Origin of the sequence: Geodermatophilus sp. CPCC 206100 (assembly GCF_048569675.1) — a bacterium.
In the GTDB taxonomy this organism is placed as follows: domain Bacteria; phylum Actinomycetota; class Actinomycetes; order Mycobacteriales; family Geodermatophilaceae; genus Geodermatophilus.
In genome coordinates, this window is record NZ_JAQISV010000016.1 from 56,952 (window position 1) to 114,223 (window position 57,272).

53 protein-coding genes, 1 tRNA gene and 1 pseudogene (2 of these 55 cut by a window edge) are annotated in these 57,272 nt (G+C 75.0%); 26 read left to right on the forward strand and 29 right to left on the reverse strand.

Annotation, left to right across the window (positions count from 1 at the left end; translation table 11 throughout):
* Positions 1-142: the beginning of a response regulator gene (locus tag PGN05_RS09520; protein WP_419752288.1), read on the reverse strand. 299 nt of this gene lie to the left of the window's left edge; only the first 142 of its 441 coding nucleotides appear in the window; the start codon lies at positions 140-142; its stop codon lies beyond the left edge, outside the window.
* Between the two features lie 129 nt (positions 143-271).
* Between PGN05_RS09520 and PGN05_RS09525 the strand changes: the two genes are divergently transcribed.
* Positions 272-949, forward strand: a complete 678-nt coding sequence (locus PGN05_RS09525) for a response regulator (protein WP_419752289.1) — start codon at positions 272-274, stop codon at positions 947-949.
* Between the two features lie 124 nt (positions 950-1,073).
* Positions 1,074-2,714 carry a putative bifunctional diguanylate cyclase/phosphodiesterase gene (locus tag PGN05_RS09530; protein WP_419752290.1) on the forward strand — a complete coding sequence of 547 codons (1,641 nt, stop codon included), beginning with the start codon at positions 1,074-1,076 and terminating at the stop codon, positions 2,712-2,714.
* Positions 2,715-2,748: 34 nt separating this feature from the next.
* Here PGN05_RS09530 and PGN05_RS09535 read toward each other — a convergent pair whose 3' ends face one another.
* Positions 2,749-3,609, reverse strand: a complete 861-nt coding sequence (locus PGN05_RS09535; RefSeq protein WP_419752291.1) for a class F sortase — start codon at positions 3,607-3,609, stop codon at positions 2,749-2,751.
* A gap of 99 nt (positions 3,610-3,708) precedes the next feature.
* Here PGN05_RS09535 and PGN05_RS09540 point away from each other — a divergent pair, with 99 nt between their 5' ends.
* Positions 3,709-4,563 carry a hypothetical protein gene (locus PGN05_RS09540; RefSeq protein ID WP_419752292.1) on the forward strand — a complete coding sequence of 285 codons (855 nt, stop codon included), beginning with the start codon at positions 3,709-3,711 and terminating at the stop codon, positions 4,561-4,563.
* Between the two features lie 183 nt (positions 4,564-4,746).
* Here the strand turns inward: PGN05_RS09540 and PGN05_RS09545 are convergent, their stop codons facing one another.
* Both PGN05_RS09545 and sigJ read right to left on the reverse strand, forming a co-directional pair.
* Complete coding sequence (locus tag PGN05_RS09545) at positions 4,747-5,241, reverse strand: N-acetyltransferase family protein (protein ID WP_419752293.1); 495 nt, start codon at positions 5,239-5,241, stop codon at positions 4,747-4,749.
* A gap of 123 nt (positions 5,242-5,364) precedes the next feature.
* Positions 5,365-6,267 carry an RNA polymerase sigma factor SigJ gene (gene sigJ, locus PGN05_RS09550; protein WP_419752294.1) on the reverse strand — a complete coding sequence of 301 codons (903 nt, stop codon included), beginning with the start codon at positions 6,265-6,267 and terminating at the stop codon, positions 5,365-5,367.
* Positions 6,268-6,362: 95 nt separating this feature from the next.
* Here sigJ and PGN05_RS09555 point away from each other — a divergent pair, with 95 nt between their 5' ends.
* Positions 6,363-7,565: an FAD-dependent oxidoreductase gene (locus tag PGN05_RS09555; protein ID WP_419752295.1), complete on the forward strand. Its 1,203-nt coding sequence runs from the start codon at positions 6,363-6,365 to the stop codon at positions 7,563-7,565.
* Here the strand turns inward: PGN05_RS09555 and PGN05_RS09560 are convergent.
* Positions 7,532-8,110, reverse strand: a complete 579-nt coding sequence (locus PGN05_RS09560) for a GNAT family N-acetyltransferase (protein ID WP_419752296.1) — start codon at positions 8,108-8,110, stop codon at positions 7,532-7,534. The genes PGN05_RS09555 and PGN05_RS09560 overlap by 34 nt on opposite strands.
* Positions 8,111-8,326: 216 nt before the next feature.
* Here PGN05_RS09560 and PGN05_RS09565 point away from each other — a divergent pair, with 216 nt between their 5' ends.
* Entirely contained in the window at positions 8,327-8,767 is a 441-nt protein-coding gene (locus tag PGN05_RS09565) for an iron chaperone (RefSeq protein WP_419752297.1), read from the forward strand.
* Positions 8,768-8,850: 83 nt separating this feature from the next.
* Here PGN05_RS09565 and helR read toward each other — a convergent pair whose 3' ends face one another.
* The 8 genes and pseudogenes from helR to PGN05_RS09605 form a co-directional block, all read right to left on the reverse strand.
* Positions 8,851-11,007 carry an RNA polymerase recycling motor ATPase HelR gene (helR, locus tag PGN05_RS09570; protein ID WP_419752298.1) on the reverse strand — a complete coding sequence of 719 codons (2,157 nt, stop codon included), beginning with the start codon at positions 11,005-11,007 and terminating at the stop codon, positions 8,851-8,853.
* Between the two features lie 192 nt (positions 11,008-11,199).
* Entirely contained in the window at positions 11,200-11,844 is a 645-nt protein-coding gene (locus tag PGN05_RS09575; protein ID WP_419752299.1) for a class I SAM-dependent methyltransferase, read from the reverse strand.
* 2 nt (positions 11,845-11,846) lie between these two features.
* Complete coding sequence (locus tag PGN05_RS09580; protein ID WP_419752300.1) at positions 11,847-14,237, reverse strand: ATP-binding cassette domain-containing protein; 2,391 nt, start codon at positions 14,235-14,237, stop codon at positions 11,847-11,849.
* A 157-nt stretch (positions 14,238-14,394) separates the two neighbouring features.
* The gene (locus PGN05_RS09585; RefSeq protein ID WP_419752301.1) at positions 14,395-14,805 is read right to left on the reverse strand and encodes a VOC family protein; all 411 of its coding nucleotides are present in this window, start codon (positions 14,803-14,805) and stop codon (positions 14,395-14,397) included.
* Between the two features lie 5 nt (positions 14,806-14,810).
* Positions 14,811-15,278 (reverse strand): helix-turn-helix transcriptional regulator, encoded by a 468-nt coding sequence (locus PGN05_RS09590; RefSeq protein WP_419752302.1) that lies wholly within the window; start codon positions 15,276-15,278, stop codon positions 14,811-14,813.
* Positions 15,275-15,502 carry a toxin-antitoxin system YwqK family antitoxin gene (locus PGN05_RS09595; protein ID WP_419752303.1) on the reverse strand — a complete coding sequence of 76 codons (228 nt, stop codon included), beginning with the start codon at positions 15,500-15,502 and terminating at the stop codon, positions 15,275-15,277. Before PGN05_RS09595 ends, PGN05_RS09590 begins: the two co-directional genes overlap by 4 nt.
* A gap of 31 nt (positions 15,503-15,533) precedes the next feature.
* Positions 15,534-16,508 (reverse strand): annotated as a pseudogene (locus PGN05_RS09600) (sigma-70 family RNA polymerase sigma factor); the annotation flags it as partial.
* 68 nt (positions 16,509-16,576) lie between these two features.
* Positions 16,577-18,229 (reverse strand): hypothetical protein, encoded by a 1,653-nt coding sequence (locus PGN05_RS09605; protein ID WP_419752304.1) that lies wholly within the window; start codon positions 18,227-18,229, stop codon positions 16,577-16,579.
* A gap of 222 nt (positions 18,230-18,451) precedes the next feature.
* Here PGN05_RS09605 and PGN05_RS09610 point away from each other — a divergent pair, with 222 nt between their 5' ends.
* Positions 18,452-19,756 carry a sensor histidine kinase gene (locus tag PGN05_RS09610; protein ID WP_419752305.1) on the forward strand — a complete coding sequence of 435 codons (1,305 nt, stop codon included), beginning with the start codon at positions 18,452-18,454 and terminating at the stop codon, positions 19,754-19,756.
* Complete coding sequence (locus PGN05_RS09615) at positions 19,744-20,388, forward strand: response regulator (RefSeq protein WP_419752306.1); 645 nt, start codon at positions 19,744-19,746, stop codon at positions 20,386-20,388. The genes PGN05_RS09610 and PGN05_RS09615 overlap by 13 nt, the downstream gene beginning before the upstream one ends.
* Before the next feature lie 61 nt (positions 20,389-20,449).
* On the opposite strand, the gene PGN05_RS09620 is transcribed toward PGN05_RS09615, so the two are convergent.
* A complete protein-coding gene (locus tag PGN05_RS09620; RefSeq protein ID WP_419752307.1) occupies positions 20,450-20,815 on the reverse strand; it encodes an MmcQ/YjbR family DNA-binding protein in 366 nt (121 codons plus the stop codon).
* A gap of 78 nt (positions 20,816-20,893) precedes the next feature.
* Between PGN05_RS09620 and PGN05_RS09625 the strand changes: the two genes are divergently transcribed.
* Positions 20,894-22,135 carry a GNAT family N-acetyltransferase gene (locus PGN05_RS09625; RefSeq protein ID WP_419752308.1) on the forward strand — a complete coding sequence of 414 codons (1,242 nt, stop codon included), beginning with the start codon at positions 20,894-20,896 and terminating at the stop codon, positions 22,133-22,135.
* A 182-nt stretch (positions 22,136-22,317) separates the two neighbouring features.
* On the opposite strand, the gene PGN05_RS09630 is transcribed toward PGN05_RS09625, so the two are convergent.
* Positions 22,318-22,809 carry a ribose-5-phosphate isomerase gene (locus PGN05_RS09630; RefSeq protein WP_419752309.1) on the reverse strand — a complete coding sequence of 164 codons (492 nt, stop codon included), beginning with the start codon at positions 22,807-22,809 and terminating at the stop codon, positions 22,318-22,320.
* A gap of 26 nt (positions 22,810-22,835) precedes the next feature.
* On the opposite strand from PGN05_RS09630, the gene PGN05_RS09635 reads away from it, so the two are divergent.
* Both PGN05_RS09635 and PGN05_RS09640 read left to right on the forward strand, forming a co-directional pair.
* Complete coding sequence (locus PGN05_RS09635) at positions 22,836-23,513, forward strand: DUF429 domain-containing protein (RefSeq protein WP_419752310.1); 678 nt, start codon at positions 22,836-22,838, stop codon at positions 23,511-23,513.
* On the forward strand, positions 23,510-24,292 hold the full coding sequence (locus tag PGN05_RS09640; protein WP_419752311.1) for an MBL fold metallo-hydrolase: 783 nt from the start codon (positions 23,510-23,512) through the stop codon (positions 24,290-24,292). Before PGN05_RS09635 ends, PGN05_RS09640 begins: the two co-directional genes overlap by 4 nt.
* A gap of 28 nt (positions 24,293-24,320) precedes the next feature.
* On the opposite strand, the gene PGN05_RS09645 is transcribed toward PGN05_RS09640, so the two are convergent.
* Complete coding sequence (locus tag PGN05_RS09645) at positions 24,321-25,736, reverse strand: SDR family oxidoreductase (RefSeq protein ID WP_419752312.1); 1,416 nt, start codon at positions 25,734-25,736, stop codon at positions 24,321-24,323.
* Positions 25,737-25,929: 193 nt separating this feature from the next.
* On the opposite strand from PGN05_RS09645, the gene pepN reads away from it, so the two are divergent.
* On the forward strand, positions 25,930-28,482 hold the full coding sequence (pepN, locus tag PGN05_RS09650; protein WP_419752313.1) for an aminopeptidase N: 2,553 nt from the start codon (positions 25,930-25,932) through the stop codon (positions 28,480-28,482).
* A 167-nt stretch (positions 28,483-28,649) separates the two neighbouring features.
* Here the strand turns inward: pepN and PGN05_RS09655 are convergent, their stop codons facing one another.
* Genes PGN05_RS09655 through PGN05_RS09665 form a run of 3 tightly spaced genes read right to left on the reverse strand, consistent with a single transcriptional unit; the run spans position 28,650 to position 31,024 of the window.
* Positions 28,650-29,114, reverse strand: coding sequence for a DUF5130 family protein (locus PGN05_RS09655; RefSeq protein ID WP_419752314.1), 465 nt, complete (start codon positions 29,112-29,114; stop codon positions 28,650-28,652).
* 49 nt (positions 29,115-29,163) lie between these two features.
* On the reverse strand, positions 29,164-29,562 hold the full coding sequence (locus PGN05_RS09660) for a hypothetical protein (RefSeq protein WP_419752315.1): 399 nt from the start codon (positions 29,560-29,562) through the stop codon (positions 29,164-29,166).
* A 37-nt stretch (positions 29,563-29,599) separates the two neighbouring features.
* Complete coding sequence (locus PGN05_RS09665; protein ID WP_419752316.1) at positions 29,600-31,024, reverse strand: amidase; 1,425 nt, start codon at positions 31,022-31,024, stop codon at positions 29,600-29,602.
* A 42-nt stretch (positions 31,025-31,066) separates the two neighbouring features.
* On the opposite strand from PGN05_RS09665, the gene kynU reads away from it, so the two are divergent.
* Positions 31,067-32,323: a kynureninase gene (gene kynU / locus PGN05_RS09670; RefSeq protein ID WP_419752317.1), complete on the forward strand. Its 1,257-nt coding sequence runs from the start codon at positions 31,067-31,069 to the stop codon at positions 32,321-32,323.
* Positions 32,324-32,400: 77 nt separating this feature from the next.
* Here the strand turns inward: kynU and PGN05_RS09675 are convergent, their stop codons facing one another.
* Both PGN05_RS09675 and PGN05_RS09680 read right to left on the reverse strand, forming a co-directional pair.
* The gene (locus PGN05_RS09675) at positions 32,401-33,252 is read right to left on the reverse strand and encodes an SCO6745 family protein (protein ID WP_419752318.1); all 852 of its coding nucleotides are present in this window, start codon (positions 33,250-33,252) and stop codon (positions 32,401-32,403) included.
* A gap of 28 nt (positions 33,253-33,280) precedes the next feature.
* Positions 33,281-33,778 (reverse strand): HNH endonuclease, encoded by a 498-nt coding sequence (locus PGN05_RS09680; RefSeq protein ID WP_419752360.1) that lies wholly within the window; start codon positions 33,776-33,778, stop codon positions 33,281-33,283.
* Between the two features lie 232 nt (positions 33,779-34,010).
* On the opposite strand from PGN05_RS09680, the gene PGN05_RS09685 reads away from it, so the two are divergent.
* Complete coding sequence (locus PGN05_RS09685; RefSeq protein WP_419752319.1) at positions 34,011-36,080, forward strand: prolyl oligopeptidase family serine peptidase; 2,070 nt, start codon at positions 34,011-34,013, stop codon at positions 36,078-36,080.
* A 60-nt stretch (positions 36,081-36,140) separates the two neighbouring features.
* Here the strand turns inward: PGN05_RS09685 and PGN05_RS09690 are convergent, their stop codons facing one another.
* On the reverse strand, positions 36,141-37,115 hold the full coding sequence (locus tag PGN05_RS09690; RefSeq protein ID WP_419752320.1) for an ABC transporter substrate-binding protein: 975 nt from the start codon (positions 37,113-37,115) through the stop codon (positions 36,141-36,143).
* Between the two features lie 223 nt (positions 37,116-37,338).
* Here PGN05_RS09690 and PGN05_RS09695 point away from each other — a divergent pair, with 223 nt between their 5' ends.
* The 5 genes from PGN05_RS09695 to PGN05_RS09715 all read left to right on the forward strand — a co-directional run bounded on the left by PGN05_RS09695 (position 37,339) and on the right by PGN05_RS09715 (position 43,431).
* Positions 37,339-38,355, forward strand: coding sequence for a mechanosensitive ion channel family protein (locus tag PGN05_RS09695; protein WP_419752321.1), 1,017 nt, complete (start codon positions 37,339-37,341; stop codon positions 38,353-38,355).
* Positions 38,352-39,671: an MFS transporter gene (locus PGN05_RS09700; protein WP_419752361.1), complete on the forward strand. Its 1,320-nt coding sequence runs from the start codon at positions 38,352-38,354 to the stop codon at positions 39,669-39,671. The genes PGN05_RS09695 and PGN05_RS09700 overlap by 4 nt, the downstream gene beginning before the upstream one ends.
* A complete protein-coding gene (locus PGN05_RS09705) occupies positions 39,668-40,093 on the forward strand; it encodes a globin (RefSeq protein ID WP_419752322.1) in 426 nt (141 codons plus the stop codon). Before PGN05_RS09700 ends, PGN05_RS09705 begins: the two co-directional genes overlap by 4 nt.
* Positions 40,094-40,170: 77 nt before the next feature.
* Positions 40,171-41,763, forward strand: coding sequence for a glycoside hydrolase family 13 protein (locus tag PGN05_RS09710; protein ID WP_419752323.1), 1,593 nt, complete (start codon positions 40,171-40,173; stop codon positions 41,761-41,763).
* A gap of 135 nt (positions 41,764-41,898) precedes the next feature.
* On the forward strand, positions 41,899-43,431 hold the full coding sequence (locus tag PGN05_RS09715; RefSeq protein WP_419752324.1) for an ATP-binding cassette domain-containing protein: 1,533 nt from the start codon (positions 41,899-41,901) through the stop codon (positions 43,429-43,431).
* 123 nt (positions 43,432-43,554) lie between these two features.
* Here PGN05_RS09715 and PGN05_RS09720 read toward each other — a convergent pair whose 3' ends face one another.
* Positions 43,555-43,923, reverse strand: coding sequence for a hypothetical protein (locus PGN05_RS09720; protein WP_419752325.1), 369 nt, complete (start codon positions 43,921-43,923; stop codon positions 43,555-43,557).
* 553 nt (positions 43,924-44,476) lie between these two features.
* On the opposite strand from PGN05_RS09720, the gene PGN05_RS09725 reads away from it, so the two are divergent.
* The 5 genes from PGN05_RS09725 to PGN05_RS09745 are packed head-to-tail and all read left to right on the forward strand — an operon-like array spanning position 44,477 to position 47,426.
* A complete protein-coding gene (locus PGN05_RS09725; RefSeq protein WP_419752326.1) occupies positions 44,477-45,043 on the forward strand; it encodes a biotin transporter BioY in 567 nt (188 codons plus the stop codon).
* Positions 45,044-45,045: 2 nt separating this feature from the next.
* On the forward strand, positions 45,046-45,777 hold the full coding sequence (locus tag PGN05_RS09730) for an energy-coupling factor ABC transporter ATP-binding protein (RefSeq protein ID WP_419752327.1): 732 nt from the start codon (positions 45,046-45,048) through the stop codon (positions 45,775-45,777).
* On the forward strand, positions 45,777-46,409 hold the full coding sequence (locus tag PGN05_RS09735; RefSeq protein ID WP_419752328.1) for an energy-coupling factor transporter transmembrane component T family protein: 633 nt from the start codon (positions 45,777-45,779) through the stop codon (positions 46,407-46,409). The genes PGN05_RS09730 and PGN05_RS09735 overlap by 1 nt, the downstream gene beginning before the upstream one ends.
* Entirely contained in the window at positions 46,409-46,945 is a 537-nt protein-coding gene (locus PGN05_RS09740) for an MOSC domain-containing protein (protein ID WP_419752329.1), read from the forward strand. The genes PGN05_RS09735 and PGN05_RS09740 overlap by 1 nt, the downstream gene beginning before the upstream one ends.
* Before the next feature lie 40 nt (positions 46,946-46,985).
* A complete protein-coding gene (locus PGN05_RS09745) occupies positions 46,986-47,426 on the forward strand; it encodes a YccF domain-containing protein (protein ID WP_419752330.1) in 441 nt (146 codons plus the stop codon).
* Between the two features lie 21 nt (positions 47,427-47,447).
* Here PGN05_RS09745 and PGN05_RS09750 read toward each other — a convergent pair whose 3' ends face one another.
* The 4 genes from PGN05_RS09750 to PGN05_RS09765 form a co-directional block, all read right to left on the reverse strand.
* Positions 47,448-47,864 (reverse strand): acyl-CoA thioesterase, encoded by a 417-nt coding sequence (locus tag PGN05_RS09750; RefSeq protein ID WP_419752331.1) that lies wholly within the window; start codon positions 47,862-47,864, stop codon positions 47,448-47,450.
* Positions 47,865-48,035: 171 nt separating this feature from the next.
* The gene (gene ettA / locus PGN05_RS09755) at positions 48,036-49,706 is read right to left on the reverse strand and encodes an energy-dependent translational throttle protein EttA (protein ID WP_419752332.1); all 1,671 of its coding nucleotides are present in this window, start codon (positions 49,704-49,706) and stop codon (positions 48,036-48,038) included.
* 138 nt (positions 49,707-49,844) lie between these two features.
* Positions 49,845-50,348, reverse strand: a complete 504-nt coding sequence (locus PGN05_RS09760; RefSeq protein WP_419752333.1) for a single-stranded DNA-binding protein — start codon at positions 50,346-50,348, stop codon at positions 49,845-49,847.
* A 183-nt stretch (positions 50,349-50,531) separates the two neighbouring features.
* Positions 50,532-51,338: a class I SAM-dependent methyltransferase gene (locus PGN05_RS09765; protein ID WP_419752334.1), complete on the reverse strand. Its 807-nt coding sequence runs from the start codon at positions 51,336-51,338 to the stop codon at positions 50,532-50,534.
* A 120-nt stretch (positions 51,339-51,458) separates the two neighbouring features.
* On the opposite strand from PGN05_RS09765, the gene PGN05_RS09770 reads away from it, so the two are divergent.
* A tRNA-Arg gene (locus PGN05_RS09770) sits at positions 51,459-51,531 on the forward strand.
* 104 nt (positions 51,532-51,635) lie between these two features.
* Here the strand turns inward: PGN05_RS09770 and PGN05_RS09775 are convergent.
* Positions 51,636-52,673, reverse strand: a complete 1,038-nt coding sequence (locus PGN05_RS09775) for an LLM class flavin-dependent oxidoreductase (protein WP_419752335.1) — start codon at positions 52,671-52,673, stop codon at positions 51,636-51,638.
* A 356-nt stretch (positions 52,674-53,029) separates the two neighbouring features.
* Between PGN05_RS09775 and PGN05_RS09780 the strand changes: the two genes are divergently transcribed.
* Complete coding sequence (locus PGN05_RS09780) at positions 53,030-54,655, forward strand: glycoside hydrolase family 16 protein (protein ID WP_419752336.1); 1,626 nt, start codon at positions 53,030-53,032, stop codon at positions 54,653-54,655.
* Between the two features lie 195 nt (positions 54,656-54,850).
* Entirely contained in the window at positions 54,851-56,929 is a 2,079-nt protein-coding gene (locus PGN05_RS09785; RefSeq protein ID WP_419752337.1) for an EAL domain-containing protein, read from the forward strand.
* 1 nt (position 56,930) lies between these two features.
* Here PGN05_RS09785 and PGN05_RS09790 read toward each other — a convergent pair whose 3' ends face one another.
* On the reverse strand, positions 56,931-57,272 hold the final stretch of the coding sequence (locus PGN05_RS09790) for an SGNH/GDSL hydrolase family protein (protein ID WP_419752338.1). Its footprint extends 456 nt past the window's final position; 342 of the gene's 798 nt are visible here — the last part of the coding sequence; its start codon lies beyond the right edge, outside the window; its stop codon occupies positions 56,931-56,933.

Genomic DNA, 57,272 nt, shown 5'->3' on the forward strand with positions numbered 1-57,272 from the left:
CGACGGCGTCGTCACCGGTGCGGGCGTGCCCGACGACCCGGAAGTCCGTCTCCTGCTCCAGGAGTGCGGCCACGGCGGGCCCGACGCGGGGGTCGTCGTCAGCGACGAGGACGGTGATCTCCTCGGGGGCGGAGGTGGGCACGGGAGCACGGTCGCGCACGGCGGGCCGCCTGTCGTGGTGCGCGCGCACCTCGGGACTAGTACGGATGCACCACGGACGACCGATCCCGGACGGCCGTCCGAGCGGACGGCACGTGACAGACTCCGGGACGTGAGCCGGCCCGACCCGCCCGACCGGCCGGCTCCCGTCCCGGTCCGCGTCGTCCTGGTCGACGACCACCAGATGTTCGCCACCAGCCTGGCGCAGGCCCTGGAGGCCGAACCGGACCTGCTGGTCGTCGGCCTGGCGACGACGATCCGCGAGGCACGCGACCTCGTCGCGTCGGCCACTCCGGACGTCGTGCTCCTCGACCACCGCCTGCCCGACGGCGACGGGGTGGGCGCCATCGCCGACCTGCACCGCATCCGCCCCTCCGCGCAGATCGTGATGCTCACCGCGACCGCCTCGGACCGCGTCCTCGTCGCCGCCATGGAGGCCGGCGCGGCCGGCTTCATCGCCAAGACCCAGCGGCTGGACGACGTGATCGCCGGCGTGCGGGCGGCCGCCGACGGCGAGTCCCTGGTCAGCGCGAAGCTGCTCAGCCGGCTGCTGCCCCGCCTGCAGAAGCGGACCGGGACCCCGGGCGCCGAGCTGACCGAGCGGGAGCGCGAGATCCTCGACCTGCTGGCCACGGGGCTCTCCAACGCCGACATCGCCCGGCGGCTGACGATCAGCGTGCACACCGTCCGCAACCACATGGCCAACCTCTCGGCCAAGCTCGGCGCGCACTCCAAGCTCGAGGTGCTGTCGATCGCCGTCCGCGAGGGGCTGGTCGACGGCGGCGGGTAGTACATCGGCACCAGGTGGCTGGCACGAGCGCATCTGGTGACCGGCCCCCGCTCCCGCCGAACCTGGGGAGGCACCCGGTGCACAGTCGCGCGCCGCCGTCCCCCCGCAGCACAGGAGCGATCACGTGCCCACGTCCCCGTGCCCGTCCGACGACGACGGCGAGCGGGGTCCGCGGGGAACGGCGGTGCAGGAGCGGCGGCGGAGCGCGGACCCCACCGGCCCGGCACCGTGTCCCGACCGCGCGGCGCTGGTCGACCGGCTGGCCGCCGCACTGGCACGAGCGGAGCGCTCGACCGCCGTCCTGCTCGTCGACCTCGACCACTTCCGGGTGGTCAACGCCTCCCGCGGGCACGCCGCCGGCGACTCGCTGCTGAGCGCCGTCGCCGTCCGGCTGAGCGACGCCGTCTCCGGCTCCGACGCCGTCGGACGGTTCGGGGACGACGAGTTCGTCGTCGTCTGCGAGGACACCGGTGAGCACTCGGCGCACGCCTACGCCTGCTTCCTCCGCAACCTCCTCGCCGAGCCGTACTGCGTCGACGGAGACACCGTCCGCGTGACGGTGTCGATCGGCGTCGCCGCCGCCGGAGCGGAGGCGGGGGTCCCGGCGGCGGAGCTGCTCCGCCGCGCCGACACGGCCGCCAACGCCGCCAAGCGCGCCGGTGAAGGGCAGGTGCGCGTCTTCCACCAGGAGCCGGGCGGGACCGGCGCAGAACGGTACGAGCTGGCCGCCGACCTGCCGGCTGCCCTGGCGGCCGGGGACCTGCACCTGGAGTACCAACCCGTCGTCGAGCTGGCGTCGGGGACCGTCGTCGGCGTGGAGGCCCTGGCCCGGTGGGTGCACCCCGAGCACGGGCTCCTCCCGCCCAGTACCTTCGTCGGCGTCGCCGAGCTGACCGGCCTGGCGCCCCAGCTCGACCGCTGGAGCATCCGGCAGGCCCTGAGCGACATGGCCCGGCTCCGCGCCGCGGGAGCCCTGCCCGCCAAGGCCTCCCTGGCGGTCAACCTGTCGGCGAGCAACCTGGCCGACGCGTCACTGTTCGACGAGCTGCCCGGCTGGACCACGCGGGCCGGGCTGCCCGCCGGACTGCTGGTCCTCGAGATCACCGAGACCGCGATCATGCAGAACGCCGAGTTCGCGGCGCGGCTCCTGAACCGCCTGCGCCGGCTGGGGTTCCAGATCGCCATGGACGACTTCGGCACCGGGTACAGCTCCCTGGCGCACCTGCGGGACCTGCCGATCACCGCCCTGAAGATCGATCGCAGCTTCGTCAGCGACATCGCCGAGGACCGGGACGCGCTGGCCATCGTGGCGTGGATCGTCGACCTCGCCGAGGCCATGGGCGTCGCGGCCGTGGCGGAGGGCGTCGAGACGGCGGAGCAGGCGGCGCTGCTACGCGGGCTCGACTGCGCGACCGCTCAGGGCTGGCTGTGGGGTCCGGCCGTCCCGGTGGGGGCGCTGCTGGACGGGCCCGGGTGGACGAGCCCGCTGGCCGAGCGGACGGTGTCCACCGCCCGCGCCGGGACGCCGGGGCGCGTGCGGGCCGACGGCGGTGACGCGCACGGCCTGTCGAGACTCCTCGAGCTGCACCGGGAGGGGATGGCGATCGACACGATCGCGACCGCCCTCGACGCCGAGGGCTTCTGCACGCCCGCGGGACGGCGCTGGCACCCCTCTGCCGTCGCGCGGCTCATCTCCCAGGGGATCCGCCGTCGCGCCCGGCGCGGTGCCCGGCGCCCGACCGGCGGGCTGTCGCGTCTCCGCTGAGATCCCCGCTCAGCGCTCGGCAGGCCGTCGCGGTTCAGGCGGTGCTGACCAGGCGGGCGAAGACGATGACGTTGTCCTCGTAGTCGCCCGTCTTCCGGTCGAAGCGGCCGCCGCAGGTGATCAGCCGCAGGGCCGGCCAGCCGACGTCGCCGTACACCTCGCCGGTGGGGAAGGCGTCCTTGTCGTGCCGCTCGACCCCGTCGACCCGGAAGGTGGCGGTGGTGCCGTCGGCGCGGTCCACCACGACCCGGTCGCCCGGCCGCAGGGCGCGCAGTCCGTAGAACGCTCCGCGGTCGCCGGCCCAGTCGACGTGCCCGACGATCACGGACGGGCCGATCTCCCCCGGCGTGGGACTGCGGTCGTACCACCCCACCGGATACGCGCCCACGGGCATCTCCATGGAGCCGTCCGCCTCCAGGCCGAGGCCGATGACCGAGGACGTCACGCCGAGGACGGGGATCCGCACCCGGACCGGCCTGCTCGCGGGCAACGGCGCCCCGTCGGCTCCGTCACCGGCCGCCGGGCCGACCGGAGACGGCGACTCCCCCGGGCTGACGGGAGGCGGCGATCCGGGGTCGACGGCAGCCGGCGACTCCGCCGGGTCGACCGGCGGCGACGACTCCCCCGGAGCCGCTGGCAGCACCGCCGGGGGTGGCGGGGGCACGAGGGCGAGAGGGACGTCGAGCCGGACGGGCTCGGTGCTCGGTTGCTCCCGCGGAGCGAAGGCGATGACCGCGATGCCGACGAGCGCCAGCAGGACGGACACCGCTGCCCAGATCCGGGCGGCCCGGGGCCGGGCCGGACGACGCCTGCCGGGCGGCCCGTGCACGTGACGCTCGACCGGCGGTGCCCCCTCCCGGCCCGCGGTCACCGAGGGCTCGGTGCCTGCCTCCACGAGGGCCCTCAGGCGCTCGGACGGGAGTTGCGCCGCGAGGCGACGGCGGCGCCACCGGCTCCCACCAGGAAGAGGGCGCCGATCGTGTAGGGGATCGCGTTGCTCCCACCCTCGGCCGTGCTGCCGTCACCGGCGGCCACGCCGCCCGCGGGGCGGACCACCGCCTGGCTGGTCGCGGTCGCACTGGTCCGGGTGCCCGTGGCGGTCGAGGTGGCGGTGGGGGTCGTCGAGGCCGTCGCCGTCGTGGACCCCGTCGTGGTCCGCGAGGCCGTGGTGGTCGTCGCGGTGGTCCGGCTCGTGGTGGCCGTGGTCGCCGTCGTCGTCCCGCTGGTCCGGGTCGTGGTCGCCGTCGTCGTCCCGGTGGTCCGAGTCGTGGTGGCCGTCGTCGTCCCGCTGGTCCTCGTCGTCGTGGCCGTCGTCGTCCCGGTGGTCCGAGTCGTCGTGGCGGTCGTCGTCGTCCCGGTGGTCCGGGTCGTCGTCGCCGTGGTCGTCGGCGAGGTGGTGCCGCCCGGGAGAGTCGTGTTGTCCTCGGCGAGACCGCTGGCGAGCCTCTCGCACGCGACCCCGTCGTCGTCCGCGTCCAGGCCGTGCGGGTCGCTCGTGTCCCGGTCGAACTCGGCCTGGGCGGCCTGCTGGGTCGGGAAGTCGCGGCAGTCGAGGTCCGCGGTGCCGAGGTTCGCCGTGCTGGTCGTCGAGGTCGCCGTCGTCGTGGTGGTGGGCGCCGTCGTGGTCGTCGTCGCCGTCGTGGTGGTCGGCGCGCTCGTGGTGGTCGGCGCGCTCGTGGTGGTCGACGTGGCGGTCGTGCCGGTGGTGTCACCCGCGACGGTCTCCGACGTCGAGGTGGTCGATCCGGCCTCGCTCGTCGGGTACTCCTCGGCGCTGGCCGCGACCGGGAGGGCGAGAACAGCGGCGATGACGAGGACACCTGCTCCCGCGTGGATGCGTCGCATCTAGTGCCTCACGGAGCTTGAGAGACATGATCCGGACCCGGGCGGGACCGATTGGGCAGTCCTACTCACCTCCTCCGGGCATGGCAAGACACAAGCCCACGGAGCTCCCGACAACCAGACGCGCGACGACGACGGTCCGGAACGGCCCCACTCAGTCGGCGGACCGGCGGGGCCCGGCCCGGAACCGCTACGCCGCCACCACGACGTACCGGGTGCCGTCGCGCTCGAACTCGGCCACCTCCCGCATCCCCATCCCCACGTGCGCGTTGCGGGAGGACGCGTTGTCCGCACGGATGAACGCCATGACGGGGGCGTTCTGCATCCGCTCGCGTTGGGCGCGGAACATGGCGACCGCGATCCCCCGCCGACGGGAGTCCCGGGCCACGCAGATCGGTCCGTGCAGGTACGCGCCGGGGTCGGGGTAGGCGCGGAGCATGGCCTGGACGATCGGCACGTGCGCCTGCGCCTCGGGCGGCGTGAACGCCACGTAGCCCGCGACGCGGCCGTCCACCGTCGCGACGATGAGCCATCCGCTCTCGACCGCGGCCGCGAACCACTCGCGCGAGAAGCGCGCCGAGAGGGTCCCGCCGTTCTCCGGCTGGTTCTCCTCCTGGACGGCGAGGACCCCGTCGAGGTCGCCGGTCTCCGCCAGGCGGATGGCCGGTGCCGAGTCGCTGCCCACGTTCGTCCTCCTCCGTCGTTGCGCGGACGGTGCCCCGCAGGCCCCGGTTGTACCGCTCTCCGCTCGACCGGGAGGAACCGGCCCACCGGGCCCGGCGCGCAGCGGGACCGGCCGGTCGACGGACTACGGCGAGCCGGCTCCGCGGACGGCGGTGAGCTTGGCCGGGTTGAGCTGCGCCCGCACCGTGGTGACGCGCCCGGACGTGGTGTCGAGGTCGACGGTGCCCAGCAGCTGGTCGCCGACGTACACCAGCACTCCGGGCCGGCCGTTGAGCGGCGCCAGCGCCCAGCGGACGCCGGGCACGTCGGCGCTGATCGCGGCGAGGAAGCGGGCCGCCTTGTCCGCGCCGTTGATCGGCCGCAGCGCGGCCTTCTGGGTGCCACCGGCGTCGGTGAGGACCACGACGTCGGGGGCCAGCACCTCCAGCAGGGCGGAGACCTGCCCGTCGACGGCGGCCCGCATGAACGCCTCGGTGACCCGGGCGTGCTCGACCGGGTCGGTCACGGTGCGGGGGCGCTGCTCCCGGACGTGGCGGCGGGCGCGGGACGTCAGCTGACGGACCGCCTGCTCCGAGCGGCCGACGCTCGCCGCGACCTCGTCGTGGCCGAACCCGAACACGTCGTGCATGACGAACGCCACCCGCTCCAGCGGGGACAGCGACTCCAGGACGACGAGGAAGGCCAGCGAGACGCTCTCGGCGAGCAGCACCGGCTCGGCGGGATCGGCGGCCACGGGCCCGCCGTCCGCGGTGGGCAGCGGATCGGGCAGCCAGGGTCCGGTGTAGCTCTCCCGGCGCTGCCGCTGGGACCGCAGCGCGTTGAGGGCCAGCCGGGAGGCCGTGGTGGCGAGGAAGGCCCGCGGATCCCGCACGTCGCCGTGGTCGACCGTCGCCCAGCGCAGCCAGGTCTCCTGCACCACGTCCTCGGCGTCGGCGACGGTGCCCAGGATCCGGTAGGCGATGCCGGTCAGCAGGGAGCGGTGCTCCTCGAACGTGGTGACGGGATCGTGCCGCGACGGAGAGGTCACACCCGACATGACACCGCACGGGCTCCGGCTGTGACATCCGGGTGCGCTGCCCGGGGCGATGTCACAACGGGCGGGTGGGCCGTGTCTTCAGGGGCATGAGCAGAGACGAGCTGGTGGTGGTGGGCGGTGGCCTGGCAGGTCTGGTCGCCGCAGTGACCGCGGCCGAGGCCGGCGCCGACGTGCGCCTGCAGGAGGCCCACACGCGGCTGGGCGGTCGAGCGCGCTCGACGCCGAGCCCCTTCGTGGCCAACGACGGTCCACACGTCTTCTACGGCGACGGATCGGCCTGGTCGTGGCTGGCCGCCCGCGGCCTGACGCGGCCCTACCGGCGGGTGTCGCTGTCCGCCGTCGTGGGCATCCGCTTCCACCGGGACGGCCGGTTGCGCGCCACACCCCCGCCCGGACTGCTGGGCCTGCTCGCCCGCCGCCGGAGGACTGCCCCGGTCGAGCAGGACTTCTCGAGCTGGGTGACCGGCACCCATGGCCCGGACGTCGCCGCCGCGGCCTCGGCGTTCGCCGGCGTGGCCACCTTCGTCGACGACCCCGGCCGGCTGTCTGCGGCCTTCGTCTGGGAGCGGCTGCTGCGCGTGACCAACCCGGCCGGTGGCCCCCGCTACGTCGTCGGGGGATGGGGCGCGCTCGTCGACCGGCTCGCCGACCACGCCCGCGCGCTGGGGGTCCGCATCGAGACCGGGCGGCCGGTCGCGGCGCTCCCCGATGGGCCCGTCGTCGTCGCGACGTCGCTGCCCGCCGCCCGCACCCTGCTGGGCCGGCCCCTGACCACGCCGGCCATCAGCGGGAGCACGCTGCTGGTGGACGTCGCCGTCGAACGCCGCCGCGGGGACCCGTTCGTCGTCTCCGACATCGACCGGCCCGGCTGGCTGGAGGCGTTCTCCCGCGTCGACCCCACCCTCGCCCCGGCCGGGCACGCCCTCGTGCAGGCCCAGCGGCCGATCAGGGACGGCGAGGACCGGGCCGCCACCACCGCCTCGGTGGAGCAGCTGCTCGACTGCGGCGTCCCCGGGTGGCGGGAACGGACGGCGTGGCGGCGGGACTCGGTGGCCCGGGGCCGCACCGGCGCACTGGACCTGCCCGGCTCCACCTGGCGGGACCGCCCGTCCGTGGACCAGGGTGACGACGTGTTCCTCGCCGGCGACGAGGTCGCCGCTCCCGGGCTGCTCTCCGAGGTGTCGGTGAACAGCGCCGTCACCGCCGCCTCCGCGGCGGTCCGCCGCCTCGGCTCCGATCCCGGCCGGGTGGACGGCTACCTCCACTCCCTCGGGCGCGACAGCCGGTAGACGTAGTGGTCGGGCGGATCGACGGGGTTGTCCGGCTCCATCGGCCCCTCGGCGACGCGGGTGAAGCCGGCCGTCTCCAGGGCCCGCCAGGAGGCGCGATTGCCCGCGGCCACCGGCACCAGGACGTCGCGGGCGTCGGGGTGCCGGGCCCAGCCGTCGGCGACGACCGCGGCGATCGCCGTGGGCCCGAGGCCGCGGCCCTGCAGGTCCGCCTCGCCGACCAGGTAGTCGATGCTGAGGGCACCGGCGGGCACGGGCGTCACCGCCGACACCTCGGCGGAGTAGTCGGCCTCGTCGGCGAAGCGGTAGCGCTGCACCAGGGCGAAGGGGCGCGCGTCCTCGCCGGGAGCCGCGCCCGGGAGGCTGACGACGAAGACCTCGGTGGGGTCGGTGCCGTCGATGCTCGGCCCGTACCTGGCCTCGACGGCGGCGGCGCTCGGGTCCTCGGCCCACCACCGCGCCACCCGCGGATCGCGCAGCCAGCGGCTGACCAGGGGCAGGTCCTCCCGTCGCAACCGCCGCAGCTCGACGTCCGGCGTGGGCACAGGGGTCCCTCCTCCGGTGGCCGGTCGACGGGTTCCGTCCCCCCGCGACCCTGCCGCACGACAGCCCCGGAACGGCGGGCACGAGTCGTGCCGAGCAGGAACCGGACCGGTCAGGAATCGAGAAGCGCAGCTCCCCGCGCCGTCCCTAGCGTGATCGTCGGAGCCAGCACCGTCCGACCACCCCGCACACCGAGATCCACGACGGAGGAGATCGCCATGAGCAGCACGCGTGAGGGGTTCACGGCCGAGGAACGGGCCGCGATGAAGGAGTACGCCCAGGAGCTGAAGACGGCAGCGCGCCGCGGTTCGCGCGCGGACAAGGCGGCGCAGGAAGCGCAGGACGTCCTCGCGAAGATCGCCGAGCTGCCCGACTCGGACCGGGTCATGGCCGAGCGCGTCCACGCGGTCGTCACCGCCAGCGCGCCGTCCCTCGCGCCGAGGCTCTGGTACGGCATGCCCGCCTACGCGCTGGAGGGCAAGGTCCTCTGCTTCTTCCAGAGCGCCGAGAAGTTCAAGGCCCGCTACGCGACGCTCGGGTTCAACGACCCGGCCCGGCTGGACGACGGGCCGATGTGGGCGACCTCCTTCGCCCTGACCGAGGTGACCGACGACGTGGAAGCTCGGATCGGGGCGCTCGTCACGCAGGCGGTCGGCTGAGGAGGAGCCCCGTGTGCCACCCCGGGTGGAAGCACACCCTCACCGCGGAGCGGCAGCTGCGGGACGTGCCCTCCTCCCGCGCCTCAGCTGGTGAGGACGACGAGCTGCTGGGTCGCCCGCGTCATCGCGACGTAGCGGTCGACCGCGCCCTCGATGCCGGTGCCGAACCGCTCCGGGTCGACGAGTACGACCAGGTCGAACTCGAGCCCCTTGGCCAGCTCCGGCGTCAACGACCGCACGCGGGACGTCGCCCGGAACGCGGGCGCGCCGATGACGCAGCCGATCCCCTCCCCCTCCGCGTGCTCTTCCAGCCAGCTCTCGACGATCGAGCCCAGCTCCGACGCTGACCCGTGGACGACGGGGACCCCGCTGCTGCGGATGGAGGTCGGCACGTTGGCGTCCGGCAGCACGGCCCGGATGACCGGCTCGGCCTCGGCCATGACCTCGGCCGGCGTCCGGTAGTTGATGCTGAGGCCGGCCACCTCCACCCGGCCCAGGCCGATCCGCTCGAGCCGCTCCTGCCACGACTCGGGGAAGCCGTGCCGGGCCTGGGCGCGGTCCCCGACGATGGTGAGACTCCGGGAGGGGCAGCGGAGCAGCAGCATCTGCCACTCCGCGTCGGTCAGCTCCTGCGCCTCGTCGACGACGACGTGCGCGAAGGGGCCGGCCAGCACGTCCGGCTCGGCGGCGGGCAGGGCGGCCTCGTCGACCAGCGCGTCCCGGAGGTCCTGGTGGCGCAGGCTGGTCATCAGCAGCAGCTCGGAGTCGTCCGCCGAGATCAGCTCGTCGATGACGCCGGCCATGCGCTCGTGCTCGGCGGCGACGACGGCCTCCTGGCGGCGCCGGCGCCGGAACGCCTCCGGATCGCCGAGCCGCTGCCGTGCCGCGTCCAGGAACGGCAGGTCGGAGACCGTCCACGCCCGGGCGTCGCGGCGCTGCAGCGCCGCGACCTCGTGGGGGCCGAGCCAGGGCGCGCACCGGCGCAGGTAGGCCGGCACCGACCACAGGTCCCCGACCAGGTCGGGCGCCTCCAGCACCGGCCACGCGCGGTTGAACGCCGAGACCAGGTCCCGGTCCTGCAGCAGCGCCTTGCGGACCAGGTCGGGCGAGACGTCCTCGTCGTCGTGCGCATCACCGAGGATCGTGAGCAGCGCCTCCCAGACCTGCTCGCGCGCCTCGTTGTGCGGCGTGCCGGGATCCGGCGCCTCGAACGCCTCGGCCCAGTCGTCGGGGCCCAGCCAGACGTCGGACCAGGGAGTCGCCACCGTCATGCCCGTGGTGGGCGGCTCCTCGTAGAACCGCACCGCCGCCTCGACCGCCCCGACCAGGTCCGCGGAGGACTTCAGGCGGGCCACGTCCGGGTCGGTCTCGACCGCCGCCCGCGCTCCCTCCGGGACGAGGTCCCGCAAGGTGCAGGTCTGCACGCCCTCCTCGCCGAGGCTGGGCAGGACGTCGGCGACGTAGGCCAGGTACGGCTGGTGCGGCCCGACGAACAGCACGCCGCCCCGGTGGGAGCCCAGACGCGGGTCGGAGTAGAGCAGGTAGGCGGTGCGGTGCAGGGCGACGACGGTCTTCCCGGTCCCCGGGCCGCCGTCGACGACGAGCGGGCCGGCCGATCCCGCGCGGATGATCGCGTCCTGGTCGGCCTGGATGGTGCCGAGCACGTCGCGCATGCGCGGCGAGCGGGTGCCGCCCAGGCTGGCGATGAAGGCGGACTGGTCGTCGAGCGCGGCGGCGTGCCCGTCGAACCCGTCCGGGGTGAACACCTCGTCCCAGTAGTCGGTGATCCGGCCGCGGGTCCAGCGGTACCGGCGGCGGCTGGTCAGCCCCATCGGGTGGGCGTGGGTCGCGCCGAAGAACGGCTCGGCCGCGGGCGAGCGCCAGTCGACCAGCAGCCGGCGGCCGGCGCCGTCGGTGAGGCCCAGCCGGCCGACGTAGACCGGCTCGGGGTCGTCCGCGCCGACCATGTGCCCGAGGCACAGGTCGAGGGCGAAGCGACGCAGGGTGCGCAGGCGAGCGGTCAGCCGGTGGATCTCCAGGTCCCGGTCCAGCGCCTCCTGGCCGGTGCCGCCGGCGGAGCGGCGCTCGGCGTCGAGGCGGTCGGTCAGGTCGGCGATCGACTGCTGGAGGCTCTCGGCGACGGCCGCGAAGTGCTCCTCGTCGCGAGCGATCAGCGCCGGGTCGGCCTTGGGTGACAGGTGGTCGGGCAGGTCGAACGCGCTGGGGGTCCTCGGTGTCACGTCATCGGCTCCGCTCGACGTGCCCGCGGAGCCCGGTGTCGGCGAGATCAGAAAGCAACTCATCGTCCCCATCCCCGCAGGTCTCGGCTTCAGGCCGGGCGATTCTGCGGCCTCCCCGGGGTCTTGCCACAAGCCCCCGGGTGCGCTATACGTTCAAGTGGGACGGGAAGTGCTGATGGTCCCGTGGCGGGTTCAGACCCGCCTGATCGTCGCGAGCCAGGCCGGTGCGCCGGAGGCGTGGAACCTCGTCTCGACCCGCTCCGGCTCGACGGCGACGACGTCCCAGCCGCCGGCGCGGGGGAACGCCGCCCTCAGCTCGTCCTGGCTGACGGGGTGCGGGCCGACGTCGGGACCCTGGTCGGCGAAGCAGAGCACGTACAGCCTGCCGCCGGACCCGGTCACCGACGCCAGGCCGGCCACGTACCCGGGCCGCTCCTCGGGGTCGAAGGTGTGGAACAGCCCGGAGTCCAGGACGGTGTCGAACCGGCGCCCCAGCCGCTCCAGGTGCAGGGCGTCCGCGATTGCGAACTCCGCCGGGAGCCCCCGCTCGGCGGCCTTGGCCCGGGCCATCGCGACGGCCGTCTCCGCCACGTCGACGCCCAGGACCGGCAGCCCCAGCGCGGCGACGTGCAAGGCGTTCTCCCCCGATCCGCACCCGGCGTCGAGCACGTCGCCGGCGAACCCGCCCGCGGCCGCGACGCGCACCACCGCCGGCTGCGGGCCGTCGACGTCCCACGGCGCCGGGCCGTCCCGGTAGGACGCATCCCAGGGCAGCCCGGTCGTGCGCTCGTGGCTCGTCGGCTGCCGACCGCCGAACGGGTCGTCCTCCCCCGCCACGGTCAGCTGCCGACGTAGGCCGCGAGGTGCTCGCCGGTGACGGTGGAGCGGCCGGCGACCAGGTCGGCCGGGGTGCCCTCGAAGACCACCCGGCCGCCGTCGTGACCGGCGCCGGGCCCCAGGTCGATGATCCAGTCGGCGTGCGCCATGACCGCCTGGTGGTGCTCGATGACGATGGCGGACTTGCCGGAGTCGACGAGCCGGTCCAGCAGGCCGAGCAGCTGCTCGACGTCGGCCAGGTGCAGGCCGGTGGTCGGCTCGTCGAGCACGTAGACGCCACCCTTCTCGGCCATGCGGGTGGCCAGCTTCAGCCGCTGCCGCTCGCCGCCGGACAGCGTGGTGAGCGGCTGGCCGAGACTGAGGTAGCCCAGCCCGACGTCGGCGAGCCGGTCGAGGATGGCGTGCGCGGCCGGCGTGCGCGCCTCCCCGTCGGCGAAGAACTCCTCGGCCTCGGTCACCGACATCGCGAGCACCTCGGCGATGTCGCGGCCGCCCAGCGTGTACTCCAGCACCGACGCCTGGAACCGCTTGCCCTCGCACTCCTCGCACGGGGACTCGACGGTGGCCATGACCCCGAGGTCGGTGAAGATCACCCCGGCGCCGTTGCAGGTGGGGCACGCGCCCTCGGAGTTGGCGCTGAACAGCGCCGGCTTCACGCCGTTGGCCTTGGCGAACGCCTTGCGGATCGGGTCCAGCAGCCCGGTGTAGGTCGCCGGGTTGCTGCGCCGCGACCCCCGGATCGCACCCTGGTCGACCGACACCACGCCGTCCCGGCCGGCGACCGAGCCGTGGATCAGCGAGCTCTTGCCCGAGCCGGCCACGCCGGTGACGACGACGAGTACGCCGAGCGGGATGTCGACGTCGACGTCGCGCAGGTTGTGGGTGCCGGCGCCGCGCACCTCCAGCACCCCGGTCGGCGTGCGCACCGACGGCTTGAGCCGGGCGCGGTCGTCCAGGTGCCGCCCGGTCAGCGTGCCGCTGCTCCGCAGGCCCTCGAGGCTGCCCTCGAAGACCACCTCGCCGCCCTCGGTGCCGGCGCGCGGGCCGAGGTCGACGACGTGGTCGGCGATCGCGATGGTCTCGGGCTTGTGCTCCACGACGAGCACGGTGTTGCCCTTGTCCCGAAGCTGGATGAGCAGGTCGTTCATCCGCTGGATGTCGTGCGGGTGCAGGCCGATCGTGGGCTCGTCGAAGACGTAGGTGACGTCGGTGAGCGACGAGCCGAGATGGCGGATCATCTTCGTGCGCTGCGCCTCGCCGCCCGACAGCGTGCCCGAGGGCCGGTCGAGGGAGAGGTAGCCCAGCCCGATCTCGTTGAACGAGTCGAGGAGGTGCTGCAGCCCGGCGAGCAGGGGGGCGACCGACGGCTCGTCGAGCGCCCGGATCCAGTCGGCGAGGTCGCTGATCTGCATGGCGCACAGGTCGGCGATGTTCTTGCCCTGGATCTTCGACGACAGCGCCTCCTGCGTGAGCCGGGTGCCCCCGCAGTCGGTGCAGGTCGTGAACGTCACCACCCGCTCCACGAACCGCCGGACGTGCGGCTGCAGCGCGTCGACGTCCTTGGAGAGCATCGACTTCTGGACCTTCGGGATCACGCCCTCGTAGGTGAGGTTGATGCCCTCGACCTTGATCTTGGTCGGCTCCTTGTAGAGGAGGTCGTGCATCTCCTTCTTGGTGAACCTGCCGATCGGCTTGTCCAGGTCGAGGCCGATGCCCTGGAAGAGGCGGCCGTACCACCCGTCCATGCTGTACCCGGGGACCATCAGGCCGCCCTCGTTGAGGGTCTTCGACTCGTCGTACAGGGCGGTGAGGTCGAAGTCGTTGAGCGAGCCCATGCCCTCGCAGCGCGGGCACATGCCGCCGAGCCGGTTGAAGGTCACCTTCTCGGCCCGGGTCTTGCCCTCGCCGCGCTCGACGGTGATCGCACCGCTGGCCCGCACCGACGGCATGTTGAACGAGTAGGCGTTGGGCGAGCCGATGTGCGGCTGCCCGAGCCGGCTGAAGAGGATCCGCAGCATCGCGTTGGCGTCGGTCGCGGTGCCGACCGTCGAGCGCGGGTTGGCGCCCATCCGCTCCTGGTCGACGATGATCGCCGTCGTCAGGCCCTCGAGGAGGTCGACCTCCGGCCGCGCCAGGGACGGCATGAAGCCCTGGACGAAGGCGCTGTAGGTCTCGTTGATCATCCGCTGCGACTCCGCGGCGATCGTGTCGAAGACCAGCGAGCTCTTGCCCGACCCGGAGACGCCGGTGAACACCGTCAGCCGGCGCTTCGGGATCTCGACGCTGACGTCCTTGAGGTTGTTCTCCCGCGCGCCGAGCACGCGGATCAGGTCGTGGCTGTCGGCGGCGTGCCGCGCGGGCGACTGCCCGTCCGTCCTCGTGGCCGTGGTCATCGGATCTCCCTCTGTCGGACGGTCGCGGCCGCGCGGGCGCGACACCGGTCGCTTTCTACCGGACGGGCGGTGCGGGCCGGGACGGCACGACGCCCGAACGGGGGACGCCGGCCGGGATCCTGGCCGGCGTCGGTCGCCGTGCCGAGCGGTGGACCACTCAGCGCAGCTCCTGGATGCGGAGCAGGTTGCCCGCGGGGTCGCGGAACGCGCAGTCGCGGATGCCGTACGGCTGCTCAGTCGGCTCCTGCACGACCTCGGCGCCGCCGGCCTGCAGCCGGTCGAAGACGCCGTCGAGGTCCTTGGTGGCCAGGATGAGGCTGGCGTAGGTGCCCTTGGCCATCATCTCGACGATGGTGCGGCGCTCCTCGTCGGTGACGCCCGGGTCGGCCCCCGGCGGGTAGAGGACGACCGAGGTGCCCGGCTGGTCGGCGGGGCCGACCGTGATCCAGCGCATGCCCTCGTAGCCGACGTCGTTGCGGACCTCGAAGCCGAGGGTGTCGCGGTAGAAGGCCAGGGCGGCGTCGGGGTCGTCCTGCGGGAGGAAGGTCTGGTGGATGGTCAGGTCCATGTCGATCACGCTAGGAGCGGCGCGGCGACGGGGGCTTCTCGATTCCTGACCGGTCTGGTGACCTGCTTCGCCACGCACGAGGGGATCCCCGCGGTCGCCTCCGCCGCCTGCCGCCGGTAGGTGCTGGGCGGCACGCCGACCAGCTCGGTGAAGCGGGTGCTGAAGGTGCCCAGCGACCCGCAGCCGACGGCGAAGCAGACCTCGGTGACGCTGAGGTCGCCGCGGCGGAGCAGCGCCATCGCCCGCTCGATGCGCCGGGTCATCAGGTAGGAGTACGGCGACTCCCCGTAGGCCTGCCGGAACTGCCGGCTGAGGTGCCCGGCCGACACGTGCACGCCGCGCGCGAGCGCCTCGACGTCCAGCGGCTGGGCGTACTCCCGGTCGATCCGGTCCCGGACCCGCCGCAGCAGCGCGAGGTCGCGCAGGCGCTGCGTCTCGGCGGGCCGGGCGGCCGGCGGCGGGGCCGGGCTCATCCGCGCTGGGTGACCTTGTAGGGGGCGCCGGACTTGTCGTAGGTGGTCCACTCCCCCACGCCCCGGCCCCGGTCGAAGTGGCCCGACCGCAGCATGGTGCCGTCGAGCCGGAACCACTCCCAGTAGCCGTGCGGGCGGCCGTCCACGACCGGCCCGCGGGCCCGCAGGGAGCCGTCGCGGTGCCGTTCCTCGTGGACGCCCTCGGTGAACTCGGTCTGCGGCATCAGGTCCCCGTCCTCGGTGGTGGCGGCCCGGTCAGTCCAGCTCGGCCGGCAGGCCCAGCCGCACGAACAGACCCGTGTCGAGGTCGAGGAAGCTCGAGATGTGGGCGATCTTGCCCTCGCGCACCTCGAGCACGTGCAGAGCCCACGGCTCGCGACCGCCCCCTTCCCGCGGCCGGTACTGGGCGAACGCCGGAGCACCGTTGGCCCGGGTGGGCAGCACCCGCGACCCGCGGCACTCCGAGCCCGGCCCGAGCATCCAGGTGCCGATGTCCTCCGGCCCCTGCAGCCACATCTCGAACGGCGGCATGTGCTGCGTGGCGTCCTCGTGCAGGAGCTTGACGAAGGCGTCGATGTCGTAGCGCTCGAAGGCCTCGACGTAGCGGTCGAGCAGCTCGCGCTCGTCGTCGTCCAGCGGCTGGGGGTCGAGCTCGCCGCCGACGGCGGCCAGCGTTGCCCGGGCCCGCTGCAGGGCGCTGTTGACCGACGCGACCGTGGTCTCGAGCAGCTGCGCCACCTCGTCGGCCTTCCACCGGAGCACGTCGCGGAGCAGGAGCACCGCCCGCTGCCGGGGTGGCAGGTGCTGCAGGGCGGCGACGAACGCCAGCCGGATCGACTCCCGCTGCACCGCCTGCTCGGCGGGGTCGGTGTCCTCGGAGACCACCTGCCGGTCGAGGATCGGCTCCACCCACGCGGTGCCCGGCCGGCGGGCCGCGAGCGAGGCCTCGACCGGCTGCCACGACGAACCCCCGACGTCCATCGGCAGCGCCCGCCGCTGGCGGCCGGACAGCTGGTCGAGGCAGACGTTGGTCGCGATCCGGTACAGCCACGACCGCAGCGCCGACCGGCCCTCGAAGGCGGCCAGCCCGCGCCAGGCGCGGACCATGGTCTCCTGCACCGCGTCGTCGGCGTCGAACGCCGAGCCGAGCATGCGGTAGCAGTAGCCGGTCAGCTCGCGGCGGTGCTCGAGCAGTCGCGGGTCGAACTCGGTGTCGACGGCCGTCACGGGTTCCTCCTCGGACTCAGGGGCCGCGCCAGCTCACCACAGGGCACCGACACAACGGGAGGGGTCGCGGCCTACTGGTAGCTGATCAGCTGAGGCCGGGGGCTGACCTGGGCGATCGTCTCCTCCGGGGTGAGCATCGGGACGTCCTCGTCGTAGAAGTTCTTCCACCCCCAGGCCACGGCGTCCGGCGCCGTCTGGCGCAGCGTCCGCCAGGTCGCCTGCTTGTCGCCCTGCCCGCCCTGGCCGTCGGCGTGGACCATCACCGCCAGCTCGTCCCGGGAGGTGTCCAGCCGCTCGCGCTCGGGGATCATCCGCACCTGGAACTGGTGCAGCACCAGCAGCTTCTGGGGCAGGCCGGCGGCCCGGGTCAGGTCGGCCAGCCAGGTGACCACCGCGTTCACCTCGTCGATCGGGACCGAGCCGATCTGCGACAGGTGCACCTGGTTGGGCGCCAGCCGCCACTCCGGGTCCAAGGCCAGGCCCACGTGCGGCAGCTCCAGCAGCGAGCGGTACTGCTCGGCCTGGGTGACGAAGTCGGTGCGCCCCGGCTGCAGGTCGAGAACGACGTAGAGCCCGGCCTCGCCCGCGGCCTCCACCCACGGCCGCAGGTCCTCGGCCGGCACCTCGGTGGAGTAGTTGCCGTCGGGGCCCGCGAACGCCGAGGCCACCGTGGCGATGATCTCGAAGGCCGGGACGACGGCGGCGTCGGGCACCAGCGCCTCGTAGGGCGCCGCGTGCGCCTGGGCCCGCTCCACCGAGGCCGCCGCGTCCTGCTCGCCGAGGACGCCCAGCGCGCCGCTGCCCGGGAGTCCGTAGAGGGCGACGAGGAAGTGCTGCGGGAAGAGCAGCTGCCCGCCTCCCGGCAGCTGCTCGCCGGTGGCCGCCGTCGCCAGCTTCCAGTCCAACCCGTCCTCGCCGGTGTACTCGGGGCCGAGCGCGACCACGGCGTCCGGCTGGGTCTCCCCCAGCAGGCCGATCAGGTCGGCGTCGCCGCGCGGGTCGGTGCCGCCGGTCAGGTGGACCGACGCCCCGGCCGCCCGGGCCGTCGCGATGCCGGCCAGCGCCACCGGGCTCGCGGTGCTCACCACCAGGGTGCCGTCGAGGGGCTCCGCGCGCGTGACCTCGGGCAGCGGCTCGACGTCGGCCGTCGCCTCGTCGCCCGCGGCGGGCTCGTCCCCGGCGAGCAGCGCGACCGGCTGCCCGGGATCGAGCCCGGCGACCGCGGCCGGCCCCTCGTCGGCGGCCACCTCCTGGCCCTCGCCCAGGTCGAGCCCGGTCACCTCCGCGACCGCCTCCGCCGTCGCCGGGACGGCGACCACTGCGCGCTCGGGACCACCCGCGCCCTCCGCCTCCCCCACCGCGAGGACCGTCGCCGTCCCCAGCCGCTCCAGCTCGGCGGCGAGCGCGTCGGGATCCGAGCCGTCGGCCGGTTCCACCAGCAGGGGGACGCCGAGCCCGACGGCGGCCGACGCGCCCAGCAGCGTGCCGGCGGCGTCCCCGTCGCGGGTCACGACGGCGACCTCGGCGGTGTCGAACAGGGCGCGGCTGGTCGAGGCGGCGGCGGCGACGGCGTCCCCGTCCGCGACCAGCGTGAGCCGCGCGTCGGGCACCGAGGTGCTCGCCTCTGCGGACCCCCGGGAGGGCTCCTCCTCCTCGCCGCCGGACCCGCAGCCGGCGACGAGCAGGACCGTGATCAGGGCGATCGGCACCGCAGGACCGCGCACGCGGCTCCCTCCCCCGCCGGGCACCGGTCGCGCGGCGGCGCGACGAGTTCGGCGCGCCCGGCTCCGAGGACCCTAACGGGGCGGGGGTGCTGGACACCGACCGTGCCACGCCGGAGCATCTCGACCCGAGATGACCAGCGCACGCCTGTCGGGGCAGCCCGACACCCGATCGACCGGCTGGCGGGATGGGGCCGGGGCCCTCCCGCGGCCAGGCTCGACGGCATGACCGACACCGCCGTCCTGTCGACCGTGTCCGCGCCCCCGCCGTCCGTCGTCCCCCGCCGGACGCGGCTCCAGCAGCTGGGCCTGGACACCGGCTACTCGCTGCTGTCCTTCCCGCTCGCCATCGCGGCGTTCGTCCTCGTGGTCACCGGCCTCGCGGTCGGCGCGGGGCTGCTCGTGGTCTGGGTCGGCGTCGCCGTCCTGGCCGCCACCCTGCTCGCCGCCCGAGGGCTGGCCGCCGTGGAGCGGGCATGGCTGCCCGGGGTGCTCGGGGAGCCCGTTCCGCACCCCGCCTACGCCCGGCCCGAGGGCAGCCGCCTGCGCCGGCTGACCACCCCGCTGCGCGACCCGCAGTGCTGGCTGGACGCCCTGCACGCGCTGCTCCGGTTCCCCTTCGCGATCCTCGCCTTCTCCGTGACGGTGACCTCCTGGGCCGGCGCGCTCGGCGGGCTGACCTACGCCGCGTGGGGCTGGTCGCTGCCCGACGGTCCCGACGACCAGGACCTGCCCGAGCTGCTCGGCTTCGGCGACGGCTTCGGCAGGCGGATCGTCTTCTACGCCGTCCTCGGGGTCGTCTTCGCGCTGCTGCTGCCCTTCGCGGTCCGCGCGGTGTCGGTGCTCCAGGCACAGCTGGGCCGGGCGCTGCTCACCTCCCGGGCCGCCACGCAGGCGGAGATCGGCCGGCTCGCGCAGGGCCGGGACGCCGCCGTCGCCGCCGAGGCGGTCGCGCTGCGCCGGTTGGAGCGCGACATCCACGACGGCCCGCAGCAGCACCTGGTGCGCCTGGGCATGGACCTCTCCCGCGCCCAGCGCCAGCTGGACCGCGACCCGGCGGCCGCGCGGGCCACCCTCGGCGAGGCGGCCGGCCTGGCCAAGGAGGCCCTGGAGGAGCTGCGGGCGCTGTCCCGCGGCATCGCCCCGCCCGTGCTCGCCGACCGTGGCCTGGCCGCCGCGCTCGCCGCGATCGCGGCCCGCTCCCCCGTGCCGGTGGAGCTCTCCGTCGACCTCCCGCAGGGCCGGCTGGCCCCGGCCGTGGAGAACACCGCCTACTTCGTCGTCAGCGAGGCCCTGGCCAACGTCGCCAAGCACAGCGGCGCGACGACCTGCCAGGTGGTGGTCGTGGCCACCGGCCCGGCGCTGCGGGTGGTCGTGGAGGACGACGGCAGCGGCGGTGCCGTCCTCGCTCCGGGGCACGGCCTGGCCGGGCTGACCGACCGGCTGCTCGCGGTGGACGGCGTCCTCACCGTGGAGAGCCCGCGCGGTGGGCCCACCCGGCTGGTGGCGGAGCTGCCGTGCGGGTCGTGATCGCCGACGACTCGGTGCTCCTCCGAGAGGGGCTGGTGCGCCTCCTGGAGGAGGCCGGGACCGACGTGGTCGCGGCCGTGGGCGACGGGCCCGCACTGGTCCGGGCGGTGGCCGAGCACCGCCCGGACGTCGCGGTGGTCGACGTCCGGATGCCGCCCACGCACACCGACGAGGGACTGCGGGCCGCGGTCGAGGCCCGCGCCGCGGCACCCGGGACGGCGGTGCTCGTGCTCTCCCAGTACGTCGAGGTGGCCTACGCCGACGAGCTGATGGCCGACGGCCGCGGCGGGGTCGGCTACCTGCTCAAGGACCGGGTCACCGACCTCGACTCGTTCCTGGCCGCGCTGACCGACGTCGTCGCCGGCGGCACCGTGCTCGACCCCCAGGTGGTCGCCCAGCTGTTCGCCCGCCGGCGCGCCGACGACCCGGTGCGCCGCCTGACCCCGCGCGAGCGGGAGGTGCTCGGGCTGATCGCCGAGGGGCACTCCAACAGCGCGATCGCGCGGCGGCTGGTGGTCACCGAGGGCGCCGTCGAGAAGCACACCCAGCGGATCTTCGCCAAGCTCGGCCTCAGCCAGGACGAGGACCAGCACCGCCGGGTGATGGCGACCCTGGCCTATCTGCGGGGCTGAGAGAGGACCCCCTGCCCCCCACCACTCGCACGCTCGCGGCGGGCCCCTGCAGGGGGCCGGCTCACGGCTCGCCCGGCGCGGGCCGCTCGGTGGCGTCGTAGGTCGAGCGCAGCTGCGCCGGCGCGCGCAGCCGCCACGCCTCGGTGAGCAGCTCGGCCAGCTCCTCGCGGTCGGTGGCGGCGAGGTCGACGACGACCATCGTGGAGTTCCGGTAGTGGTGCGGGACCGAGAAGACGCCCGGCCGCTCGGCCGCCAGCTCACGGTTCTCCCCCTCGGCCAGCCGGATGGCCACCCAGCTCTCGTCGGGCGGCATCGAGGCGAAGATCTTGTCGCGCACCCGCAGGCAGGCCATGTCCCAGGCCGGGCGCTCGGTGGTGTCCGGGAGGGCGAGGGCGACGGCACGGACGTCGTCAGCGGTGGCGGCCACGGGCCGGATGGTGGCACCGGGGTCCGACGGGAGGGAACTCGTTCGCGAACCGTCGGTGGCTCCCGGTAGACACGCCCGGTGACCGATCTCGCCGACGCGCTGCGCCCCGCGACCGCCGAGGAGTGGCCGGCCTTCAGCCGCGCGCTGTTCGCCGCCTTCGCCGAGCCGGGCCCCAGCTCGTTCACCGACGCCGTCCCGCCCTACGCGGAGCTGGACCGCTCGCTCGGGCTGTGGGACGCCGACCGGGTGGTGGCGACGTCGGGCGTCTACAGCCGGTACCTCACCGTTCCGGGCGCCGTCGTCCCCTGCGCCGCGGTCACGTGGGTGACCGTGGCGCCCACCCACCGGCGGCGGGGCATCCTGAGCGCGATCATGCGGCGCCAGCTGACCGAGCTGCACGAGCAGGAGCGCGAGCCGGTGGCGGCGCTGTGGGCGTCGGAGTCGTCGATCTACGGCCGGTACGGCTACGGGGTGGCGAGCTGGAAGGGCAACCTCGGCGGGCGGGTGCAGCGGATGGGGTTCCGGCCGGACGTCGACCTCGGCGCGGGCCGGGTCGACCTCGTGCCGGTCGAGGTGTACCGCGCCGCCGCCGCGGACCTCCACGACCGGGTCCGCCGGCAGGTGCCCGGCAACCTCGCCCGCGACGAGCGCTGGTGGGACCGCGCCCTGCGCGACGAGGCCGACCAGCGCTCGGGCGCAACCGAGCGGCGCCACCTCCTGCACACCGAGCCCGACGGCACGGTCACCGGCTACGCCGCGTACCGGGTCAAGGGCGCCTGGACCGAGGACAGCGAGGCGGACGGCACCGTCGTCGTCGAGGAGGTCCGCAGCACGACTCCCCCGGCCCACGCGGCGCTGTGGCGCTTCCTGCTGTCAGTCGACCTGGTGCGCAACCTGCAGGCCTCGATGGCCTCGCCCGACGACCCCCTCCGGCACCTGCTCGCCGACGCGCGCGCGCTGCACAGCCGTCCGGTCGATGCGCTCTGGGTGCGGCTGGTCGACGTCGGCCGGGCGCTGGCGGCCCGCCGCTACCCCGCGCCGGTCAACCTGGTGCTGGAGGTCCGCGACTCGTTCTGCCCGTGGAACGACGGGCGCTGGGCGCTGACGGCGGGCCCGTCCGGCGGCTTCTGCGGGCAGACCGACGCCGACCCCGACCTCGTGCTCGACGTCGAGGCGCTGGGCGCGGCCTACCTCGGCGGGGTCTCGCTGGCGACGCTGCAGGCCGCGGGGCGGGTGACCGAGGTCAGCCCCGGCGCCGTGACGCACGCGGCGACGGCGTTCCGGTGGCCGGTCACCCCGTGGTGCCCGGACGAGTTCTGAAGAGGACCCCGTCCTCCCCACCCTTCGCCAGCTCAGGGCGGGACCCGGGACGGGGCCAGGAGCCGAGGCGGGACCCCGTCCTCCCCACCCTTCGCCAGCTCAGGGCGGGACCCGGGACGGGGCCAGAAGCCGAGGCGGGACCCCGCTCCCGTCGCGGCGGGGCCGGGCAGCGGGGCCAGGGCTCAGACGGGGTCCTGGCGGGTGGGGAGGCCGCCGGCCGGACGGTGCCGGTTCTGCTCGTAGTCGGTGACCAGGCCGATCCGGCGGGCGTGCCGTTCATCGCCGCTGAACGGGGTGGCGAGGAAGAGCAGCACCAGCTCGGTGGCCTCCTCGACGCTGTGCTGGCGGGCCCCGATCGAGACCACGTTGGCGTCGTTGTGCTGGCGGGCCAGCTCCGCCGTGTCGCGGTTCCACACCAGCGCGGCGCGCACGCCGGGCACCTTGTTGGCCGCGATCTGCTCGCCGTTGCCCGAGCCGCCGATGACCACGCCGAGGCTGCCCGGCTCGGTGACCGTGCGCTCACCGACCTCGAAGCAGAAGGGCGGGTAGTCGTCCTGGGCGTCGTACTCGAAGGCCCCGCAGTCCACCGGCTCGTGCCCGGCGTCGGCCAAGGCCTGCTTGAGGTGCTCCTTGAACTCGAGCCCGGCGTGGTCGGTGCCGACGAAGACGCGCATGCCGGCGAGTCTGTCAGGCTCCCGAGGTGGCGGTCCTCGGGGTCGATGGCTGGCGCGGGGCCTGGGTGGGTGCGCGGCTCGAGGGCCGGACCGTGCGGCTCTCGGTGCTGGCCGACGCGGCCGCCGTCCTCGCCGTGACCGGCGTCGAGGTGGTCGGCATCGACATGCCGATCGGGCTGTCGGACGACGGCGTGCGGGCCTGCGACGTCCGGGCCAAGGCGCTGCTCGCACCGTTTCGGGCCGCGAGCTCGGTCTTCCCCGCGCCAGTCCGGGCCGTCCTTGCGACCGACGACTACGCCGAGGCACGGGCCCTCTCCCGCGCGACGACGAACCCGTCGTTCGCGCCGTCGGCCCAGGCGTTCCAACTGGTGAAGGCGATCCGGTCGCTCGACGACGCCCTCGGCGAACCGCCGGACCCGCGGGTTCACGAGGTGCACCCGGAGCTGGCCTTCCGGGTCCTCGACCCAGACCTGCGCGACGCCAAGGTCACCGCCCGCGGGCTGGCGCGGCGACTGGCCGCGCTGCGGGAGGTGATGGACGTCGACGCCGCACTGCTCGATGCCCCGCCCCGCGTGCCCGCCGTCGACGCGCTCGACGCCTGCGCCGCCGCGTGGTCGGCCGCGCGCATCGCCGCCGGGACCGCCGAGTGCGTGGGCGACGGCTCCCTCGACGCCCGCGGCCGGCCGATGCGGATCTGCTGGTGAGCTTCCGGGAGGTCGCCGACGGCGTCTTCGTCCGCCGGCACCAGTCGCTGGACCTCAACTGCGGGCTGGTCGTCGGCGACGGCGCCTGCCTGGTGGTCGACACCCGCTCCGACCTCGGCGAGGCGGCCGACCTGGCCGCCGCCGTCCGGCGGGTGACCGCGCACCCGTGGACGGTGGTGAACACCCACGCGCACTACGACCACTGCTTCGGCAACGCCGCCTTCCGCCCGGCTCCGATCTGGGGAACCCGCGGCTGCGCGCAGGCGGTGGGGACCACCGGCGAGGCGCAGCGGGCCGCCCGGGTCGGCGAGCTGCTGGCCGCGGGCGATCCGGAGGCCGCCGACCGGGTCCGCCGGGCGCCGCTGGACCCGCCCGACGCGCTGGTCGACGAGGTCGCCGTCCTGGACGTCGGTGGCCGCGAGGTGGTGCTGCGGTTCCTCGGCCGCGGCCACACCGGGCACGACCTGGTGGTCGAGGTCGAGACGGCCGGGGACGGGAACGTCGTGTTCGCCGGCGACCTCGTCGAAGAGGGCGCGCCGCCGGCCTTCGAGGACGCCTTCCCCGCGGACTGGCCGGCGACCCTGGGCCGGCTGCACGCACTGGCCCGCGGGCCGGTGGTCCCCGGCCACGGCGCGGTCGTGGACGCGGCGTTCGTCGGCGCCCAGCGGGCGGACCTGCTCGCCGTCCTGGCCGCCGTCCGCGCCGGCCGACTCGCCGAAGGGCCCTACGACGAGGCCACGATGACCCTCGCCGCCCGGCGGGCCGGAGTCGCTGGGTGACGGGTTCCGCACTCGAGCGACTCCGCTGCTACGTGAGCCGGCGGAGGACGGGCAGCGGCAGCACGCGGAGCAGCGCGGACACCGGCCGCCACGGCCACTCGGGCACGTAGGCGCGCACCGGCTCGCGCTCGATCGCGGCGGTGAGCGCGTGCACGCCGCGGTCGAGACCGACGGTGAACGGCCCGCGGCGCCCCTCGTTGAGGTCGGTCGCGATGTAGCCGGGCAGCACCGTCGTGACCGCGATGCCGGTGCCGAGCAGGTCGGCGCGGATGCCCTCGGCGAGGGCGTTGAGCGCGGCCTTGCTGGCGCCGTACGCCGTCCGGCTGCCACGCATGCCGCGGATCGAGGCGACCGAGGAGATGACGACGAGGTGGCCGCTGCCCTGCGCGCGGAACAGCTCGACCGCCGCCTCGCACTGGGCGTGGGTGCCGAGCACGTTGGTGAACAGCGTCGCGCGGTTGGCCCAGGCCTGGCCGGTGCCGACCGAGGCGCCCTTGCCGATGCCGGCGTTGGCGATGAACCGGTCGATCCCGCCCAGCTCCCCGGCCAGCTGCGGCACGACCTCCTCGACCGCTGCCGCGTCGTCGACGTCGAGTTCGGCGGTGACCACCCGGATGCCGGGGTGCGCGCCGACCAGTTCCTCGCGCAGGGCGTCGAGCCGGTCGGTGCGACGGGCGACGAGGGCGAGGTCACGGCCCAGGGCGGCGAAGCGGCGGGCCATGCCCTCGCCGAGGCCGGAGCTCGCGCCGGTGATCAGGATGCGCTGGCGGACGGGGTGCGGCACGCGATCAGCATGCCGGACGGCGTCGGCCGGGACGGAGTCCATGTCCGGACCGGACAGGCGGGTCCGCTTGAGCTCCCAGAAGTCCGGCAGGTTGGCCAGCAGGACGGCGCCGTCGAAGGCGCGGCCGGCGTCCTCGCCGGTGGGCACCCGGCTGATCACCGGGCCGAAGAACGCCACGCCGTCGATGTGCATGACCGGGGTGCCGACGTCGTCGCCCACGGGGTCCATGCCCTCGTGGTGGCTCTTCTCCAGCGCCTCGTCGTACTCGGTCGAGGTCGCGGCCTCGGCCAGGGACGCCGGCAGGCCGACCCGCTCCAGCGCCGGGGCGACCAGCTCGTCGAGCTCGACGCCCTCGTGGTGCCGCAGGGTGCCCATCGCGGTGTAGAGGTCGCCGAGGACCTCGTCGCCGTGCTGCTGCGCCGCCGCGATCGCCACCCGCACCGGGCCGATCGCCTTGCTCATCATCTCCTGGTACTGCTCGGGCAGGTCACGCCCGCGGTTGAGCACCGCCAGGGACATGACGTGCCAGTGCAGGTCGATGTCGCGGACCTTGGCCGCCTCCAGCACCCACCGGCTGGTCAGCCACGCCCACGGGCACAGCGGGTCGAACCAGAAGTCCACGCGTGCCTGCACGGGGGCGCTCTGCACTGCCTCGGTCATGTGTCCTCCTCGCTGCGCTCGCCGGACCGGTGCCCGACGGTGCTGTGTCGTCGCGACCTCGCACGCTCGGTCGCCGGTGTCCCTCGCTGCCGGACCGTCCTGCTCGTCCCCAAGTCGGACGGGGTGGTGGTTGTTCCCTCAACCGGTCGCCGTCCGCGACGGGCTGTCGGCGCCGCATGGGAAGCTCGCGTCCGTGGCCGTACCCAACCTGACCCGCGATGACGCCGCTGCCCGCGCCAGCCTGCTGGCGGTGCACGACTACGACGTCCAGTTCGACCTCACCGACGGCGCCGGGCGCCCCGGGGAGCACACGTTCGGGTCGACCACCACGGTGCGGTTCGGCTGCCGGCGGCCGGGCGCCGACACGTTCATCGACCTGGTGGCCGAGCGGGTGCACTCGGCCACGCTCAACGGCGTCGAGCTCGACGTGGCCGGCTACACCGAGGAGGGCGGCCTGCCGCTGCCGGGGCTGGCCGCGGAGAACACGCTGGTCGTCGTCGCCGACTGCCGGTACTCCAACTCCGGCGAGGGGCTGCACCGCTTCGTCGACCCGGAGGACGGTCAGGTCTACCTCTACACGCACTTCGAGCCGGCCGAGGCCAAGCGTGTCTTCACCTGCTTCGACCAGCCCGACCTCAAGGCCGCCTACACGGTGCACGTGACCGCGCCGTTCGACTGGCAGGTCGTGTCCAACACCGGCGGGCGCACCGTGGAGGCCGGCCCGGGCGGGGCGCAGCTGGTGCACTTCGCGCCGACCAAGCGGCTGTCCACCTACCTGCTCGCGCTGATCGCCGGGCCCTACGCCCGGGTCACCGACTCGCACGAGGGCATCCCGCTCGGGCTGTACTGCCGCGCCTCGCTGGCCCAGTACCTCGACCCGGAGGAGCTGTTCCGCGTCACCAAGCAGGGCTTCGACTTCTACCACCGGGTCTTCGACTACCCGTACCCGTTCGACAAGTACGACCAGCTGTTCGTGCCCGAGTTCAACGCCGGCGCCATGGAGAACGCCGGCGCGGTCACCATCCTGGAGGACTACGTCTTCCGGTCGAAGGCGACCCGCGCCCGGTACGAGCGGCGCGCGGAGACGGTGCTGCACGAGCTGGCCCACATGTGGTTCGGCGACCTGGTCACCATGCGCTGGTGGGACGACCTCTGGCTCAACGAGTCCTTCGCCACCTACATCTCCACGCTCTGCCAGGCCGAGGCCACCGAGTACACGACCGCCTGGACGACGTTCGCCAACAGTGAGAAGGCGTGGGCCTACGCCCAGGACCAGCTGCCCTCCACGCACCCCATCGCCGCCGACATGGTCGACGTCGCCGCGGTCGAGGTGAACTTCGACGGCATCACCTACGCCAAGGGCGCCTCGGTGCTCAAGCAGCTGGTCGCCTACGTGGGCCGCGACGAGTTCCTCCGCGGCGTGCAGCGGTACTTCCGCAAGCACGAGTACGGCAACACCACCCTCGCCGACCTGCTGGGCCCGCTGTCGGAGAGCACCGGGCGCGACCTGTCCGCGTGGTCGCGGCAGTGGCTGGAGACCAGCCAGGTCAACACGCTGCGGCCGGTCACCACGCGCACCGACGACGGCCGCTACGCCTCCTTCGCCATCGAGCAGACCGCCGTCCCCGAGCACCCCGTACTGCGCCGCCACCGGCTGGCCGTGGGGCTCTACGACACCGGCCCCGGCGGCCTGACCCGCACCACGCGGGTGGAGCTGGACGTCGACGGCGCCCGGACCGAGGTGCCCGAGCTGGTCGGCCACCCGGTCGCCGACCTCGTGCTGGTCAACGACGACGACCTGACCTACGCCAAGCTGCGCCTGGACGAGCGGTCGCTCACCTCGCTCACGCAGGGCATCGGCACGCTCCCCGACTCGCTGCCGCGCGCGCTGTGCTGGTCCGCGGCCTGGGACATGACCCGGGACGCCGAGTGGCCGGCCCGCGACTGGGTGACGCTCGTGCTGGGCGGGGTGGACGCCGAGACCGAGATCAGCGTCGTGCAGTCCCTCCTGGCCCGCGTGCAGACCGCCCTGGCCAGCTACGCCGACCCGCGATGGGCCGAGACCGGCTGGCGGGCGCTGGCCGACAAGGCGCTGGCGGCGCTGGAGGCCGCGGAGCCGGGCACCGACAGCCAGCTGCAGTGGTCCCGGACCTTCGCCGGTGCCGCCCGCACCGAGGAGCACGCCGCGTTCCTGCGGCGGCTGCTCGACGGGTCGCACACCGTCGAGGGTCTCCCCGTGGACGCCGACGCCCGCTGGGCGTTCCTGCACGGGCTGGTCGCCATCGGCGCGGCCGGGGACGCCGAGATCGAGGCCGAGGAGACCCGCGACGCGACGGCGACCGGAGCCCGCCGGGCGGCCACGGCCCGGGCGCTGCGCCCGACGGCGGAGTCCAAGGAGGAGACCTGGCGGCGGGCCTTCACCGACGACACCGTCCCGAACGCGGTGCACGAGGCGATGCTGCTGGGCTTCTGGCACCCGGCCCAGCGGCACCTGACGGCGGGCTACGTCGAGCGCTACTTCGCCGACATCCGGGAGCTGTGGGACCGGCGTCCCGGCGAGATCGCCAAGAACGCGGTGCAGTACCTGTTCCCGCCGGTGGTCGAGCTGCGCACCGTGCAGGCCGCCGACGCCTGGCTGGCCGGCGCCGACCACCCGGCCCCGCTGCGCCGCCTGGTCGCCGAGGGCCGGGACGGGATCGCACGGGCGCTGCGGGCCCGCGAACGGGACGCCGCGGCAGAGGGCTGAGGCGCTCGACGCGAGAGGCCCAGGACCCTGCCGGGTCCTGGGCCTCTCGCATCAGCCGTTCAGTCCTGAGCCGGATGGCCCTGTCCCGGGTCCCGCGAGCGTCCAGTGGCCCTCCTGCAGGGTCCCGCCGCGAGCTCGCGACTGGCGGGGGGCAGGAGGGTCCTCTTTCAGTGCGGGCGCAGGTTGCGCGGGTGACCGGCCTGGTCGGACAGCTGGCGCAGGCCGTTGACGATGCCGCCGACCAGGTCGCCCGAGCCGAAGGAGTTGGTCATCGACAGCACGGCCAGCGCGCAGGCGCGGTCGGGCAGCCGGCGGGAGGCCGCCGAGCCGGCGACGACCTCGATGACGCGCTGCCCGGGCGAGATGGCGAGCAGCACCGACTCGGCGAGGTTGCCGCCCGACTGCTCGAACAGCTCCTCGGCGCGGCTGCGGGTCTGCGTCCCGAGGTCGCCGATGTAGAGGGTGAACCGCAGGCCGGTCTCCCGGGAGGACATGGTCAGCGCCTCGTCCACGCGCAGCAGGTCCCGGTAGCCGAAGATCGAGTCCGGCGCCTGGCTCTCGTCGGTGCGGGTCGGCGCGGTGCCGGCGGACGTCGCCGTGTCGTGCGACGTGGCTTCCAGCGCGCGGGTCATCTGCGGCCTCCGGGGACGTTCGAGGTGGGGTTCGTCGAGGCCACGGGGGTCACCACGTCCCGCGGGCGCCGCCGTAGGGGCGGGCCGAGGCGACCGCGGCCGCGGAGGGCAGGGCGGTGGACCCGCGCCTCCCCGAGCCGGTGTGCGGTGCGGTCTGGGCGCCGGGCGAGCCGGTGGAGCGCTCGCCGTGCTGCTCGGGGTACACCGACGACCCGAGCGCCGCGGTGCCCTCACCCGGGACACCCGCGGGGCCGTGCGCGGGAGCCGGACCGTGGCCGCCTCCGGCCACGTGCGGCTCGTACCAGACGGGCTCGTGGTCCCACGACTGGCCGGGCTTGTAGCGCAGCTTCTTCTGCCCCTTGCCGGGACGCAGGGTCAGCAACGCCAGGAAGAGGACCACGGCCAGCGGGGCCCCCACGTAGACGAGGAGGGTCTCGACGACGGACACGGCCCCAACCTACCGGGAGCCGGTCGGTCCCTCCCGGTCAGTCCCATCCGTCGGGGTGGCGGTGCGCCCACGGCCGGGCCGCCTCCAGCTGCGCCGAGAGCGAGATGAGGGTGGCCTCGTCGGCGGGGCGGCCCACGAGCATGGTGCCGACCGGCAGACCCCCCGCCGTCCAGGACAGCGGAACGCTGACCGCCGGCTGCCCGGTCACGTTGAAGACGGCGGTGAACGCGGCGTAGCGCTTCTGCCGCTCGAAGTCCGCGGCGCCGTCCCCGTCGGCGTCGAACCAGCCCAGCGGCCGCGGCGTCATGGTGGTGACCGGCGCGAGCAGGACGTCGAAGCCGGCGGTGGCCTGGACGAACCGGCGGGCGAACAGCCGCAGCGCGGTGAGCGCCTCCATCGCCGACTGCGCGGACAGCGCCAGTCCCCGCGCCCGCAGCTCGCGGGTGAGCGGCCGCAGCTCCCGCAGCCGGCCCGGCGGGACCGGCAGCAGCGTCCCCGACAGCGTCCAGGCCCGCTCGAAGGCGGGGAGCACCTCGGGGCCGAGCAGGCCGGGCGGCACGTCGGTCACCTCGTGCCCGAGGTCCGCCAGCAGCCGCGCGGCGTCGTCGAACGCCGCGCGCACCTCCGGCTCGAGCGCCTCCTCGGGCATCGGGGACTCCTGGTACCGGCCGATCCGCAGCCGACCCGGCGGCCGGTCGGCGTAGCCGAGGAAGGTCTCCCCGGGAGGAGGCGGCGGCGCCCACGTCGCGTCACCGGCCACCGGCCCGGCCATCGCGTCGAGCATCGCGGCGGCGTCCCGGACGGTCCGGGCCAGCGGCCCGTTGGTGCCGAGCCCCGTGACGTCGGCCCCGAACGGGGCGTTGCTCACCCGGCCGCGGGTGGGCTTGATGCCGTACAGCCCGTTGATGCTCGCCGGGATCCGGATGGAGCCGCCGCCGTCGCTGCCCTGGGCGAACGGCAGCATCCCCGCCGCCACGGCCACCGCCGCTCCCCCGCTCGAGCCGCCGGCCAGGCGGGAGCGGTCCCACGGGCAGCGGGCCGGCCCGGCGAGCGCGTTGTCGGTGTAGCAGGGGAATCCGAACTCCGGTGTGTTCGTCTTGCCGACCGAGATGGTGCCGGCGGCGGCCAGCCTGGCCACGACGGCGTCGTCGACGGTGGGCACGTTATCGGCGAAGACGGTGCAGCCGAACGTCGTCCGGACCCCGGCGGTGTTGTTGAGGTCCTTGATCGCGGTCGGGACACCGAGCAGCGGCGGCAGGTCCCCGGCGCGCGCGACCCGGCGCTCGGCCTCCCGCGCCGCAGCCAGGGCCCGCTCGGGGGTGACGGTGAGGAAGGCGCCGAGCCCGGCGTCGAGCGCCTCGACGCGCCGCAGCGCGTGCTCGACGAGCTCGACCGGGCTGACCTCGCGCGCCCGGACGGCGGCGGCCTGCTCGAGCGCGGAGAGGTCGTGCAGCTGGGTCACGGGAGCGACGCTAGCTGCGCGGGGACCGGTAGACAGGACGGCGTGGACCTCTCCCGCGCCTCCGCCGAGTCCCTCGACGCCGCCGACCCGCTGGCCGGCTTCCGCGAGCGCTTCGCCGGCGCCGGCGAGGACGGCCTGCTCTACCTGGACGGCAACTCGCTCGGGCGGATGCCGCGGGAGACGCCGGCCGCGCTGGCCCGCACCGTCGAGGAGGAGTGGGGGCGCGGGCTGGTCGGGTCCTGGTCCTCCTGGATCGGCGCGGCGACCCGGGTCGGGGACCTGCTGGCCGAGGGGGTGCTGGGCGCGCGGCCGGGCGAGGTGCTGGTCAGCGACTCCACCTCGGTGGACCTCTACAAGCTGCTGGTCGCGGCCGCCGACGCCCGGCCCGGGCGGGACGTGCTCGTCTGCTGCGCCGACGACTTCCCCACCGACCGCTACATCGTCGCGGGGGTCGCGCAGGCGCGGGGGATGACGGTGCGGGAGGTCACGGCCGACGTCGACGAGGGGCTGGACCCGGCGGTGCTGGCCGGCGCGCTGGACGAGCGGGTGGCGGTCGTCGTCCTCTCCGCCGTCGCCTACCGGTCGGGGGCGCTGGCCGACGTGGCGGCGGTGACCGCGGCCGCCCGCGACGTCGGCGCGCTGGTGCTGTGGGACCTCTCGCACGCCGCCGGGGCGGTGCCGGTCGACCTGGCCGCCACCGGCGCCGACCTCGCCGTCGGGTGCACCTACAAGTACCTCAACGGCGGGCCCGGTGCGCCGGCGTTCCTCTACGTGCGGCGGGAGCTGCAGGAGCAGCTGCGCCAGCCGATCTGGGGCTGGTTCGGCCAGCGCGACCAGTTCGCCATGGGGCCGGCCTACGACCCGGTGCCCGGCATCGAGCGGTTCGGCGTCGGGACGCCGCCGGTGGTGGCGATGGCCGCGGTGGAGGTCGGCGCGCGGCTGGTCGCCGAGGCCGGGATGCCCGCGCTGGCCGCCAAGGGGCGCGCGATGGGCGAACTGGCCGTGGCGCTGGCCGACGCCTGGCTGGCCCCGCACGGCGTCGTCCTGGCCTCCCCGCGGGACCCGGCGCGGCGCGGATCGCACGTCACCCTCGCCCATCCGCAGGCGTGGCAGCTGACCCAGGCCCTGGTCGACCGCGGCGTGGTGCCGGACTTCCGGACGCCGGACCGGGTGCGGCTGGGCCCCGCGCCGCTCTACACCCGTTTCACCGACGTGTGGGACGCGATGGACCGCTTCCGCGAGGTGCTGGCGACCGGCGCCCACGAGCGCTACCCGACCGAGCGCGCCCGCGTCACCTGACGACGGCCCCACGAGGCATTGGAAGCTCTGCCCCCGTATCCGGCCGGCCGACGTGGGGAGAGCTTCCTTTACCCCGCTCAATCGGGGTCGGGGACGCCGATGGGGTTGCGATCGGGCCACAGCCCCGCGGCCAGGACGGCGCGGCGCAGCGGACCCAGCAGCTCGGCCAGCCGGTCGCAGCGCGCGTCGCCCAGTTCCCGCCACGGCCCGAGCGCCAGGCGGTCGGTGTCGGCCTCGACCGCGGCCACGATCGCCGTGCCCTCCGCGGTGAGCTCGCCGTCGGCCAGCCAGCCCCGGCCGGCGAGGTCCTCGACGGCGGCGTCCCACGCCTGCGCATCCCACCCGCGGGCGCGCATCAGCCACTCCTTCTCGGTGCGGCCCGCCGCGGCGGCCAGCACGTGCGCGCCCACCCCGGAGATCTCCCGCTGCAGCAGCGCCGCGTTGTGCCCGTCCCCCCGGTGCTCGCGCAGCGTGGTGAGCGCCTGCCACAGGGCCAGGTGTGGCTCGCCGGGCACCGGCAGACCCGCGTTCCCCGCGGCCAGCGGCCGGCCGGGCAGGTCGACCGCCGCCGCGGCGATCCCGGCCAGCGCGGCCGCCTCCGCGGCCGGCCAGTCGGGCACCAGCACCCGGCCGGCGGCGGCGTCCACCCCGGCGAGCCGCGCGGCCAGCGCGGCCTCCGGCGTCACCGCGTCCCACACCGCCGGCACCCGGCGCGCCACGAACCCCGGCGCGAAGTTGTAGAAGGCCGCCGTCACCACCTCGGGGCCGACCGGGCCCAGCGGTGCCGCGCGCAGCGCGAAGTAGGCCGACCAGAAGCCCGTCAGGCCGGCCGCCTGGGCCGCGCTCCGGCACTCGTCGGCGAAGTAGGTGAGCGCGTGGAAGGGCTCGCCCAGCGCCCACAGCCGCCGCGCGGTCCCCGGTGAGGTCACGGGGCGGCACCCTGCAGGCGGTCCGCCCTCATGCGCTGACGCTCTCCGGCACGCCGAGCCACTCCCGCCACCGCGGGTCGACGGTGCGCGCGCCCAGCAGCCGCCAGGCCGCGCCGCTCGGGGTGCGCGGCGGGTTCGGCAGCTTCCAGCCCAGCTCCGCCAGCGACCGGTCGGCCTTGGTGTGGTTGCACCGCCGGCAGGCCGCGACGACGTTGTCCCAGGTGTGGGTGCCGCCGCGGCTGCGGGGGACGACGTGGTCGATGCTCGTCGCCGAGTTGCCGCAGTAGACGCAGGTGGACCCGTCCCGGGTGAACACCGCCCGCCGGGACAGCGGCACCTGCGAGGGGTAGGGCACCCGCACGTAGCGGGTCAGCCGCACCACGACGGGCACCGGGAGGGTCACCGACTCCGAGTGCACCTCCTCCGGTGCGGAGTCCACGGAGACGGCCTTGTCGGCCAGCACGAGCACGATGGCCCGGCGGCTGGAGACCACGCACAGGGGCTCGTACGTGGCGTTCAGGAGCAGGGTCGCGGCCGCGGTGACCCGAGCGGGGGCAGGCGGCGACGGCGGGGAGTGGGGGTCGCGCCGCGGACCTGGATGGCCTGCGGACGACCCGTGGTGAGGACGCGGCACGGGGCACCTCCGGCGCCCGGGGCCGCGCGCCGGGTGCAGTGCGACCCGCGGGCGTCCCCATTCTGACCTGCACCGGGCCATGCGCGCTCCGGGAGGGCCCGGGCGGCTCACTACCGTGGCCGGCGTGCGCCATCCCCACGCCGAACGGCTCGACCTCGTCGAGCACCTCCACGGACACCCGGTCGCCGATCCCTACCGCTGGCTGGAGGACCCCAGCGACCCGCGGACGGTCACCTGGACCCAGGCCCAGGACGCGCTGACCGCCGAGGCGCTGGCCGCGCTGCCGCTGCGCGACCGGTTCGCCGCGCGCCTCGAGGAGCTGGTCCACGCCGGCGCGGTCGGGGTTCCGGTGTGGCGGGCCGGGCGGGCGTTCTCCACCCGCCGCGACCCCGGCCAGGAGCACGCCGTCCTGCGGGTCCGCGAGCCCGACGGCACCACCCGCGTCCTCGTCGACCCGATGGGGATCGACCCCTCCGGCACCACGACCCTCGACGCGTGGTCGCCGTCGTGGGAGGGGGACCGGCTGGCCTACCAGCTGTCCACCGGCGGGGACGAGGAGTCGCGGCTGTACGTCCTCGACGTGGCCACCGGGGAGCAGCTCGACGGCCCCGTCGACCGCTGCCGGTACTCCCCCGTCGCCTGGCTGCCCGGCGGCGAGGAGCTGTTCTACGTGCGCCGGCTGGCCCCCGACCGGGTGCCCGACGGCGAGGAGCAGTTCCACCGGCGGGTGTGGCGCCACCGCGTGGGCGCCGACCCGGACGGCGACGTCCTGGTCCACGGCGAGGGCAGCGACCCCGCCACCTACTTCGGCGTCCGCACCAGCCGCGACGGCCGCTGGCTGGCCGTGTCGGCGTCGGTCGGCACCGCCCCGCGGGACGACGTCTGGCTGGCCGACCTGGCCGGGGACGGCGCCCTCCGCGAGCTGCAGGTGGGCGTCGACGCGCAGACCGCCGCCTGGGTCGCCCGCGACGGGCGGCTGTGGCTGCTGAGCGACCGGGACACGCCCCGGTGGCGGCTGGCGGTCGCCGACCCGGCCGACCCCGCCACCTGGGCTCCGCAGGCGTGGCGGGACGTCGTGCCGCAGCAGGAGGACGGCGTGCTCACCGACCTGGCCCTCGTCGACGGCCCGGACGGCGGGCTGCAGGTGCTGGCCGTGCACTCGGTGGACGCGACCGACCGGCTGTCCCTGTGGGCCGCGGACGGCTCCGGCCGGCTGGCCGACGTGACCGCCCTCCCGCCGGGCAGCGTCTCCGGCGTCAGCGCGCCCCCGGAGGGCGGCAGCACGGCCTGGGTGGGCTTCACCGACCACGCCACCCCGCCGTCGGTGCTGCGCTGGGACACCGCCGCCCCCGCGGAGCTCGGCAGCTGGGAGCGGGCGCCGGTGGCCGGGGCGGTGCCGGAGGTGCGGGTGGTCGAGACGCACGCGACCTCGGCGGACGGGACGCCGGTGCACCTGTTCGTCCTGTCCGGCACCGGCGCCCCGGACCGGCCGCGCCCCGCCGTCCTCTACGGCTACGGCGGCTTCAACGTCGCCCTCACCCCCGCCTACTCGGCGCAGGCCCTCTCGTGGGTCGCCGCGGGCGGCGTGTGGGCGGTGGCCAACCTGCGCGGCGGGTCGGAGCACGGGGAGGAGTGGCACCGCGCGGGGATGCGCGAGCGCAAGCAGAACGTGTTCGACGACTTCGCCGCCGCCGGGGAGCACCTGGTCGCCGAGGGCTGGACGACGCCCGGCCAGCTGGCCGTCATGGGCGGCTCCAACGGCGGCCTGCTCGTCGGCGCCACGCTCACCCAGCGGCCGGACCTCGTCGCGGCCGTCGTGTGCAGCGCGCCGCTGCTCGACATGGTCCGGTACGAGCGCTTCGGCCTGGGCCGCACCTGGAACGACGAGTACGGCACCGCCGACGACCCCACGGAGCTCGGCTGGCTGCTCAGCTACTCGCCCTACCACCGGGTGGTGGAGGGCACCGGCTACCCGGCGGTGCTGTTCACGACCTTCGAGTCCGACACCCGGGTCGACCCCCTGCACGCCCGCAAGCTCGCCGCCGCCCTGCAGCACGCGACGAGCTCGGCGGCGCCGGTGCTGCTGCGCCGCGAGACGTCGGTGGGCCACGGTGCCCGCGCGGTCAGCCGCACGGTCGGGCTGGCCGCCGACCAGCTGGCCTTCCTGGCGGCGCACACCGGCCTGGAGGCCTGACGAGCGCCGGGCCCCTCGCCTCCGGTCGGAGGGCGAGGGGCCCGGCGTCGCGGTCCTTCCTCAGTTCTCGAAGAAGAGCTGCTCCAGGTCGACGTCGCCCTCGATGATCCCGTCCTCGTTGCCGAGCTCGAGCAGCCGCTCCACCGACTCGCGGTTGATCTCGGTCTGGAAGGTCGGCAGCGTCAGCTGCTGGGCGATCTCCGGGGCGATCTGGGTGTAGCTGCCCAGCACCTCGCGGACCTGGTCGGGGTTGGCCTGGGCGTACTCCTGCGCCTCCACCATCGCCTCGGCGAAGGACTGGACGACGTCGGGGTTCTCCGCCGCGTACTGGTCGGAGGTGAAGTACCCCGCCACGGAGAGGTCGTCGTCGGTCTCCGTGTAGGGCGCCGAGACGCGGCGCAGGCCCTGGCTCTCACCGACGGTCGCGGTGGGCTCGACGGCGAACGCGGCGTCGACCTGGCCGGTGCTCACCGCGGCCACCATGTCCGGGAAGGGGATCTCGACGAACTCGATGCCCGACGGGTCGCCGCCGGCCTGCCGGACGCTCTCCTTGACCACCGTGTCGCTGATGTTGTTGATCGAGTTGATCGCCACCCGCAGGCCGGCGAGGTCGGCGGCGGTCTGCACGGGGCTGTCGGTCGGGACGACGACGGCGGCGAAGTCGTCCTCGGCGTTGCCGGTGGCACCCGGGCCCGGGGCGACCAGGGCCAGCGGAACGCCGCGGCCGGTGGCCTGCAGGAGGCTGGTGATGTTGGAGAAGCCGAACTGGGCCTCGCCGTTGACGACCGCCGGCACGATGGCCGCGCCGCCCTGGGCGAGGAAGGGCTCCACCTCGAGGCCGGCGTCCTCGAAGATGCCCTGCTCGATGCCGAGGTAGAGCGGGGCGACGTCCACGATCGGGATGGCGCCGACGCGCACCGGGGTCAGGCCGCCGCCCTCGCCCCCGCCGCCGCTGCCCGAGTCCTCGTCCCCGCCTCCGCACGCGGCCAGCACCATGGCGCTGGCGAGGGTGAGGCTGATAACGGTGCGACGCACGGGTCCTCCAGGAGCTGCTGTGTGCCGGACACGCGTCGATCGCGTGTTCGGCATGGGTCGGCGGCGGACGCTAGGTCGTGACCCCGGGGGCGTCAACACGCCGACCGGGGCCTTTACCGCATCGTGGCCGAACGCGGTAGAGGATCGCGGCCGAGCGTTGCCCACAGGGACCGACCGGTCACGGGATCCCCGTTCGGCGCCCGAACCTGAGAGTATTTGCGTGATGACTGCTTCACCCTCCGTGCTCGCGGCCGCCGACGACGGCCTCGCCGGTTCCGTTCCCGACTGCGCCGACTACTGGCTCTGCCAGCAGGTCTACGAGTGGTCGGGGCTGGACTGGCTGGCCGAGAACGCCCAGGCCCTGATCGCGACGCCGGCGCGGATCCTGCTGATCGTCGTCCTGGCCACGGTCGTGCGGCTCCTGGCCCACCGCGCCATCGGGCGGCTGACCCAGCGCACCGCCTCGGGCAGCGTCCCCACGATCCTGCGGGCCCGCCGCGGGCGCGCCGTCGCGGAGGGCGACGCGGCCGAGCAGGTCGCCGCCCGGCGCACCCAGCGGGCCGCGGCGATCGGCTCGGTGCTGCGCAGCGGCTCCTCGATCGTCGTGCTGGGGATCGCGGTGGTGCTCGTGCTCGGGGAGCTGGGCATCAACCTGGCACCGATCCTCGCCAGCGCCGGCGTGGTGGGGGTCGCGCTGGGGTTCGGCGCGCAGAACCTCGTCAAGGACTTCATCGCCGGGATCGGCATCATCCTGGAGGACCAGTACGGCGTCGGGGACGTCGTCGACCTCGGGGAGGCCAGCGGCACCGTGGAGGCCGTGGGGCTGCGGATCACCCGGCTGCGTGACGTCAACGGCGTGGTCTGGTACGCCCGCAACGGCGAGATCCTCCGGGTCGGCAACAAGAGCCAGGGCTTCGCGCAGGTGGTGATCGACATGCCGGTCGCCCACGACACCGACCTGGAGCGCTGCCGCAGGCTGATGCAGGAGGTGGCCGACGAGATGTATTCCGAGGACGGGTGGGCCGCCGTGCTGCTGGCCGCGCCGGAGTCCCTGGGGGTCGAGCAGATCACCTCCGAGGGCGTCTTCCTGCGGCTGCAGGTGCGCACGACCAACGCCGACCAGTGGCGGGTCGGCCGCGAGCTGCGCATGCGCCTCAAGGAGCGCTTCGTCCTCGAGGGCGTCAAGACCCCCCTGCCGCTGCTGGGCACCGTGTCCGGCGCCGCGGCGGGGGTCCGCTGAGCGGCGGCGCGCCGGCCGGCACCGCCCCGGCCGGCGCGGCCCCCGCCCGCCCGGCGACGTTCCGCGAGGTCTTCGCCGTCCGGGAGTTCCGCCCGCTGTTCGGCAGCTACCTGCTCTCCACGATCGGCGACGAGCTGGCGCGGGTCGCGCTGACCGTGCTGGTCTACCAGCGCACCTCCTCGGCGCTGCTGTCCGCGATCACCTTCGGCATCAGTTACCTGCCGTGGCTGGTCGGCGGCCCGCTGCTGTCCACCCTGGCCGACCGCTTCCCGCGCCACCGGGTGCTCATCGCCACCGACGTCGCCCGCACCCTGCTGGTCGCGGGGATGGCGATCCCCGGCACGCCGCTGCCGGTGCTGCTCGGGCTGCTGCTCGTGGTGGCCCTCTGCGCGCCCCCGTTCGAGGCGGCCCGCTCGGCGCTCATGGCCGACGTCCTCGACGGCGACCGGTACGCCGTGGCCACCTCCCTGACCAACGTCGGGTCCCAGGTCGCCCAGGTGGCCGGCTTCCTGCTCGCCGGCGGGCTGGTCGCCGTCCTGCAGCCGTCGGTGGTCCTGCTGCTGGACGCGGCCACCTTCGCCGTCTCGGCCCTGTGGCTGTGGAGCCGGCTGCAGCGCCGTCCGGCCCCGGACGCCGACCCGGGGGACGGCGGACCGCGGTCGATCTGGCGGGACGCCGGCACCGGGCTGCGGCTGATCGGCCGGACCCCCCGGCTGCGGGCGATCATCGCGCTCACCTGGGTGGGCACCCTGTTCGCCAACGCCGCCGAGGGCATCGCCACCCCCCTGGTCGACCAGCTCCGCGAGGGCGCCCCGCAGGTCGGCCTGCTGCTGGCGGCCAACCCGCTCGGCGTCACCCTGGGCGGGCTGGTCCTCGCGCGGACGGTGACCCAGCCCCGGCGGGAGCGGCTGGTGCCCGCGCTCGTCGTGCTGTCGCTGCTGCCGATCCTGCTCGCCGGGCTGGTCGCCGGCTGGGCCGGCCCGGGTCGCGGCGCCTACGTGCTGGTCGTCGTGCTGATGTTCGTCGCGGGCCTGGGCGCGGCGTGGGTGATCCCGCTCAACGTCGCCTTCGTCCAGGCCGTCCCCCAGGCCTACCGCGGCCGGGCCTTCGGTGTCGCGGTGAGCGGCCTGTACGGCGTCCAGGGGCTCGGGGTGCTCGCCGCGGGCCTGGCCGCCGAGGGGCTCTCGCCCGGCGTCGTGGTCGCGCTGGTCGGCGGGGTGGGCCTGGTCGCCGTGGTCCCGCCGCTGCTGTGCTTCCGACGTACCCAGGGTCACGTGGCAGCCGAGGTGCCGACTGCGGGACCATCGGGGGCGTGAGCTCGAGCCTGCCCTCGGCGCGGACCTTCTACGACGAGGTCGGCGGCGCCCCCACCTTCGCGCGGCTCGTCGCCCGCTTCTACGCCGGCGTCCGCACCGACCCGGTGCTCGCGCCGCTGTACCCCCAGGACGACTGGGCGGGCGCGGAGACCCGCCTGCGGATGTTCTTCGAGCAGTACTGGGGCGGGCCCACCACCTACTCCCAGCAGCGCGGGCACCCCCGGCTGCGGATGCGGCACGCCCCCTTCGCGATCGGGGCGGCCGAGCGCGACGCGTGGCTGTCCCACATGCGCGACGCCGTGGACTCCCTCGAGCTGACCGCCGAGCAGGACGCGACGCTCTGGGGTTACATGGAGATGGCCGCCCGCAGCATGCAGAACCGCTGGCCCGACGACGCGCCCGGCGGCCTCTCGCCCGTGTGAAAGAGGACCCCCTCGCCCCCCGCCACTCGCACGCTCGTGGCGGGTCCCTGCGAGGGGGCCACAACCTGAGGAGCCCGGTGATCCCGGACCCGTCCCCGACCGCTGCCCGCACGACCGGCCCGGACTGGTGGCGGGACGCTGTCTTCTACCAGGTCTACATCCGCAGCTTCGCCGACGGGAACGGCGACGGCGTCGGCGACCTGGCCGGCATCCGCGCGCGGCTGCCGCACCTGGTGGACCTCGGTGTCGACGCGCTGTGGATCACGCCGTTCTACCCCTCCCCCATGGCCGACCACGGCTACGACGTCGCCGACCCCCGCGACGTCGAGCCGGCGTTCGGCGACCTCGCGGAGTTCGACGCGCTGCTGGCCGAGGCGCACGCCGCGGGCATCCGCGTGACCGTCGACCTCGTGCCCAACCACACCTCGGACCGGCACGCGTGGTTCCAGGCGGCGCTGGCCGCGCACCCGGGTTCCCCTGAGCGGGCGCGCTACGTCTTCCGCGAGGGCCGCGGCCCGGACGGCGCCGAGCCGCCGAACAACTGGCCCTCGGTGTTCGGCGGGCCGGCGTGGAGCCGGGTGCCCGACGGCCAGTGGTACCTGCACCTGTTCGCGCCCGAGCAGCCGGACCTGGACTTCACCAACCCCGAGGTGCTCGCCGACCTCGAGGCGACCATGCGGTTCTGGCTGGACCGCGGCGTCGACGGGTTCCGGATCGACGTCGCGCACGGCATGGCCAAGCCCGAGGGGCTGCCGGACATGCTCCCCATGGAGGACACCGGCCTGCTCGACGACCACGGTCCCGGCGACCACCGGTTCGACGACGACGGCGTGCACGAGGTGCACCGGCACGTCCGCACGGTGCTCGACCAGTACCCGGGCACGATGGCCGTCGGCGAGGTGTGGGTCTCCGACGACGACCGCCTGGCCCGGTACCTGCGCCCCGACGAGCTGCAACTGGCGTTCAACTTCAAGCTGCTCACCGCCGAGTGGTCGGCCGACGACCTGCGCGACGCCGTCGTCCACTCGCTGGCCACCGTCGAGGGCACCCCGGCCCCCGCCTGCTGGGTGCTGTCCAACCACGACCGGCCGCGCCACGTGACCCGCTACGGCGGCGGCGAGCTGGGCACCCGGCGCGCCCGCGCGGCGGCGCTGCTGCAGCTGGCCCTGCCCGGCGCGGCCTACCTCTACAACGGCGACGAGCTGGGCCTGCCCGACGTCGAGCTGCCGGACGAGGCGCTGCAGGACCCCATCTGGGAGCGCTCCGGGCACGCCGAGCGCGGCCGCGACGCCTGCCGCATCCCGGTCCCCTGGTCGGGGACCGAGCCCTCCTACGGCTTCTCCTCGCGGCCGGACACCTGGCTGCCCATGCCGGAGGGCTGGGGCCCGCTCACCGCGGAGGCGCAGGCGGGCGACCCCGGTTCGGTGCTGTCGCTGTACCGGGCGGCGCTCGCCCTGCGCCGCACCTCCCCGGTTTTCGCCGGCGAGTCGCTGACCTGGCTGCCCGCGCCGGACGGGTGCCTGGCGTTCCGCCGTCCGGGCGGGCTGGTGTGCCTGCTCAACGTCTCGGGGGACGACGTCCCGCTGCCCGAGGGCGAGGTGCTGCTGGCCAGCGCCGACGTTCCGAGCGGGGTGCTGCCGGACGACGCGGCGGTGTGGCTGCGGGCCTGAAGGAGGACCACCTCACCGGGCGCCAGCGCCGTGCGCGGGTAGCATCGGACCGGTGACGAAGCGTCGCGGGGGACGCTGAGACGACGATCGACCGACCCCGTGGTCGGGGACCATCTCGGGGGAGGCCCGCCGCCCATGGCGCTGCTGGAGGTCGACGGCCTGTGCAAGTCCTTCGGGGGCCGGCGGGTCCTGCGGGAGGTCTCCTTCCACCTCGCCGAGGGCGAGATCGTCGGGCTGGTCGGGACCAACGGCGCGGGCAAGTCGACCCTCGGTGACATCGTCGCCGGGATCACCGCGGCGGACGCCGGGGCGATGACGCTGGACGGCCACCCCTACGCGCCGCTGTCGGCGGCCGACGCCCGGCACGTCGGCGTCGGGGTCGTCGAGCAACTGGTCCGGATCGACCCCGCGCTCACCCTCGCCCAGGCGGTGTTCCGCGGCACGGCGCAGGCCGGCCGCCCGCAGGCGGAGCTGCGCGAGCAGGCACGGGTCCTGCTCACCGAGGTCGACCTGGACGTCGATCCGGACACCCCCGTCGGGGACGTGCCGCACTTCGTGCACCCCCTGGTGGAGACCGCCCGCGTGCTGGCGGAGGACACCCGGCTGGTGGTGCTCGACGAGGTGTCGGCGGTGCTGCTGCCCTCGGAGGTCACCCGGTTGCACGCGGTCGCCGGCCGGCTGAGCGCGCAGGGCCGCGGCGTGCTCTACATCAGCCACCGGCTGCCCGAGATGCTCGAGGTGGTCGACCGGGTGCTGGTGCTGCGGGAGGGCCGGATCGTCCTCGACAGCCCCAGCGCGGCCCTCGACCCGGGCCGGCTGGCCGCGGAGACGGTGGGCGGACCGGTGTCGCTGCCGGTCCGCCGGGAGCCGGCGGTCGCCCCGCTGTCCCCGCCGGAGGAGCTCCCCGCCCCCCTGCCGGCCCGGCCGGCCGCCTCCGAGGAGATCGCACTGTCGGTCCGCAACCTGCGGGTCCCCGGGCGGGTGGCGGGGGTCGACCTCCTGCTGCACAGGGGCGAGGTGGTCGGGCTGACGGGGCTGCGCACCTCCGGCGTCCAGGAGATCGCCGGCGCCCTGACCGGGGAGCTGCCGGCGCTCAGCGACGAGGCCGTGCTGCACGGTCAGAAGCGCTCGCTGGACCCCTCCGGGGACGGCGCCCTGCGGCTGCCCGCCTACCGCCCGGACGACGACGCCTACGGGGTCGACCCCGGCGAGACGATCGCCCGCACCCTCACCGACGAGCCGTGGGGTGCGCTCACCGACCTGCGCAAGGAGATCGCCTCCCTGCGCCGGGTGATCAAGACCGTCCACCGGCTCGACGTCAAGACGCTGAGCATCCGCACCTCGGTCGGCGCCTTGTCCGGCGGCGACCAGCACAAGCTCGCGCTGGCCCGGTGGATGGCCTCGGCCCGGGACGTCGTCGTACTGCACGAGCCCGCCCGCGGCCTGGACGTCCGGGCCCGCCAGCAGGTGCGCCAGCTGATCGACGAGGCGACCGCACACGGGACCTCGGTGGTCGTGGTGTCGGTGGACCCCGACGAGCTGGCCGACTTCTGCGACCGCGTCGGCATCGTGGCCGACGGCCGCGTCGCCCGCTGGATCGACACCGGCGAACTCGCGCTGGACTCCGTGCGGGAGCGGATCGTCGAGGCCGCGACCTCCGCCGCCTGAGGAAGACCCCGTCCTCCTCATCCTTCGCCAGCTCAGAGCGGGACCCGGGACGGGGCCGGCGCCGAGCCTCGGGACGGGGCCCGGCGCCGCCCGGCCCTGGGGCCCGGCGGCGCCGCGACGTCGTCAGACGGCCACGGTGCCCGCGACGGCCCGCAGCTTGTGCCGCGCCAGGGCGAGGTTCGCGGTCACGCGGTTGAGCACGAGGTAGATGAACAGGCCGGCGTTGCCCTGTCCCTTGAGCACGTTGATCAGGTGGTACTGGTTCTGCAGCGTGATCAGGATGTCCTCGACCTCGTCCTTCAGCTCGAGGTCCTGGATGGTGCGCAGCTTCGCGCGGACGACGTTGGAGTTCCCGGCTGCGGCCACGTTGAGGTCGAACCCCGGGGTGCCGCCGGCCGCGAGGGCCATCCCGCTGTCGATGTCGACGATCGCGGCGCCGCTGGCGCCTTCGATCGCGAGCAGGTCGGCGATGACGTTGTCGAGCTGTGCCACGGGTGGAACTCCTGTCGTGTCGGGGATGGCACGCAGCGGGGTGCTGCGGACCGGGTCGGCCGGCGGCCCGGGTGGACCGGCCGGACCGGGCGGCTGTCGGCGCGCGGAGTGCCGGGGCGGCATCGGTGCCGCACCGCTGCGCGTCGCACCGGCCGGAGCGCGGTGCGCGGCCTCCTCGTCGACGGCCGGAGGCACGTCCGGCGAGGGCGGGTCCCGCGGTCGCTCCACGGGGAGCTCCCGCGGGAGGGGGTGTCCCCACGACCGCAGCGACGCCCACCACCCGCTTGCCATGCCCAGTTCCGCCTTCGCCGAGGGGGCTCAGGAACCCCAGACAACACGGCCTCGGCGAGCCGGGCAAACCGGCTGGCGTATCTGCAGGTGAGCGCGCCGCCACCCTCGGCGACCGGTTGGGGAGCCCCGTCCGGCGGCTCGGGTCCGGTCGTCGCCGGCCCCCGCGGTGGGCGGGAGCGAGGCCCGCGGGCGGCACTCCGGTACGTTCCGCGGGGACCCGAGCGGGCCTGCACCGACCCGCCACCGGCACGAGGAGACCGCCGTGAAGACCAGGGACCTCGCCTACGTCGCACTGTTCGCGGCGATCACCGCCGTCCTCGGCCTGCTGCCCCCGGTCCCGGTCCCCGGCATCCCGGTGCCGATCACCGCACAGACGCTCGGCGTGATGCTGGCCGGCTCGGTGCTGGGGGCGCGACGGGGTGCGCTGGCGCTGCTGGTGTTCCTGGCCGTGGTCGCCGTCGGGGCGCCGGTGCTGTCGGGCGGTCGTGGCGGGCTGGGCGTGTTCGTCGGCCCCACCGCCGGGTTCCTGTACAGCTGGCCGGTCGCGGCGTTCGTCATCGGCCTGCTCACCCAGCTGACCTGGCGGCGGTTCAACCTGGCGTGGGCGCTGGTGGCGAACCTGGTCGGCGGCGTCGTCGTGATCTACGCGATCGGCGTCCCGGTCACCAGCCTCTACGCCGACATCCCGCTCTCTGCCGCGTTCACCGGCTCGCTGGCGTTCGTCCCCGGCGACGTGGTCAAGGCCGTCGTGGCCTCGGTGGTGGCCGTCGCGGTGCGCCGCGCCTACCCGGTCATCGAGCTGCCCGGCCGGCGCGCGACGGCCGGCTGACCGTGCGGTGGGGACGGCGGGAGGCCGCGACCGCGGCCGCTGTCGCCCTGCCGCGGACGGCGGTCGAGCTGCGCGAGGTCACCCACTCCTACGGCGACCGGACCGTGCTGGCGGGGGTGTCCCTGACGCTTAAAGAGCCCCGCATCGGCGTCATCGGCGCCAACGGGTCCGGGAAGAGCACCTTCGCGCGGCTGCTCAACGGCTTGGTCGTGCCGACCTCTGGAGCGGTCCTCGTCGACGGGCTGGACACCCGGACCCGGGCCCGGGAGGTGCGCCGGCGGGTGGGCTTCGTGTTCCAGGACCCCGACGCGCAGATCGTGCACCCCACCGTCGCCGAGGACGTCGCCTTCGGGCCGGCCAACCAGGGCCTGCCGGCCGAGGAGATCGCCCGGCGGGTGGACGACGTCCTGGCGCGGTACGGCCTCGCCGGGCATCGCGACCACCCCGCCCACCTGCTCTCCGGCGGGCAGAAGCAGCTGCTGGCGATCGCCGGGGTCCTCGTCATGCGCCCCGAGCGGATCGTGTTCGACGAGCCGACGACCCTGCTGGACCTCGCCAACACCCGCCGGGTGGCCCGCGTCATCGACGAGCTCGAGCAGGACGTCGTCGTCGTGACCCACCACCTGGACCTCCTGGCCGGCTTCGACCGGGTGCTGGTCTTCGAGGACGGCCGGGTCGCCGCCGACGGGTCGCCCGCGGAGACGGTGCCCTGGTACGTGACGAGGACAGGCTGATGCTGTCGCTGTACCTCCGCGGCACCAGCCCGGTCCACCGCGCGCCGGCGGGCCTGAAGCTGGCGGTGCTCGCGGGACTCGGGGTGGGGCTGTTCACCACCGCCCGGCTCGAGGTGATGGCCGGTGCGCTGGCCGCCGTCCTCGCGGTGGCGCTGCTCGTCGCGCGGTTGCCCGCCACGGTGCTGGCGGCGCACGCCCGGCCGGTGTGGCTCTGGCTGGCCGCCCTCCTCGGGGTGCACCTGCTGGTCACCGACTGGCGGACCGGGACGGTGGCGGTGCTGCGGGTGCTGACGCTGGTGCTGGCCGCGGCGGTGGTCACGTCGACGACCCGGGTGACGGCGCTCGTGGCGGTGGTCGAGTGGGTGGCCGGGCCGCTGCGGGTGGTCGGGGTGCGGCCGGCCCGCATCGGCCTGGTGGTGGCCATGACCCTGCGGTTCATCCCGCTGGTGGCCGACCAGGCGGCCCGGATCCGGGAGGCCCAGGCCGCGCGCGGCGCCGAGCGGCTGCGGTTCGGCCTGCTCGTGCCGCTGCTGGTCCGGGTCCTGCGGCTGGCGCACACGCTGAGCGAGGCCCTGGACGCCCGGGGGGCCGACGACGCCCCCGCGCGGCGCGGATCGCCGAGGCGGGCCTGATGCCGGTCGGCGGGGTGCTCACCGAGATCTGGCTGACCGGCGTCGCGGCGGCGCCGATGCGGCGGGTCGGGTCGGCGCGGCTGCTGGCCGGCGCCGGGCTGGAGGGCGACCGCTACGCCCTCGGCGGCGGCACCTGGGCCGCCTATCCGGACCTGGAGAAGCAGCTCACGCTGATCGACGCCGACGACGTGGCCGCCGTGGCGGCGGAGGCCGGGGTCCCGCTCACGCCCGGGGACACCCGGCGCAACCTGGTGACCGCCGGGATCGACCTCCCCGCGCTCGTCGGCCGCTGGTTCGCGGTCGGGGACGCGCTGCTGTTCGGGATGAAGCGCTGCCCACCCTGCACGCACCTGGAGCGGCTGACCGGCGCGCGGCTGGTGAAGGCGATGGTGCACCGCGGGGGGATCAACGCCGCGGTGTTCGCCGGGGCGCCGATCGCTGAGGGGGCGCCGATCCGGGCCCTGTCGGAGGAGGAGGCCGCCCGCCGGGGCGCGCCCTCCGGCGCCGACCGGCCGGTGCCCCGGATCGTCGACTGACCGCGCGGAACCGTTCCGCGGCGCGGCCCGTGGAACAGCCGTGGACACGTTCAGGACGCTGCTCAACGTCGTCTGGTTGGTCTTCCAGGGCTGGATCCTGGCCCTCGCCTACGCACTGGCAGGCCTGATCGCCTGCCTGCTGGTGGTGACGATCCCCTTCGGCATCGCCGCCTTCCGGCTGGCCGGCTTCGTGATGTGGCCGTTCGGCCGGACGACGGTGCCGGCCCCCGGCGCCGGTGTCGCCTCGGCGCTCGGCAACCTCGTGTGGTTCCTGGTCGCCGGGTGGTGGCTCGCGCTGGTGCACATCGTCAGCGGCATCGCGTTCTGCGTGACGATCATCGGCATCCCGTTCGGGGTCGCGTCGTTCAAGCTGGCCGCCGTCGGCCTGTTCCCGCTCGGCAAGCGGGTGGTGGAGACCGCTCCCCCGCGCGACTGGCTGCGGGCCGGCGGCGGTGTGGTGGGGGCGCCGGCCGTCCGCTGACCGACCGGCGCCGGCGCGGCGTCAGGCCGGCGGCGGCTCGTCGGTCCAGCGGGCGAGGAACTCCTTCTCCTCGGTGGTGAGCCGGCGCGGCCGGTCCAGGGAGAAGTCGAAGGGCGCGAGCAGCGTGCTGCCGGTGACCGCGAGGCGCTCGTGGTCGAACAGCTCGTAGTGACAGGTGAAGGCCGCCGCGCGGATGTCCGAGACCCAGATCTGCACGTCCAGCGGCCGGGCCGAGTAGACCACCGGCCGCTTGTACCGCACCTCGTGCGCGGCGACGACGGTGCCCCGCCGGAGCCCGCTGCGCTCCTCGAGCGAGGCCCGTTCGAAGAACAGGTCGACCCGGGCCATCTCGAAGTACTGCAGGAACACGACGTTGTTGACGTGGCCGTAGGCGTCCATGTCCGACCAGCGCATCGGGACCTGCACCGTGTACCGCACGCCGGACACCCTGCCCCATCCGCCCACGGCCCCACCACGCGGTCCGGCGACCTGCTGGGGGCAGACGCCGAGGGCCGGCCGGAGCAGCTGCTCCGGCCGGCCGTCGTGGGGGCCCCTCCGCCGGGTCCCCCGGCGAGCCTGCGCGCCCGTGGGGGGGAGAGGGGTCCTCCGTCAGTCCCGGGCCAGCTTCCGGTAGGTCGCGCGGTGCGGCCGGGCGGCCTCCGGGCCGAGCCGCTCGACCTTGTTCTTCTCGTAGTCGGCGAAGTTGCCCTCGAACCAGAACCACTTCGACTCACCCTCGTAGGCGAGGATGTGCGTCGCCACGCGGTCGAGGAACCACCGGTCGTGGCTGACCACGACGGCGCAGCCGGGGAACTCCAGCAGCGCGGACTCCAGGCTGGTCAGCGTCTCGGTGTCCAGGTCGTTGGTCGGCTCGTCGAGCAGCAGCAGGTTGCCGCCCTGCTTGAGGGTCAGGGCGAGGTTGAGGCGGTTGCGCTCACCGCCGGACAGCACGCCGGCCGGCTTCTGCTGGTCCGGGCCCTTGAAGCCGAAGGCCGCGACATAGGCCCGGGAGGGCATCTCCACGTTGCCGACCTTGATGTGGTCCAGGCCGTCGGAGACGACGTCCCACAGGGTCTTCTTGGGGTCGATGCCGCTCCGGGACTGCTCGACGTAGGAGAGCTTGACGGTCTCGCCGACCTTGATCTCGCCGTCGTCCGGCTTCTCCTCGCCGACCAGCATCTTGAACAGCGTGGTCTTGCCGACGCCGTTGGGGCCGACGACGCCGACGATGCCGTTGCGCGGCAGCGTGAACGACAGGTCGTCGATGAGGACGCGGTCGCCGAAGCCCTTGGTGAGGTCCTTGGTCTCGACGACGACGTTGCCCAGCCGCGGGCCCGGCGGGATCTGGATCTCCTCGAAGTCCAGCTTGCGGTACTTGTCGGCCTCGGCCGCCATCTCCTCGTAGCGCTGGAGGCGGGCCTTGCTCTTGGCCTGGCGGGCCTTGGCGCCGGAGCGGACCCACTCCAGCTCCTCCGCCAGCCGCTTCTGCCGCTTGGCGTCCTTGGCGCCCTCGACCTTGAGGCGGGCGGCCTTGGTCTCGAGGTAGGTGGAGTAGTTGCCCTCGTACGGGAAGGCGCGCCCGCGGTCGAGCTCGAGGATCCACTGCGCCACGTTGTCGAGGAAGTACCGGTCGTGGGTGACGGCCACGACGGTGCCGGCGTACTTCTCCAGGTGCTGCTCCAGCCAGGCCACGCTCTCGGCGTCGAGGTGGTTGGTGGGCTCGTCGAGCAGCAGCAGGTCCGGCGCCTCGAGCAGCAGCTTGCACAGCGCGACGCGACGGCGCTCACCGCCGGAGAGCACGGTGACGTCGGCGTCCCCGGGCGGGCAGCGCAGCGCGTCCATCGCCTGCTCGATGCGGGCGTCGAGCTCCCAGCCGTCGTGGTTCTCGATGAGCTCCATGAGCTCGCCCTGCTCGGCCATGAGGGCGTCGAAGTCGGCGTCGGGTTCCCCCATCGCCGCGCTGACCTCCTCGAAGCGGGTCAGCGCGTCGCGGAGGGGCTTGACCGCCTCCTCGACGTTGCCGCGCACGTCGAGCTCCTCGTTGAGCGGCGGCTCCTGCAGCAGGATGCCCACGGTGGCACCCGGCGCGAGGTTCGCGTCCCCGTTGGAGGGCTGCTGGAGGCCCGCCATGATCTGGAGGACGGTCGACTTGCCGGCGCCGTTCGGGCCGAGGACGCCGATCTTGGCGCCGGGCAGGAACGACAGGGTGACGTCGTCCAGGATCACCTTGTCGCCGTGCGCCTTGCGCGCACGCACCATGGTGTAGATGTACTGAGCCACTGGGCTTCGCAGGCCTTCCGTCGGATTCGCAGAGTGGAGGGCGGGCCGGCCGACTGCCGGCCCGCCCCCGTGCGGTCTCGCCTCCGATCCTCCCAGCCCGCGGCAACTAGACGTGCGCGGGCTCCGGGGCGTCGGCGGTCATGCGTGCAACGTCTCGACATCGGTCACGTAGTCCCGGCCCTCCACCGGCACCTCCGACGCGGCGGCGAAGGCGTCCTCCGCGCTGGCCTCCGACGGTGACAGCGGCCCGTCGGCGGACGCGTCGGCGGCCTCCCCGCTGCGCGGCGGCCTGCTCCGCCGGAACTCGGCGGTGCCCCGGGTCAGGTTGGGGCCGACCGCGAGAGCCCGGATGCGCGGCGTGCTCCGCCGGCCGTTCTCGGTCTCCCAGCTGTGCGTGGTGAGCGTGCCGTGCACGATCACCGGGTCGCCCTTGCTGACGCTGCCGGAGACGTTGCCGGACAGCTCGTTCCAGCACTCGATGTCGACCCAGAAGGTGCCGGCGTCGACGAACTCCTGGCTGCGGCTGTCGTACCGGCGGGCGGTGGAGGCCATGCGGAAGTTCGTGACGGCGCCGCTGGCGAGCCGGACGCGGCGCGGTGAGTCGACGACGTTGCCGACGACGGTGACGAGGGTGTCGTTCACGGTGCTCCTCGGGGTGCTGCGCCGGGATCCGGCGCGACCGGCACGGTGCCGGTGTGCTCCGACCCTCGGCCGGCCGGGAGGCGCCGGACAGCGGCCGCGCGCTTCTGTGGACAGCGGCCCGGGTTGTGGACGACGCAGCCGGTACCGCCGGGGTCCGGTGGTCCCCTGTCCGGCATGACCTCGCTACCCGCTGCGCCCCTGCACCGTCCACGCCCGTGCGGTGAGCCGGATCGTGCCGTCGTCGTCGGCCGGCAGCCGCGCACGGAGCGCCTCGCGCAGCTCGGTCCGGTCGGCCTCCGCGAGCGACACGACGTAGGCCGGTGCCGGCCCCGTCCCGCCGAGGAAGGGGCCCCAGTAGTCGTCGAAGCCGCGGAAGACGGTGGGGACCACCACCTCGCCGACCGCGACGTCTGCCAGCCCGGCGCCGGTGAAGAGGTCGCGCAGCCGGTCCGGCCGCCCGTCGACGAACCTCCGACCCTCGTCCAGGGCCGCGACGGCCGGGTCGCGGGCGACGGCGGCGTCCCAGAGGTGCCGCATCACCTGCATGCCCTCGGCGTAGTCCCAGACGTAGGCCGCGACCACACCGCCCGGCCGGGCGGCCCGGCGCATCTCCGCCAGCGCCGCGGGGCGGTCCGGGACGAAGTTGAGGACCAGTCCCGAGACGACCACGTCCACCGAGCCCTCGGCCACCGGCAAGGCCTGGGCGGTCCCCTCCCGGAAGGTCACCCGGTCGTCGACGACGCGCTGCGCGGCAGCGGCGAGGAAGGCCGGCGAGGGGTCGACCGCGACCACGGCGGCCGGCGACGCCGTGGCGAGCACCGCCTCGGTCAGCACGCCGGTGCCGCACCCGACGTCGAGCCAGCTCAGGCCGGTGGGGACGCCCAGCCAGTCGAGGAACCGTGGCGCGACCGCCCGGCTCCAGCGCCCGACGTAGGCCTCATAGGCGGCGGCACCCGACCAGGGGCCCGGCGACGCCTCCGGCCCGGCCACGGCTCCACCTCCCGGCGTGCGGACGGTCGGGGGCATCGTCCTCCCGGCGGGGGAACCTGCGCGAGACCCGGTCCGGCAGCCGCGGACCGTGCGGCCCGAGGTGCGATGATCGGCGACCGAGCGCCCGTAGCTCAGCGGATAGAGCAGGTGCCTTCTAAGCACTTGGTCGCAGGTTCGATCCCTGCCGGGCGCGCGCCGGCCGACGTGGGCGCCGGGCGCCGCTCCCGCGTGGGGACGCTCCTGCGGGGCGGCCCGGCGCGGGCGGCGGCACCGGGTCCCCGGCACCGCCGCCCGAGGTCAGCGCTCCGCCGGGGGCACCCAGCCGATGGCCGGGGCGACGTGCCGCACGATCGTCTCGAGCAACTGAGCGTTGTAGTCGACGCCGAGCATGTTGGGGACCGTGAGCAGCAGGGTGTCGGCCTCCCGGACGGCGGCGTCCTTGGCCAGCTCCTCGGCGAGCTGGTCGGGCTCGCCGACGTAGCTCTTGCCGAAGCGGGCGCGGACACCCTCGAGCAGGCCGACCTGGTCCTCGCCGGAGCGCTCGCCGAAGTACTGCCGGTCCAGGTCGGTGACGATCGGCATGACGCTGCGGCTCACCGACACCCGCGGCGTGCGCTCCCAGCCCGCCTCGGCCCAGGTGGCCCGGTAGCGGGCGATCTGCTCGGCCTGCAGCTCGTCGAAGGGCACGCCGGTGTCCTCCACCAGCAGCGTCGAGCTCATGAGGTTCAGGCCCTGGCGCGCCGTCCACTCGGCGGTGGCCCGGGTTCCCGACCCCCACCAGATCCGCTCGGCGAGGCCGGGCGCCTGAGGCTGCACGGCCAGCCGGCCCTGCGCGCCGCCGGTCATGGCGGGGTCGGCGTCGACCACCGGCTGCCCGGAGATGGCCGCCATGAACAAGGCGGTCTTCTGCCGCGCGAAGTCGGCGTCGGTCATCCCCTCCGGCGGGACGAACCCGAAGGCCTCCGAGCCCCGCAGCGCCGTCTCCGGCGACCCGCGGCTGATGCCCAGCTGCAGCCGGCCGTCGCCGAGCAGGTCGGTGGCCGCGGCCTCCTCCGCCATGTACAGCGGGTTCTCGTAGCGCATGTCGATGACGCCGGTGCCGACCTCGATCCGGCTGGTGCGCGCCGCCATCGCCGCCAACAGCGGGAACGGCGAGGCGAGCTGCCGGGCGAAGTGGTGCACGCGCACGTACGCGCCGTCGACCCCCAGCTCCTCGGCCGCCACCGCGAGTTCGACGCTCTGCACGAGGGCGTCCCGCCCGGTGCGCACCTGCGAGCCGGGGATCGGCTGCCAGTGCCCGAAGGACAGGAACCCGATCCGCTTGCCGTGGTCCATCCCGGCTCCTCTCTCCACCCCCGAGCAACCGCCGCACCCGCCTGCCGGATTCCCCCCACCGATGGCAAGACCGGAACCGTTTCGTTCCCCCGAACTGGGGATGCGACGTGACCCGGTCGGGGGTGCCGGGCCACGCCTCCCCACCGGCAGGGTCGGACCACCGGCCGGCCCGCTCGACGAGCGGCCCGGCGGCCTCCCCGCGTCGGCGCGGACGCGGGGGGTCGTCGGGCACGCGACATCGGGCGGGCCACCGGACCGCCAGCACGGGGAGTCCGCTGACGCTCCGTGACCCGCCCCGGCCTCGGACTCGTCCGGCGGCCGTCGGCACCTGCAGCCTCACCCAGGGGAGCCCACCCGTGAAGTCCACGCGCATGACCGTTGCCGTCACCGTCGGCACCGTCGGCGTCCTGCTGTCCCCGACCGTCGCGCTGGCCGACGACGGCCGGACGTCGGACACGTCCCGGTCCTCGGGAGCAGGCCCCGACGCCGGCGAGGTCCGGTCACTGGTCGAGGACATCCGCATCCAGCAGACCGAACGACGGGAGCGCGCGGCGTCCGACGACTCCCAGGAGCAGCGGACCGGGGTCGACGACCTCACGCGCGACCCGGACGACGACCGGGCCGGGGACTCCGACGACGAGAGCTCCGGCGACCGCGCCCGGACGCAGGAGAGGGCGCGCGAGCAGGAGCGGGCGCGTGAGCAGGAGCGGGCGCGCGAGCGCGAGCAGGAGCGCTGGCGGGAGCGGTGGCGGGCGCGGGAGCGGGAGGGGCGGGACCGTGAGGAGGCGGGGATCGACCTGGCCGCGTGGGCCGAGGACGGCACCGTCACGCTGCGCTGGGTCGTCCACCGCAACGGCCAGGACGTCGACGGCGTGCTGCTCGGCCGCGACGCCCCGGACGGGTCCGGCGAGGCCCGGACGACGACCGTGCGCGACCTCTCCGGCACGCTCACCGTCCGCCGGCTGGAGGAGGGCGAGACGTACACCTTCTTCGCCGCGCCGATCGTGGACGGCGAGCTCGGGGACGCCGTGACCGTGGACGTGACCGTCGACGACGACGGCCACCGCGCTCCCTGGGGCCGGCACGACCACGACGGGCGCGACCCCGACGAGCCGACCGACCCGGGCACCCCGACCACGCCGCCCACCGACCCCGGCACGCCGACCACACCGCCCACCGACCCCGGCACGCCGACCACACCGCCCACCGACCCCGGGACCCCGACCACGCCGCCCACCGACCCGGGCACGCCGACGACACCGCCGACCACGCCCACGCCGCCGACCACGCCCCCGGTCGACCCCGGCGCCGAGTGGCAGCTCGTCCTCGACCAGCAGTTCACGCAGTCCGCGGCGCTCGGTCAGTTCGCCACCGTCTACCCCGGCTACGGCGGCTACGACGGCTTCACCGACACCTCGGGGAACGGCCGCTACGACACCGAGACCACGACCTCGGTCGTCAACGGCGTCGTCGACGTCTGGGTGCGGACCATCAGCGGCCAGGCGACGACCGCGGCCATCACCCCGGTCATCGACGGCAGCAGCACCGAGGGCCAGCTCTACGGCCGCTACGAGGTCCGCTTCCGCTCCGACAGCATCCCCGGCTACAAGATGGCCTGGCTGCTGTGGCCGGCGTCCGACGACTGGAACGAGGGTGAGATCGACTTCCCCGAGGGCAGCCTCGGCCAGGAGATCGCCGCCTTCTCGCACGACGTCACCGGCAACCCGGCCCGCAACGCCTTCGCCGTCGACACGGGCGTGACGATGCAGGACTGGCACACCGCGGCCATCGAGTGGCGGCCCGACAGCGTGACGTTCGTGCTCGACGGGCGGACCTGGACGACCAACGACCCGTCCGGGATCCCCAGCACACCGATGCGGTGGGTCCTGCAGACCGAGACGGAGCTCTCCGGCCCCGCCCCCTCGGCCACCGCGCAGGGCCACGTCCAGATCGACTACGTCCGGGCGTGGACCCTCGGCTGACCGCCCTCCTCCGCGCGGGGCGGCCGGTCCCGGTGGCCCCCGGCCGTCCGCGGCCGGCGGGCCCGGGTCCATCCCGCCCCAGCCGTCCCTCCTGGCACCACCAGGACCACATCGTCACGCAGTGTGTTCGGTTGACCACGACTCACCATGGGCAGGTTCCGTCACTTCGCGGCATCGGTCCCTCACGCTGTGAGGGTGAACCTGAGTGCCACCGACGTACCGCGGCCCCGAGAGGGGACCCCCGCCACCGCCGGCTCGCGGCTCCGGGCCATCGACACCCTGCTCGCCGACCGCGGCCAGCTCTTCCGTGCCCTCTTCCTCGCCGCGCCCATCCCCAAGGCCCTGGTCGACCTCGACGGGCACCTGCTCGTGGTCAACGAGGCGCTGTGCGCGCTCACCGGGCGACCGGCGGAGGACATGGTCGGCCGGCACGTCGACCTGCTCGCCCACCCCGACGAGGCGCCCGTCCCGGACGTGCCGAAGACCGCCGACGACCCCCTGGACCCGTGGCTGCGGGTCGACGGGGAGCGCCGACTGCGTCGCGCCGACGGCGGCGAGCTGTGGGCCCTGCAGTCGCACGAGGTGATCCACACCAGCACCGGCACGCCGCAGTTCGTGGTCCTCTCGCTGGTGGACGTGACCGACCGCCGGCGCGCGGAGGAGGACCTCGTCCGCCGGGCGTTCACCGACCCGCTCACCGGCCTGCCCAACCGGCGGGCGCTCGGCGAGCGGCTCAACCACGCCCTCGCGCTGTCCCGCCGCCGCGGCCTGCAGGTCGGGCTGGTGCACCTGGACCTGGACCGCTTCCAGGCGGTCAACGACGTCCTCGGGCACGAGGCCGGCGACCAGCTGCTGACCCAGGTCGCCGACCGGCTCCGCTGGAGCACGCGGGTGGAGGACACCGCCGTCCGGCTGGGCGCCGACGAGTTCCTCATCCTCGCCGAGGACGTCGAGGACCTCGACGGCCTGCGGGCGCTGGCCGACCGGCTGCTGTCGGTGCTGGACGACCCGTTCCTCATCGGCGAGCGCGAGATCGTGCTCTCGGCCAGCGTGGGGCTCACGCTCGGCTCCGACGTCGCCCCCGACGACCTGCTCCGCCAGGCGCACAACGCGCTGACCCGGGCCAAGTCCGACGGCTCCCGCGCGCGGATCGAGGTGCACGACGGCGGCCTCAGCGACAGCGACGTCGACCAGCTGCAGCTGGAGGCCGACCTCCGACACGCGCTGGAGTCCGACGAGCTGCGGCTGTTCTACCAACCGATCGTGGCGCTGGCGGACGAGACGCTGCTCGGCTACGAGGCGCTCATCCGCTGGCAGCACCCGACCCGCGGGCTGCTGCCGCCGGGCGCCTTCCTCGACGCCGCCGAGAACAACCGGCTCACCTCCCGGCTCGGCGCCTGGGTGCTGCGGCAGGCCTGCTTCGACGCGTCCGGCTGGCCGGCCGGGCTGCGCGTGCACGTCAACATCTCCGCGCGCCACCTGGCCGAGCCCGGCTTCGCGGAGCTGGTGACCGACGCCCTCGCCGAGTCCGGCCTGCCGCCGGAGCGGCTGGAGCTGGAGATCACCGAGTCGACGGCGCTGTTCGCGGCCGAGGCCACGCTGCAGGCGGTGTCCGAGGTGACCGACGCCGGCGTCACCCTGGCCCTCGACGACTTCGGCACGGGCTACTCGGCGATCACCGCGCTGCACCGGCTGCCCATCCACACGGTGAAGATCGACCGGTCGTTCGTCGCCGACGTGGTCACCGAGCCCTCCACCGCGGCCCTCGTCCAGGGACTGGTGCAGCTCGGCCTCGGCATGGGCCTGCAGGTCATCGCCGAGGGCATCGAGGACCTCGAGCAGGCCCAGTGGCTACGCGACCACGGTTGCGTCATGGCCCAGGGCTACGCCTTCGGCCGCCCGGCGCCGCTGCCGGCCACCGCGCCGACCACCGAGGACGTCGACCTGGCCGGCACGCTGCCGCCCGGCGAGGTGACCGTCCAGGACGTCCTGGCTGCCGAGCAGGCGGTCCGGGACGCGCCGGCGACCCGGCCGATGACCCTGGCGGAGCGGGCCGCCGAGGGCCTGCCGGCCGTCGAGGGCCTGCCGGCCGTCGAGGACCACCCTGGTGCCGTGGACCACCCCGGTGCCGAGGACCTCACCGGTGCCGAGGGCGACGTCGTTGCCGAGGACCCCGCCGCCGAGGACCCCGCAGCCCAGGACCTGCCCGCAGCCCAGGATCCCGCCGCCGAGGGCCTCGGGGCCGCGGAGGAGGGCTCCGCCGAGCGGGAGTAGCTCAGCCGCGCGGCAGGGCCAACGGCACCGGCCGCTTGGCCGCGCGGCCGTCCCCCGAGGACCGGCCGCGCAGCCGGCGGCCGATCCACGGCGCGACGAACCCGCGCACCCACGCCGCCTCCTCGGCCAGCGCCGCCCGCAGGGCCCGCGGCGGCTGCGGGACCAGCGGCTCGCGCCAGTCGTCGGCGACCGGCAGCCCCAGTGCCGCTGCGGCGGCCAGCGCGGTGCGGCGGTGCCCCTCGTCGGTGAGGTGGATGCGGTCGCCGTCCCACATGCGCCAGTCCTGGATCCAGACCGCGCCCCACTGGTCGAGGACGACGGCGCCGTGCCGAGCGGCGACCGA

What these genes read in the sequence shown, in the direction of transcription:
- PGN05_RS09555 (WP_419752295.1), top strand. Translation starts at nt 6,363, where the DNA reads ATGAGCAGAGACGAGCTGGTGGTGGTGGGCGGTGGCCTGGCAGGTCTG.
- PGN05_RS09565 (WP_419752297.1), top strand. Translation starts at nt 8,327, where the DNA reads ATGAGCAGCACGCGTGAGGGGTTCACGGCCGAGGAACGGGCCGCGATG.
- PGN05_RS09580 (WP_419752300.1), bottom strand. Translation starts at nt 14,237, where the DNA reads ATGACCACGGCCACGAGGACGGACGGGCAGTCGCCCGCGCGGCACGCC.
- PGN05_RS09585 (WP_419752301.1), bottom strand. Translation starts at nt 14,805, where the DNA reads ATGGACCTGACCATCCACCAGACCTTCCTCCCGCAGGACGACCCCGAC.
- PGN05_RS09590 (WP_419752302.1), bottom strand. Translation starts at nt 15,278, where the DNA reads ATGAGCCCGGCCCCGCCGCCGGCCGCCCGGCCCGCCGAGACGCAGCGC.
- PGN05_RS09595 (WP_419752303.1), bottom strand. Translation starts at nt 15,502, where the DNA reads ATGCCGCAGACCGAGTTCACCGAGGGCGTCCACGAGGAACGGCACCGC.
- PGN05_RS09610 (WP_419752305.1), top strand. Translation starts at nt 18,452, where the DNA reads ATGACCGACACCGCCGTCCTGTCGACCGTGTCCGCGCCCCCGCCGTCC.
- PGN05_RS09630 (WP_419752309.1), bottom strand. Translation starts at nt 22,809, where the DNA reads ATGCGCGTCTTCGTCGGCACCGACCACGCCGGGCTCGAGTTCAAGGAG.
- PGN05_RS09645 (WP_419752312.1), bottom strand. Translation starts at nt 25,736, where the DNA reads ATGACCGAGGCAGTGCAGAGCGCCCCCGTGCAGGCACGCGTGGACTTC.
- PGN05_RS09655 (WP_419752314.1), bottom strand. Translation starts at nt 29,114, where the DNA reads ATGACCCGCGCGCTGGAAGCCACGTCGCACGACACGGCGACGTCCGCC.
- PGN05_RS09695 (WP_419752321.1), top strand. Translation starts at nt 37,339, where the DNA reads ATGACTGCTTCACCCTCCGTGCTCGCGGCCGCCGACGACGGCCTCGCC.
- PGN05_RS09715 (WP_419752324.1), top strand. Translation starts at nt 41,899, where the DNA reads ATGGCGCTGCTGGAGGTCGACGGCCTGTGCAAGTCCTTCGGGGGCCGG.
- PGN05_RS09735 (WP_419752328.1), top strand. Translation starts at nt 45,777, where the DNA reads ATGCTGTCGCTGTACCTCCGCGGCACCAGCCCGGTCCACCGCGCGCCG.
- PGN05_RS09740 (WP_419752329.1), top strand. Translation starts at nt 46,409, where the DNA reads ATGCCGGTCGGCGGGGTGCTCACCGAGATCTGGCTGACCGGCGTCGCG.
- PGN05_RS09775 (WP_419752335.1), bottom strand. Translation starts at nt 52,673, where the DNA reads ATGGACCACGGCAAGCGGATCGGGTTCCTGTCCTTCGGGCACTGGCAG.